53 protein-coding genes, 6 tRNA genes, 1 rRNA gene, 1 CRISPR repeat array and 2 riboswitches (1 of these 63 running past the window's edge) are annotated in these 57671 nt (G+C 44.6%); of the genes, 46 read left to right on the forward strand and 14 right to left on the reverse strand.

The features are described from left to right. Positions 1-8 precede the first annotated feature (8 nt). From rrf to FT12353_RS07070, 16 genes are all read left to right on the forward strand, one after another. A 5S ribosomal RNA gene (rrf, locus tag FT12353_RS06995) occupies positions 9-125 on the forward strand. Positions 126-161: 36 nt separating this feature from the next. Continuing rightward, positions 162-252 (forward strand) — tRNA-Ser (locus tag FT12353_RS07000). A 4-nt stretch (positions 253-256) separates the two neighbouring features. Then, positions 257-329 (forward strand) — tRNA-Val (locus tag FT12353_RS07005). Between the two features lie 104 nt (positions 330-433). Beyond that, positions 434-507 (forward strand) — tRNA-Trp (locus tag FT12353_RS07010). A 2-nt stretch (positions 508-509) separates the two neighbouring features. Next, a tRNA-His gene (locus FT12353_RS07015) sits at positions 510-582 on the forward strand. 26 nt (positions 583-608) lie between these two features. Next, positions 609-692 (forward strand) — tRNA-Leu (locus FT12353_RS07020). A gap of 135 nt (positions 693-827) precedes the next feature. Beyond that, positions 828-1544 (forward strand): 16S rRNA (guanine(527)-N(7))-methyltransferase RsmG, encoded by a 717-nt coding sequence (gene rsmG / locus FT12353_RS07025; protein WP_203619235.1) that lies wholly within the window; start codon positions 828-830, stop codon positions 1542-1544. Between the two features lie 19 nt (positions 1545-1563). Beyond that, positions 1564-2322, forward strand: coding sequence for a ParA family protein (locus tag FT12353_RS07030; RefSeq protein WP_059394241.1), 759 nt, complete (start codon positions 1564-1566; stop codon positions 2320-2322). After that, positions 2315-3214, forward strand: a complete 900-nt coding sequence (locus tag FT12353_RS07035; protein ID WP_059394242.1) for a ParB/RepB/Spo0J family partition protein — start codon at positions 2315-2317, stop codon at positions 3212-3214. The genes FT12353_RS07030 and FT12353_RS07035 overlap by 8 nt, the downstream gene beginning before the upstream one ends. 1 nt (position 3215) lies before the next feature. After that, positions 3216-3419 (forward strand): DUF951 domain-containing protein, encoded by a 204-nt coding sequence (locus FT12353_RS07040; RefSeq protein ID WP_047975534.1) that lies wholly within the window; start codon positions 3216-3218, stop codon positions 3417-3419. A gap of 33 nt (positions 3420-3452) precedes the next feature. Further along, on the forward strand, positions 3453-4553 hold the full coding sequence (gene ychF / locus FT12353_RS07045) for a redox-regulated ATPase YchF (protein WP_203619236.1): 1101 nt from the start codon (positions 3453-3455) through the stop codon (positions 4551-4553). A gap of 27 nt (positions 4554-4580) precedes the next feature. Then, complete coding sequence (locus FT12353_RS07050; RefSeq protein ID WP_203619237.1) at positions 4581-5288, forward strand: DUF1129 family protein; 708 nt, start codon at positions 4581-4583, stop codon at positions 5286-5288. 3 nt (positions 5289-5291) lie between these two features. Next, the gene (locus tag FT12353_RS07055; RefSeq protein WP_047975531.1) at positions 5292-5981 is read left to right on the forward strand and encodes a response regulator transcription factor; all 690 of its coding nucleotides are present in this window, start codon (positions 5292-5294) and stop codon (positions 5979-5981) included. A 2-nt stretch (positions 5982-5983) separates the two neighbouring features. Further along, entirely contained in the window at positions 5984-7111 is a 1128-nt protein-coding gene (locus tag FT12353_RS07060; RefSeq protein WP_239061195.1) for a sensor histidine kinase, read from the forward strand. Positions 7112-7115: 4 nt separating this feature from the next. Then, positions 7116-8441 carry a D-alanyl-D-alanine carboxypeptidase family protein gene (locus FT12353_RS07065; protein WP_203619238.1) on the forward strand — a complete coding sequence of 442 codons (1326 nt, stop codon included), beginning with the start codon at positions 7116-7118 and terminating at the stop codon, positions 8439-8441. Between the two features lie 110 nt (positions 8442-8551). Next, a complete protein-coding gene (locus FT12353_RS07070) occupies positions 8552-9895 on the forward strand; it encodes a glucose-6-phosphate isomerase (RefSeq protein ID WP_203619239.1) in 1344 nt (447 codons plus the stop codon). A 162-nt stretch (positions 9896-10057) separates the two neighbouring features. On the opposite strand, the gene FT12353_RS07075 is transcribed toward FT12353_RS07070, so the two are convergent. After that, positions 10058-10675, reverse strand: coding sequence for a GntR family transcriptional regulator (locus tag FT12353_RS07075; RefSeq protein ID WP_203619240.1), 618 nt, complete (start codon positions 10673-10675; stop codon positions 10058-10060). 169 nt (positions 10676-10844) lie between these two features. On the opposite strand from FT12353_RS07075, the gene FT12353_RS07080 reads away from it, so the two are divergent. Both FT12353_RS07080 and FT12353_RS07085 read left to right on the forward strand, forming a co-directional pair. Beyond that, positions 10845-12035: a quaternary amine ABC transporter ATP-binding protein gene (locus FT12353_RS07080; RefSeq protein ID WP_203619241.1), complete on the forward strand. Its 1191-nt coding sequence runs from the start codon at positions 10845-10847 to the stop codon at positions 12033-12035. Next, positions 12028-13743 carry an ABC transporter permease/substrate binding protein gene (locus FT12353_RS07085; protein WP_203619242.1) on the forward strand — a complete coding sequence of 572 codons (1716 nt, stop codon included), beginning with the start codon at positions 12028-12030 and terminating at the stop codon, positions 13741-13743. The genes FT12353_RS07080 and FT12353_RS07085 overlap by 8 nt, the downstream gene beginning before the upstream one ends. A gap of 130 nt (positions 13744-13873) precedes the next feature. Here the strand turns inward: FT12353_RS07085 and FT12353_RS07090 are convergent, their stop codons facing one another. Both FT12353_RS07090 and FT12353_RS07095 read right to left on the reverse strand, forming a co-directional pair. Further along, positions 13874-15097: an ABC transporter permease gene (locus tag FT12353_RS07090; protein WP_203619243.1), complete on the reverse strand. Its 1224-nt coding sequence runs from the start codon at positions 15095-15097 to the stop codon at positions 13874-13876. Continuing rightward, positions 15090-15986 carry an ABC transporter ATP-binding protein gene (locus tag FT12353_RS07095; protein ID WP_203619244.1) on the reverse strand — a complete coding sequence of 299 codons (897 nt, stop codon included), beginning with the start codon at positions 15984-15986 and terminating at the stop codon, positions 15090-15092. The genes FT12353_RS07090 and FT12353_RS07095 overlap by 8 nt, the downstream gene beginning before the upstream one ends. Positions 15987-16358: 372 nt before the next feature. Here FT12353_RS07095 and FT12353_RS07100 point away from each other — a divergent pair. The 3 genes from FT12353_RS07100 (at position 16359) to FT12353_RS07110 (ending at position 18838) form a co-directional block, all read left to right on the forward strand. After that, positions 16359-16430 (forward strand) — tRNA-Glu (locus FT12353_RS07100). Between the two features lie 350 nt (positions 16431-16780). Continuing rightward, a complete protein-coding gene (locus FT12353_RS07105; RefSeq protein WP_203619245.1) occupies positions 16781-18325 on the forward strand; it encodes a glycoside hydrolase family protein in 1545 nt (514 codons plus the stop codon). Positions 18326-18568: 243 nt separating this feature from the next. Further along, positions 18569-18838, forward strand: coding sequence for an NINE protein (locus tag FT12353_RS07110; RefSeq protein WP_059393684.1), 270 nt, complete (start codon positions 18569-18571; stop codon positions 18836-18838). Positions 18839-19135: 297 nt separating this feature from the next. On the opposite strand, the gene FT12353_RS07115 is transcribed toward FT12353_RS07110, so the two are convergent. Further along, a complete protein-coding gene (locus tag FT12353_RS07115) occupies positions 19136-19285 on the reverse strand; it encodes a hypothetical protein (RefSeq protein ID WP_203619246.1) in 150 nt (49 codons plus the stop codon). Positions 19286-19481: 196 nt separating this feature from the next. After that, positions 19482-19571: riboswitch (TPP riboswitch) on the forward strand. Between the two features lie 101 nt (positions 19572-19672). Between FT12353_RS07115 and FT12353_RS07120 the strand changes: the two genes are divergently transcribed. The 10 genes from FT12353_RS07120 to FT12353_RS07160 all read left to right on the forward strand — a co-directional run bounded on the left by FT12353_RS07120 (position 19673) and on the right by FT12353_RS07160 (position 30959). Further along, positions 19673-20428, forward strand: coding sequence for a 3-oxoacyl-ACP reductase (locus FT12353_RS07120; RefSeq protein ID WP_203619247.1), 756 nt, complete (start codon positions 19673-19675; stop codon positions 20426-20428). Between the two features lie 166 nt (positions 20429-20594). Beyond that, positions 20595-21332, forward strand: a complete 738-nt coding sequence (locus FT12353_RS07125; protein WP_203619248.1) for an ABC transporter permease family protein — start codon at positions 20595-20597, stop codon at positions 21330-21332. A gap of 200 nt (positions 21333-21532) precedes the next feature. Then, the gene (locus FT12353_RS07130) at positions 21533-22096 is read left to right on the forward strand and encodes a hypothetical protein (protein ID WP_059393681.1); all 564 of its coding nucleotides are present in this window, start codon (positions 21533-21535) and stop codon (positions 22094-22096) included. Between the two features lie 221 nt (positions 22097-22317). Then, a complete protein-coding gene (locus FT12353_RS08600; protein WP_275403541.1) occupies positions 22318-22446 on the forward strand; it encodes a hypothetical protein in 129 nt (42 codons plus the stop codon). Positions 22447-22670: 224 nt separating this feature from the next. Next, the gene (cas9, locus tag FT12353_RS07135) at positions 22671-26630 is read left to right on the forward strand and encodes a type II CRISPR RNA-guided endonuclease Cas9 (protein WP_203619249.1); all 3960 of its coding nucleotides are present in this window, start codon (positions 22671-22673) and stop codon (positions 26628-26630) included. Between the two features lie 249 nt (positions 26631-26879). Then, the gene (gene cas1, locus FT12353_RS07140; protein WP_203619250.1) at positions 26880-27755 is read left to right on the forward strand and encodes a type II CRISPR-associated endonuclease Cas1; all 876 of its coding nucleotides are present in this window, start codon (positions 26880-26882) and stop codon (positions 27753-27755) included. Positions 27756-27766: 11 nt separating this feature from the next. Further along, positions 27767-28072, forward strand: a complete 306-nt coding sequence (cas2, locus tag FT12353_RS07145) for a CRISPR-associated endonuclease Cas2 (protein ID WP_239061196.1) — start codon at positions 27767-27769, stop codon at positions 28070-28072. Continuing rightward, positions 28069-28740, forward strand: a complete 672-nt coding sequence (csn2, locus tag FT12353_RS07150) for a type II-A CRISPR-associated protein Csn2 (RefSeq protein WP_203619252.1) — start codon at positions 28069-28071, stop codon at positions 28738-28740. Before cas2 ends, csn2 begins: the two co-directional genes overlap by 4 nt. Positions 28741-28768: 28 nt before the next feature. Next, a CRISPR array of direct repeats spans positions 28769-29530; the repeat unit is 36 nt; unit sequence GCTTTAGATGTATGTCAGATTAATGGGGTTTCTTCC. Between the two features lie 279 nt (positions 29531-29809). After that, entirely contained in the window at positions 29810-30532 is a 723-nt protein-coding gene (locus FT12353_RS07155) for a gamma-glutamyl-gamma-aminobutyrate hydrolase family protein (protein WP_203619253.1), read from the forward strand. A gap of 148 nt (positions 30533-30680) precedes the next feature. After that, a complete protein-coding gene (locus tag FT12353_RS07160; protein ID WP_059393679.1) occupies positions 30681-30959 on the forward strand; it encodes a hypothetical protein in 279 nt (92 codons plus the stop codon). A 60-nt stretch (positions 30960-31019) separates the two neighbouring features. On the opposite strand, the gene FT12353_RS07165 is transcribed toward FT12353_RS07160, so the two are convergent. The 8 genes from FT12353_RS07165 to FT12353_RS07200 form a co-directional block, all read right to left on the reverse strand. Then, positions 31020-31562 (reverse strand): hypothetical protein, encoded by a 543-nt coding sequence (locus tag FT12353_RS07165; protein ID WP_203619254.1) that lies wholly within the window; start codon positions 31560-31562, stop codon positions 31020-31022. 11 nt (positions 31563-31573) lie between these two features. Further along, positions 31574-32086: a shikimate kinase gene (locus FT12353_RS07170; protein ID WP_203619255.1), complete on the reverse strand. Its 513-nt coding sequence runs from the start codon at positions 32084-32086 to the stop codon at positions 31574-31576. Beyond that, positions 32083-32940, reverse strand: a complete 858-nt coding sequence (locus FT12353_RS07175) for a prephenate dehydrogenase (protein ID WP_203619256.1) — start codon at positions 32938-32940, stop codon at positions 32083-32085. The genes FT12353_RS07170 and FT12353_RS07175 overlap by 4 nt, the downstream gene beginning before the upstream one ends. Positions 32941-32945: 5 nt before the next feature. Next, positions 32946-34232, reverse strand: coding sequence for a 3-phosphoshikimate 1-carboxyvinyltransferase (gene aroA, locus FT12353_RS07180; protein WP_203619257.1), 1287 nt, complete (start codon positions 34230-34232; stop codon positions 32946-32948). Between the two features lie 9 nt (positions 34233-34241). After that, positions 34242-35411, reverse strand: a complete 1170-nt coding sequence (gene aroC, locus FT12353_RS07185) for a chorismate synthase (RefSeq protein ID WP_168778034.1) — start codon at positions 35409-35411, stop codon at positions 34242-34244. A gap of 94 nt (positions 35412-35505) precedes the next feature. Next, entirely contained in the window at positions 35506-36942 is a 1437-nt protein-coding gene (locus FT12353_RS07190; RefSeq protein WP_203619258.1) for an MFS transporter, read from the reverse strand. A gap of 12 nt (positions 36943-36954) precedes the next feature. Beyond that, entirely contained in the window at positions 36955-37707 is a 753-nt protein-coding gene (gene aroD, locus FT12353_RS07195; RefSeq protein WP_203619259.1) for a type I 3-dehydroquinate dehydratase, read from the reverse strand. Continuing rightward, positions 37704-38582, reverse strand: coding sequence for a shikimate dehydrogenase (locus FT12353_RS07200; RefSeq protein ID WP_168778037.1), 879 nt, complete (start codon positions 38580-38582; stop codon positions 37704-37706). Before FT12353_RS07200 ends, aroD begins: the two co-directional genes overlap by 4 nt. A gap of 860 nt (positions 38583-39442) precedes the next feature. Here FT12353_RS07200 and FT12353_RS07205 point away from each other — a divergent pair. The 11 genes from FT12353_RS07205 to FT12353_RS07255 all read left to right on the forward strand — a co-directional run bounded on the left by FT12353_RS07205 (position 39443) and on the right by FT12353_RS07255 (position 51273). Further along, positions 39443-40990, forward strand: coding sequence for an anthranilate synthase component I family protein (locus tag FT12353_RS07205; RefSeq protein WP_203619260.1), 1548 nt, complete (start codon positions 39443-39445; stop codon positions 40988-40990). Then, positions 40974-41573: an anthranilate synthase component II gene (locus FT12353_RS07210; RefSeq protein WP_203619261.1), complete on the forward strand. Its 600-nt coding sequence runs from the start codon at positions 40974-40976 to the stop codon at positions 41571-41573. The genes FT12353_RS07205 and FT12353_RS07210 overlap by 17 nt, the downstream gene beginning before the upstream one ends. Beyond that, positions 41566-42579, forward strand: coding sequence for an anthranilate phosphoribosyltransferase (trpD, locus tag FT12353_RS07215; protein WP_203619262.1), 1014 nt, complete (start codon positions 41566-41568; stop codon positions 42577-42579). Before FT12353_RS07210 ends, trpD begins: the two co-directional genes overlap by 8 nt. Next, positions 42576-43373 (forward strand): indole-3-glycerol phosphate synthase TrpC, encoded by a 798-nt coding sequence (gene trpC / locus FT12353_RS07220; protein ID WP_203619263.1) that lies wholly within the window; start codon positions 42576-42578, stop codon positions 43371-43373. Before trpD ends, trpC begins: the two co-directional genes overlap by 4 nt. Then, positions 43360-44136, forward strand: a complete 777-nt coding sequence (locus tag FT12353_RS07225) for a phosphoribosylanthranilate isomerase (protein WP_203619264.1) — start codon at positions 43360-43362, stop codon at positions 44134-44136. The genes trpC and FT12353_RS07225 overlap by 14 nt, the downstream gene beginning before the upstream one ends. After that, positions 44136-45344: a tryptophan synthase subunit beta gene (gene trpB / locus FT12353_RS07230; protein WP_059393665.1), complete on the forward strand. Its 1209-nt coding sequence runs from the start codon at positions 44136-44138 to the stop codon at positions 45342-45344. Before FT12353_RS07225 ends, trpB begins: the two co-directional genes overlap by 1 nt. Next, positions 45337-46131, forward strand: a complete 795-nt coding sequence (gene trpA / locus FT12353_RS07235; protein ID WP_203619265.1) for a tryptophan synthase subunit alpha — start codon at positions 45337-45339, stop codon at positions 46129-46131. Before trpB ends, trpA begins: the two co-directional genes overlap by 8 nt. A 228-nt stretch (positions 46132-46359) precedes the next feature. Continuing rightward, positions 46360-46463: riboswitch (TPP riboswitch) on the forward strand. Between the two features lie 122 nt (positions 46464-46585). Beyond that, positions 46586-47902, forward strand: a complete 1317-nt coding sequence (locus tag FT12353_RS07240; RefSeq protein WP_203619266.1) for a solute carrier family 23 protein — start codon at positions 46586-46588, stop codon at positions 47900-47902. After that, positions 47895-49016, forward strand: coding sequence for a LuxE/PaaK family acyltransferase (locus FT12353_RS07245; RefSeq protein ID WP_203619267.1), 1122 nt, complete (start codon positions 47895-47897; stop codon positions 49014-49016). The genes FT12353_RS07240 and FT12353_RS07245 overlap by 8 nt, the downstream gene beginning before the upstream one ends. An 11-nt stretch (positions 49017-49027) precedes the next feature. Beyond that, positions 49028-50503 (forward strand): acyl-CoA reductase, encoded by a 1476-nt coding sequence (locus tag FT12353_RS07250; RefSeq protein ID WP_203619268.1) that lies wholly within the window; start codon positions 49028-49030, stop codon positions 50501-50503. A 2-nt stretch (positions 50504-50505) separates the two neighbouring features. Continuing rightward, the gene (locus FT12353_RS07255) at positions 50506-51273 is read left to right on the forward strand and encodes an SDR family oxidoreductase (protein ID WP_203619269.1); all 768 of its coding nucleotides are present in this window, start codon (positions 50506-50508) and stop codon (positions 51271-51273) included. Positions 51274-51385: 112 nt separating this feature from the next. Here FT12353_RS07255 and FT12353_RS07260 read toward each other — a convergent pair whose 3' ends face one another. Both FT12353_RS07260 and FT12353_RS07265 read right to left on the reverse strand, forming a co-directional pair. Further along, positions 51386-52126, reverse strand: a complete 741-nt coding sequence (locus FT12353_RS07260) for a sulfite exporter TauE/SafE family protein (protein ID WP_203619270.1) — start codon at positions 52124-52126, stop codon at positions 51386-51388. Positions 52127-52843: 717 nt separating this feature from the next. Beyond that, the gene (locus FT12353_RS07265; RefSeq protein WP_203619271.1) at positions 52844-53362 is read right to left on the reverse strand and encodes an NUDIX domain-containing protein; all 519 of its coding nucleotides are present in this window, start codon (positions 53360-53362) and stop codon (positions 52844-52846) included. A 169-nt stretch (positions 53363-53531) separates the two neighbouring features. Here FT12353_RS07265 and tgt point away from each other — a divergent pair, with 169 nt between their 5' ends. The 4 genes from tgt to FT12353_RS07285 form a co-directional block, all read left to right on the forward strand. Continuing rightward, complete coding sequence (tgt, locus tag FT12353_RS07270) at positions 53532-54749, forward strand: tRNA guanosine(34) transglycosylase Tgt (RefSeq protein WP_059393661.1); 1218 nt, start codon at positions 53532-53534, stop codon at positions 54747-54749. 47 nt (positions 54750-54796) lie between these two features. After that, positions 54797-55141 (forward strand): preprotein translocase subunit YajC, encoded by a 345-nt coding sequence (gene yajC / locus FT12353_RS07275; RefSeq protein ID WP_059393660.1) that lies wholly within the window; start codon positions 54797-54799, stop codon positions 55139-55141. 142 nt (positions 55142-55283) lie between these two features. Then, a complete protein-coding gene (locus tag FT12353_RS07280; RefSeq protein ID WP_203619272.1) occupies positions 55284-57017 on the forward strand; it encodes an ABC transporter ATP-binding protein in 1734 nt (577 codons plus the stop codon). Then, on the forward strand, positions 57010-57671 hold the beginning of the coding sequence (locus FT12353_RS07285) for an ABC transporter ATP-binding protein (protein ID WP_168778048.1). 1111 nt of this gene lie beyond the right edge of the window; only the first 662 of its 1773 coding nucleotides appear in the window; the start codon lies at positions 57010-57012; the stop codon falls past the right edge of the window. Before FT12353_RS07280 ends, FT12353_RS07285 begins: the two co-directional genes overlap by 8 nt.

Below are 57671 nucleotides of genomic sequence, written 5' to 3' on the forward strand. Positions count from 1 at the left end.
CTCAAAGGTGTCGTGTTGATGGCATAGAGGAACCACCTGTACCCATCTCGAACACAGAAGTTAAGCTCTATAGCGCCGAAAGTAGTTGCCGGAACGCTGGCTGCGAGGATAGGACGACGCGATGCCGTACATATTATATTGAAAACAAAAGAGAGTTTTCCGGAGAGGTGTCCGAGTCAGGCTTAAGGAGCACGGTTGGAAACCGTGTAAGCGGTGAAAGCTGCTTCGAGGGTTCGAATCCCTTTCTCTCCATTTTGGACGATTAGCTCAGCTGGGAGAGCACCTGCCTTACAAGCAGGGGGTCACAGGTTCGATCCCTGTATCGTCCATTAAGCTACGCCCTCTTTTTTGTTTTCAAACATGAGTTAGAGTAACCTTGTGGGGTGCAAGTCCTCATCATGTTATTTCGGCGATAGCTGATTGTTAATACCTTAGGGATATAGTTTAATGGTAGAATAGCGGTCTCCAAAACCGTTGATGGGGGTTCGATTCCCTCTATCCCTGCCATGGCGGTAGTGGTGAAGTGGTTAACACACTGGTTTGTGGATCCAGCATGCGAGGGTTCGATCCCCTTCTACCGCCCTAATAAAGTATTTATACTTTATATTGCCCTTGTGGCGGAATTGGCAGACGCGCTGGACTCAAAATCCAGTGGTGGCAACACCGTGTGGGTTCGACTCCCACCGAGGGCATAACGAAAAACCTGGACTTTTGTCCAGGTTTTTTCTTTGGACAAAAAGCGGGTGAAACCTTGAATTTTCCCCGTTTTTTAGGTATTCTTGTTAAGAGTAAACTAGGTGAAATAGGACCTGGTTTGGAGGATGATTTTGGACCAAGAAGCATTTGTAAAGAGCCTAAAAGAAGCTGGCTTGACACTATCAGACCAGCAAATTGATCAGTTTGACCGTTACTTTTCTTTGTTGGTTGAGACGAATAAGGAATTCAATTTAACGGCCATTACGGATCATGATGAGGTTTATTTAAAGCACTTTTATGATTCGTTGACCTTGGCTTTTTACCAACCAGCATTAAAGGTTGCAGAACCAACTTTGATTGACATTGGTTCTGGTGCTGGCTTCCCGGCAATCCCTTTAAAAATTGCTTTACCAAACTTAAAGGTAACACTGGTTGATTCCTTGAACAAGCGAGTGAATTTTTTGAAAACGGTTGTTGCAGACCTTGGTTTAGAAAACGTGACGGTTTTGCACGGTCGTGCCGAAGATTTTGGACAAGATCAAAAAATGCGTGAAAGCTTTGATTACGCGACGGCTCGAGCAGTGGCGCGAACTGCGGTTTTAGCTGAGTACACATTACCGTTTGTGAAACTTGGTGGACAACTTCTCGTGATGAAGGGCTCTGCTGGTGAAGATGAACTGAAGGCTGGAAAAAAGTCTTTACAGACACTTGGTGGTCAATTAAAGGAAAGCTTTACTTTCACCCTACCAAATCAGGATCCACGAATGATTCAGATTATCGATAAGGTACAACAGACACCAAAGAAGTATCCAAGACAAGCGGGTACACCTAGCAAAAAGCCATTATAAAAGAAAAAGGAGCCAGCAGATGGCAAAGATTATTGCTTTGGCCAACCAAAAGGGTGGGGTTGGCAAGACAACGACAAGTATTAACCTGGGTGCTGCCTTGGCGAAGGCTGGTAAGAAGGTTTTGTTAGTAGATGCCGATCCACAGGGAAATGCAACCTCTGGTGTTGGTGTTGACAAATCAGAATTAGAAAATGATGCTTATGAAGTTTTGATTAACGGAGTTGCTGCTAAGGATGCTATTGTCAAAGCGGATACACTCGACATTTTACCAACGACGATTCAATTGTCGGAAAGTGAAGTGCAATTAGTTGATCTTCCCCGACGGGAATTTCGTTTAAAGGATGCACTGGCACCGCTGGCCGACCAATATGACTATATTTTGATTGATAATCCGCCTTCACTAGGGCTTTTAACAATTAATTCTTTCACGGCAGCAGATGCGGTTTTGATCCCTGTTCAAACCGAATTTTACGCTTTGGAAGGGTTGGGACAATTGCTCAATACGATTGAACTTGTCCGCCAAGGTCTGAATCCTGATTTGGAAATGGCCGGTATTTTATTGACAATGTTTGATACCCGAACTAATTTAGCAAAGCAGGTCTCTGAACAAGTACGAACATACTTTGAAGACCGGGTTTACCATACAGTCATTCCACGGACAGTTCGGCTATCGGAAGCACCTTCATACGGCCAGGCGATTATTGATTTTGATCCAAAGTCACTTGGTGCGCGGGTGTATACCGAATTTGCGAAGGAGGTCATGGCGCAATATGGTTAATAAAAAAGGTGGCTTGGGTAAAAACATGGATTCGCTCTTTGGATCTAATGGTATTTCAAAGGAAGCTTTGGCCCATTCCAAAACAATTAGCCGCAACCCGGAGGCGGGGGAAAAAGTAGTTTCGATTCCCTTAGACCAAATTGAAGCCAATCCGTTTCAACCACGGTTGCACTTTGACGAAGAATCAATCAAAGAGCTGGCTCAGTCAATTAAAGAAAATGGCCTGTTGACGCCGATTATTGTCCGTCAAAGCGGTGCTAAGTATCAAATTATTGCTGGTGAACGTCGTTTCCGCGCAACGAAGACGTTGCCGGTGAAGGAAATTACTGCGATTGTTCGGGCAACCAATGATGACACGATGGCGACGTTGGCGTTGATTGAAAACTTGCAACGCGATAACTTGGACCCGATTGAAGAATCACGTGCTTATGCGAACTTGATGGCCCAGCTGGATTTGAACCAAACTCAACTGGCCGAAAAATTAGGTAAAGAACGGACCACGATTGCCAACGCTTTGCGGTTGTTAAAGTTACCAAATCAGGTCCAAGACCTGGTTCAAGCTGGTGAGCTTTCAATGGGGCAAGCCCGTGCCTTACTTGGCTTGGAAAAAGAAGGCCAGATGAATGCGGTTGTTCAAACAATTTTGAAAGAACAGTTGAATGTTCGTCAGGTCGAAGCACTGGTCAAGAAGGTCAACGCTGGTGACCAAAAGCCTGCTAAGAAGGCTGAATCACCGTTTGCTAAGGATTTAGCAAATCGATTAGAAGACAAATTTGGAACGAAGGTCAAGGTCAACACCGGTTCAAAGGGTGCTGGAAAGATTGAAATTGCCTATCTTTCAGAACAAGACCTGGCCCGAATCTTAAGTATTTTATCAATTGAGGTAGACTAAGATGGCGCAATCAATTGAATATGGTCTGGGTGACCTAGTTGAAATGAAGAAGCCCCATGCTTGCGGAACTAACGCTTGGGTGGTGAACCGCCTTGGGGCCGATATTAAAATTACCTGTTCGAATTGTAACCGGACAATTATGTTAACCCGGTTTAACTTTGAAAAACGCTTGAAAAAAGTCTTAAAAAAGGCCGAAGAAGATTAATTTTCGCGGCTCAAGACGAAAGGATAAACAGACATGGCTTTAACAGCTGGAATCGTTGGACTACCTAACGTTGGTAAGTCAACACTTTTTAATGCAATTACAAAGGCTGGCGCGGAAATGGCAAACTATCCATTTGCCACCATCGAACCAAACGTTGGGATTGTCGAAGTACCAGATGATCGCTTAGCTCGGATTCAAGAAATTGAACCAGCTGATAAGATTATCCCAACAACATTTGAATTTACCGACATTGCCGGTATTGTGAAGGGTGCATCCAAGGGTGAAGGACTTGGAAATAAGTTCTTGGAAAACATCCGTCAGGTGAACGCCATCGTTCACGTTGTGCGTGCCTTTGATGACGATGAAATTATCCACGTTAATGGTAAGGTTGATCCGCTTGATGATATTGATACTATTAATACCGAATTGGTCTTAGCTGATTTGGAAGCGGTCGATAAGCGTTACGCTAAGGTTGCTCGTGCTGCCAAGGGTTCTGATAAGGCTGCCAAGGCAGAAGCTGCTGTTTTGGAAAAGATTAAGCCTGTCTTGGAAGCTGGTAAGGCTGTCCGGACGATTGACTTCTCAGATGAAGAAGACAAGGTCGTGAAGGGCTTGTTCTTGTTGACATCAAAGCCAACGCTTTATGTTGCCAATATTGCAGAAGACGACATGGCTGATCCAACGAACTCACCATACTACCAAAAGATTAAGGATTTTGCTGATTCCGAAAAAGCAGAAGTGATTGCTTTGTCAGCAAATGCCGAAGAAGAAATTGCCCAGCTAGATGATGACGAAAAGGCCGATTATTTGGAATTGGCTGGTGTCAAGGAACCTGGTTTGAACAAGCTGATTCGCTCTGCTTACCACTTATTAGACTTGCGAACATTCTTTACCGCTGGTGGCAAGGAAACGCGTGCATGGACCTTTAAGGCCGGATACAAGGCACCTCAGGCTGCCGGTGTTATCCACTCTGATTTTGAGCGTGGGTTCATCCGAGCAGAAACGATTGCCTTTGCTGATTTGGATGAATATGGTTCTGTTAAGGCCGTTAAAGAAGCCGGTAAGTTACGATCAGAAGGAAAAGATTACGACGTTCAGGACGGCGATATTATCGAATTCCGTTTCAACGTATAATAAATTTAAAGGACGAAAGACAGTAAGATGACTCAAGTAGATCCCCAATTAAGCAAGAAGAACCAAGACTTTATTTTTCGATTTAAGAAGGGCTTGGCGGAAACTGACAAGTTAACTGACGAACGCAAGGAAGAAATCGTGCAAACGGTTTCTGAAAAGCTTTACGTCGGCCAAAAGGCAGGGAAAACAGCTGCACAAATGTATGGGTCACCGGCTCAACTTTTGCAACAGTATTTGAATCCTCGCCGCCTAGCTAAGAAGTTCCACGATTATTCCTTTACATTCTTGGCGACTGACACGGCCTTGGTCTTGGTCATGTTCTTGTCTGGTTTTTTTGCCGTTACGATGAGTTTTGGCAAGAGTTCAAGCGAAAGCCAGGGAATTGGCGTTGTGTCAATGCTCTTGCTGTCATTCTGGGGTGGTGCTATTTACACCTTGGCAATGCAACGCTTGGTGCCTAATCCAAAGGATAAGAACCCTAAGAAGAAGATGCCAACTTGGTTGTTGCTGATTGTTGTTGCCATCCTTTGGGTTGCCGGCTTTACGGCCTTCATGTTTATTCCGACAGTAGTTAACCCAAGCTTGCCACTCTTTGGTAATGTGTTGGTCTTGGCTTTGGCTTGGTTGGCATACCTGTTGAATCGAAAGCATGCTGGATTGGAACACGGTGGTATTTTGGCCATCTCAAAGTTGTCTCAGCAAGCACGGGTAGATGAGGCGAATCAAAAGGAGTAAGGGATGAAAATCTTAGTTGTCGACGACGATCAAGAAATCGCTGAATTATTAGAAATTTACTTGAAAAACGAAGGCTACGAACCCGTGATTGCACAAGATGGGAAAGAAGCCCTCTCGAAGTTAAATACTAACCCGGATGTTGCTTTAATGGTATTGGACATTATGATGCCCAATATGTCTGGTTTAGAGGTGTTAAAGGCTGTTCGCAAGGACACGCATATTCCAATTTTGATGCTCTCGGCTAAGTCTTCTGATATGGACAAGATTCAGGGACTGATTTCCGGCGCCGACGACTATGTCACAAAACCTTTTAACCCTTTGGAAGTGATGGCTCGAATTCGGTCACTTTTGCGGCGGTCCCAAAACATGGTCCAGGAGCAAAAGCCTGATGTGTTATCGGTAGCCTCTTTGGTGATTAACAAGGATTCCCACGAGGTGAAGACAACCAGTGGCGATTTGGTTAATTTGACGGCCTTAGAATTTGGAATTTTATACCTGTTGGCCTCTCATCCAAACCGCGTTTTCTCTGCGGATGATATCTTCGAGCGCGTCTGGCAACAGGAATCTGTTGTTTCTGCTAAGACCGTCATGGTGCATGTTTCCCATTTGCGTGATAAATTAGAAGAAGCAACACATGGTGACCAGGTTATCCAGACTGTCTGGGGTGTTGGTTACAAGATTGAAGTGAGCTAATCATGGTCAAAAAAAGTACAATTTTGGCGCAAACCGTTTTGTCCTTACTTTTGGCCACCTTGACCTCGTTTGGCCTTGCCTGGGCATTGGCCTTTGACCTCTTAAAAGACAAAATGAATTGGTCAGCTCGGGAAAGCTGGCCTTTTTTTTACATTGTTTGGCTACTGCTATTGATTATTTGGTTGATTCATCTGTGGCGGCGTAGTCGAGAACGGTTGTTATTGCTAAACCTGACGAAACGACTCTACACCCTTGCCAACCATCCTGACCTTGATTACAAAACGGATGGCAATGATGAGTCGGACTTGCCTGAAAACCAGGAAAAGCGGCAGTTACCGACTTATAGCAATCAAGCACGGCAGTTAACGGCCTTAGTTGACCGTGTGGTCGCCGAGTTCAATTTGGCTCATGAAGAGCAGTTAGCCGTTGAAAAGTCGAAGGATGAGATGATGACCAACATCTCTCATGACTTACGGACGCCACTAACGGCCATTATTGGTTACCTGGGCTTAGTGGTCACGCCCAATTCGCCCTTATCAGAAGAAGACCAGGCTAAGTATTTAAAGACGGCCTATCATAAGTCCAACCAGATGAAGACACTGGTTGAAGACCTCTTTGAGTTTGCCAAGTTACAAACAACGCAGGTGAGCTTGAATATTACTGATTTCTCGCTGGGCGACCTTTTTGATCAAGTCCTAGCGAACTATGCTATGGAGGCGGAAAATCGCCACCTGCGCTTTGCTACTAATTTAGATCCGCGTGTGATTGTGATGGCTGGTGACTCGGACAAATTAGCCCGGGTTTTGATTAACTTAGTGGAAAACGCATTAAAATATGGTCAAGGTGCTAGCTTTATTAAATTAACTGGCCAGGTCAAGGAGAATGGATTGGTAGAAATCAGGGTGATTAATGATGGTCCTGCTATACCTGCTAGTTCGGCCAACCATATTTTTGAGCGTTTTTACCGCGTGGAAGAATCGCGCAACAACAAGACAGGTGGTACAGGCTTAGGTCTTGCCATTGTGAAAGGCATTATTGACCAACACCAGGGTCAAGTAAAAGTCGAATCAGATGAGACGGCCACGGCATTCGTCATGACCCTCCCGCTGAAACAAGTGAAAGAAGAATAGAGTTATGAATGAAAAGCCAATGTATCGGTTACAGGCTGCCAATCGAAAGAAGAAACGTGGTCGGTTTTGGGCCATCCTTATTGCCATCCTTGTTCTAGTGTTGGCCATGGTCGGCGCAGGCCTATATTTCTTGGTACCAGATGATGTGAAGTCATCGATTCAGGCAACTAAGGACCAACCGGTAAGCTTAAATGTTGATGCTACTTCGGCCGTGGTGATTGATTTGACCTCTGGCCAAATCTTGGGTGAAAAGGATGCTAATAAGCAAGCACCAATTGCCTCTGAGAGTAAAATGTTGGTCGCTTACGGTGTCTTGAAAGCCATTGAAAACAATCAATTGAAGTGGACCGACCAGGTGACGGTGCCGGCTAGTGCAGACCTTTCGGCACAAAATGCGGATGCTATTTCGCATTTGAATATGAAGACGGGCGATAAGCTTTCGGTGCGCGACCTGTACTGGGCAATGTTTACTAATTCCGCCAATGATGCTGCGCTGACTTTAACGGCAGCCTTAACCAAGCCCGGACAAACGGCCCAACAAACCCTCGAGTCTTTGGCCAGTGACCTGAACTTAAAGGGGACTGCCTGGTATAACGGTGCTGGTTTGACAAACGGTGACTCTTATAACAACAACGAAGTTACCTCCGCATCTGATTCGGCTGCAAACCATGCATCAGCGATGCAGGTGGCAGAAATTGCCAAGAAGATTATGACGATGGATCCGACTTTGAAGACGGTAACGGCTAATCCAACGATTACCTATACCAAAAACAAGACCGTCAAGGTGACGGAAACTTCTGATTTTGGCCAAGGATTTGCCAACATTGTTAAAGGTTTAGATAACGAAAACGGACTGAAAATCCTTGGTTTGAAGACTGGTTCTACACCAGAAGCTGGTGCATGTTTCACCGGTTACGTCGTTGACCAACAAGGCCATGAGTTCTTGACGGTCGTCAACAATGCCGCCGATTACACGGATACAAAGCAACGCTTCCAAACGACAATCGACATGGTCAACCAAGTTTTGGCCAAGAAGAAAGCCCATACCTATACCGCCGGTAAGCAACTGACGAACCACAAGACTGTTGGTGTTGATGGGGAAAGTAAATCAGTGGACGTACAAGTGGCAGCAAGCAAAACATATTGGACTAGTCCGAAAAAGTCGTTAAAGATTCAGTCGTTGAAGGACTTGAAGTCTCGTCCCGATGAAAAGAGTACCGACGTGGTGACTTATGCCAAGCCGGAATTGAAGGCAACCTTCCTGCCAGGCCTGTCTGACACGGATAAGGAAATTCCTTTACAAGTTTTAACGGCAACAGATAAGAAATAGTTTAAAAAAAGTTTGCCTAATTTTTAGTAACAGCGTTAACATTACCGTAAAGAGTGCTATAATAAAAACAGTGAAAGCGTTTACTTTCCGGACAGAAAGGGGTATTCTTCATGGCAGCAATCCATTTTGATTCGAACGGTTTACAGAACTTCGTTGCAGACAACGAATTAGATGAAATTAAGGATCAGGTGCGTTTTGCGCATCAGACATTGGCGAACAGGACCGGTGCGGGGGCTGATTTTACCGATTGGTTCCACTGGGCATCGAGCCAGGACCAAGTTAGTTTGGCACCAATTCATCAAGCGGCAGATGCAATTAAACAGAATTCTAAAGTTTTGGTAGTCATTGGCATTGGTGGTTCTTACTTGGGATCTCGAATGGCCATCGACTTTTTGAAGTCACCTTGGCATAACGAATTAGTCCAGGGCGATGAGGTCAAGGTTTATTTTGCCGGTAATGCGATGTCACCAATGGCCTTAGATGAATTGGACCGAGTAATCGGTGACCAAGATTTCTCTGTGAACGTGATTTCAAAATCAGGAACCACGACGGAGCCAGCCGTTGCCTTCCGTTTCTTTAAGCAACGCTTGGTCGCCAAGTATGGTGAAGAAGGTGCCAAAGAACGTATCGTGGCAACGACGGATGCCAAGAAGGGTGCCTTGAAGAATGAGGCAACTGCCGAAGGATACCAAACATTGGTCATCCCTGATGGTATTGGTGGTCGATTCTCTGTTTTGTCAGCCGTTGGCTTGTTGCCAATGGCCGTTGCTGGCATTAACATTGAAAATGTTTTGGCTGGTGCAGCGGAAGCTGAAAAGACTTATAGCAGTGACGATGTCCATGAAAACCCAGCCTTAGCTTATGCGGCTTACCGCCGGATTTTGTATGACAAGGGCTATACAACTGAAATTTTGGCTAACTGGGAACCATCTTTGCAGTATTTGTCAGAGTGGTGGAAGCAGTTGATGGGTGAATCAGAAGGAAAGAATCAAAAGGGCATTTATCCTTCATCTGCAAACTACTCAACTGATTTGCACTCTCTTGGTCAATATATCCAAGAAGGTCGTCGTGACCTCTTTGAGACGGTTGTCCGTATTGACCACTCAAAGCATGATTTGCCAATTCCAAAGACTGGTGATAACGAGGATGGCTTGCTCTATTTGGAAGGAAAGTCATTGGAAGAAGTCAATAAGACCGCTGCGACTGGCGTTGTCTTAGCTCACGTCGATGGTGGTGTGCCAAACTTGGCTGTCCACTTGGATCGTCAAGACGAAGCTGGTTTGGGCGAATTGATTTACTTCTTTGAATTAGCTGTTGGTGTTTCAGGTTATCTCTTTAACATCAACCCATTCAACCAACCAGGTGTTGAAGCCTATAAGACGGCCATGTTTGCCCTTTTGGACAAGCCAGGTTATGAAGAACAAAGTAAGGTCTACCACGACCGCTTAAAGTAAGACAAAATAAAAACTAGAAACCAAGTTCGCGCATGAAGGCGAATGGGTTTCTAGTTTTTTTGTCTAACTGACTAGTTGGTGGAGCTGCTAACAGCAGTCCGTTAAGCATTAGCCGATTGGCGCATTGCTATTAAATCGCTGATTTTTACAGAGAATGCTTTATTAGACAGCAAAGAATTGATGAATGGCTTCAACCGTTTTATCGGATCCAACGAAGTAGATGGTATCACCGGGCATGATATTGGCATAGGGGCCGGGTGACAAGATAATTTCGTCTTCGTGGAGAATGGCGATAATCGTTGCTCCGGTATTTTGCCAAATGTTCAAAGAACCGATTGATTGGTTGAGCATCGGTGAGTCGGCCTCGGGAATAAATTCGTAAGGCGACATGGGATTATTTTTGCGCACTCGTTGGGTTTGATCCAATAGGAGTGAGAAGGCCTCGTCTAAATTAGCTAAGTCCTCTTTTTGTTTAGCGATTAAGCCTTTAATTTCGCTGTGAGTGGTTTGCAGGTCGCGACTTTCTTTTGCTTGATCGAGAAATTCACGGGCCTTTTCCCTTGAAAGAACTTCGACGCCAGAACCGTGAACGGGCTTGACGATATCGAGATCGGCTAGCACTGAAATCGCCTTGCGGGCGGTTTCAGCGGAAACGCCAAAGGTTGCGGCCAAGGTTGAACGAGCATGGAGCTTTTCGCCAACGAGAAATTGTTTATTAACGATGTGCTCAGCGATTTCCTGAGCGATTTGGTGATAACGAGGTTCTTTAACTTTCGGCATAACCGGCGTCCTTTAAAAGAATTAGTGAATAAATATTCTAATTTGACAAAAGTGACCACTAGTGTATGATAATAGAGTGGTCACTATTGACCACCGCTAAAATCCACGACGGTGGTCACTTATTTAGTTTATTTTAAATGAGCAGGATAGTCAACTCATAGGAGGGTTTATGCCAAAAGTTCAGATTAAGCATTTAACCAAAATCTTTGGAAAGCGCCAGAAGGCCGCTTTGAAGATGGTTGAAGAAAATAAATCTAAGAACGAAATCTTTGAAAAGACTGGCTCAACGGTTGGTGTTTACGACATTAACCTTGATGTAAATGAGGGCGAAATCTTCGTCATCATGGGGTTGTCAGGTTCTGGGAAGTCGACGTTAATTCGTTTGCTCAACCGCCTGATTGAACCAACCAGTGGGGAAATCTTTTTGGATGGGAAAAACATTACCCATTACAATAAGAAGGAAATGCTTGATATTCGTCGCAAGAAAATGTCGATGGTCTTCCAGAATTTCGCCTTATTCCCACACCGGACCATTCTGGAAAACACAGAATTTGGTTTGGAAATCCAAGGTGTGCCAGCAGCAGAACGGCGCGAGCGTGCCGAAAAAGCCTTGGAGAACTCGAAACTTTTGTCCTTTAAGGACCAGTATCCTTCACAGCTTTCAGGGGGGATGCAACAGCGAGTTGGTTTGTCACGGGCATTAACGAATGATCCTGACATTCTCTTAATGGATGAAGCCTTTTCTGCCTTGGATCCATTGGTTCGTCACGAAATGCAAGATGAACTCTTGGATTTGCAGGCTAATGTGAAGAAAACGATTATCTTCATCACCCACGACCTGAACGAAGCTTTGCGTTTGGGTGATCGGATTGCCATCATGAAGGATGGTCAGTTGCAACAAATCGGTACTGGAGAAGAAATTCTGACTAATCCAGCCAACGATTATGTTGAAAACTTTGTGGAAGATGTTGATCGTTCAAAGGTTTTGAATGCGGAATCCATCATGATTCCTGGTTTGACGGTCAACGCTGATACCGATGGGCCGAACGTTGCCATGCACCGGATGTCAGAAGAAGAAGTTTCTGGTTTGGTTGCCGTGGATGGTAACCGGAAGTTTGTCGGGTACGTGACATCTGATGCGGCCGTGAACGCTCGTCGCGAAAAGTTTACTTTGCGTGATGTTATCACAGAAATGCCAACGGTAACGCCTGATACGGTTGTTTCAGACATTATGCCAATCATTTATGACGCCCACACACCAGTGGCCGTTGTCGATGAAAATCAGAAGCTTCACGGCATTATCATTCGTGGTGCCGTGATTGAAGCGTTAGCCCAAACGGAAGGAGACAATAATGATTAATTTATTATCAGTTGCCAAACTCCCAATCGACTCCTGGGTAACCGATGGGGTTAACTGGTTAACAAAGAATCTTTCTGGATTCTTCACGGCCATTCAAAATAGTGGTTCCACTACGATGGATGGCATTACGAACTTTTTAACAGCCATTCCAATGCCAATTTTTATTATTGCTTTGGCGTTGATTTCATGGCTGTTAACGCCTAAGAAATATGGTCAACCACTCTTTATCTTGATTGGTTTGGCATTGATTGCCAACCAAGGATTGTGGTCTGATTTGATGCAGACGCTGACACTGGTTTTGATGGCCTCGGTTGTCTCTCTGGTTATTGGAATTCCATTGGGGATTTGGACGGCTAAGTCGCCGAAGGCCTACATGGTCATTAAGCCTATCTTGGACTTTATGCAGACCATGCCCGCCTTTGTTTATTTGATTCCGGCCGTTGCCTTCTTTGGTATCGGTGTTGTGCCAGGGGCCTTTGCCTCCGTCATCTTCGCCTTGCCACCAGTTGTTAACTTTACTTATCTTGGTTTGCAACAGGTGCCAACTGATTTGGTCGAAGCCGCTGACTCATTCGGGGCAACGACTTGGCAAAAGTTGTTCAAGTTGGAATTGCCAAATGCGAAGAACACCATTATTGCCGGTGCTAAGCAAACTATTATGCTGGCATTGTCGATGGTTGTGACGGCTTCGATGATTGGGGCGCCAGGACTTGGTCGTGGCGTCTTGTCAGCCGTTCAACACGCTGACGTTGGATCAGGATTCGTTAATGGAATTGCCTTGGTTATCTTGGCCATCATCATTGACCGCTTTGTTCAACGAATGAACACGGAACCCGTTTCCGCACCAAAGTTGCCAAAGTGGCGTAAGTTGGCTACTTGGGCAATGTTGGCCGTGATTGCTATCTCCGGTATTGCCGGCAGCATCACTGCTCATCAAGCTTCAGGAAAGAAAGTCAACATTGGTTATGTTGAATGGGATTCTGAAGTTGCCTCAACGAACGTCTTGGCTGAAGCAATGCGTCAGCACGGCTATGATGTGACGATTACGCCACTTGATAACGCCGTGAACTGGCAATCAGTTGCTAACAAGCAAACCGATGCAACTGTTTCGGCTTGGTTACCAAATACTCACAAGGCCTTGTACGCTAAGTATAAGAACGATGTTGACTTGCTTGGCCCTAACTTGAAGGGTGTTAAGTTAGGCTTGGTTGTTCCAGACTACATGAATGTTAACTCGATTGCTGATTTGACAAATCAGGCCAACAAGACCATTACTGGTATTGAGCCTGGTGCCGGTGTTATGGCTGCTGCACAAAAGACGATTGATTCTTACGGTAACCTTTCTGGTTGGAATTTGCAGGCATCATCATCTGGTGCAATGGTTTCAGCATTGGATAAGGCTTACAAGGCTAAGCAACCAATTATCTTGACTGGTTGGTCACCACATTGGATGTTCAACAAGTATAAGTTGAAGTACTTGGCTGATCCAAAGGGAACGATGGGATCACAAGAATCAATTAATACTGTTGTTCGTAAGAACTTGAAGCAGACGAACCCCGATGTCTACAAGGTGATGAAGAAGTTCCACTGGACACAAGATGACATGCAGACGGTGATGCTTGATATCCAAAACGGTAAGACACCTACAAAGGCCGCCGATGACTGGATTAGTAAGCACAAGTCTCAAGTCAACGCTTGGTTTAAGTAACAAGACTCATGTCGTTTGACTCCGGTCTGATGGCAAATTAAAAGCGACTCGAAGTAATCAATTTGATTACTTGGGTCGCTTTTTGTGTGTGCTGTTGGCTGGGGCTCAATGGCGAAGCTGATTTGACCGCTTAAGAGCGTTTAAAGGAGGCTAAGAGTTGCTTTAAGATGTTTTCATCTGAGTAGGACAAAACGTTCTTAGCGTAGAGCTTTTGCCCATATTGAGCAAGTGCCACGAGGACAATTAGCGAAATGGTCAGTGACAGAAGGGCCTGCCACCAGTTAACGTATTGGTTGGCGAGGAGGCTGGGCATCGTTGATTGCGACATGAAGGGGATGTAGGCAAAGATTCGGACGACGACGTTATTGCCACCGTTTGAAGCGGATGCCAGTCCAACAACATAGGGAATCATGGCCAGGGTGGTCACAGGGACCATTGCTTGGGAAACCTGTGAAGTATCGTTCACTAACGAAGCCGCAATCGCTGCCAAAATCAGGTACAGTCCAGTGGCTACGATGATGAAGACAAACGTATAAGTCAAAAATCCCGGGGTCAATGCGGTTAGGTAGGAAAGCGCCTGCTTAACCATCGTAATTTGTTGACCGAAGAGGTTGGCTCCTATCCCTAGGACGACATAGGAAAGGAGCTGGGTGACCAAGAGACCGGTGATACCAAGGAGCTTGCCAAAGTATTGCGCCTGGGCTGATGAGGCCGCTAGCAGGGTTTCCATAATTCGTGATGACTTCTCGTTGGCAATTTCATTACCGATTAAGGAAGCATAGGTGGAAACAATTAGTAAGACGATAATGGTGACAGCAACTGAAATGGCCGCCTTTGCAGCCTGGTTATTATCGGCATCCTGTTGGCTTGATTGGTTTTGGACCGTTGTCTTGAGACTAAAGGGCGTCATCAGTGCTGCGGTTTGTCTTGCAGTCAGCCCGTAATTCTCAGCCTGAGTGGTCAAGAAAAGTTTACTGAGGACCGCTTGTAATTGATCCTTATCAATTTTTGGTGCTTTTTGCTGGGTGACTAATGTGCCTTGACCATCATTTAGGGTCAGGATGCCATCGATTGTCTGTTTTTTCAAGGCCGATTGGGCGGATTGTTCGTCGGTGATTGATGAGACCTTGATGTTCATCTTGCTGGCCGATTGGTTAATGGCTTCACGACTGGTACTGGGACCAATGATGGCTACCTTGGCTGGTTGGTCGTTTGAAAAGTAACTAATACTATAACCCAGGAGACCGGCTGCGGCAATTAAAAGAATCGGTGAAATGATTAACCACCAGAAGGACTTTTTCTTCAGGCGGGTAAGGTAGGTGTGTTTGGCAACTAGGAGTGTGGGATTAGTCATTGGTGCTGACCTCCGTTTTAAAGATTTCGGCCAGGGTTGGTGGCTGTTGTGAGAAGGCGGGGATGTAGCCGTTGCGAGTTACCGCCTCAAAAATTTGTCGTCCGGCTGCTTCATAGGCAAGTGTCAGCATATAGCCACCGTCCTTTGGTTCAGCGTGAATGACCCCGGCCATCGCCAAGTAGTCTGATTTCGTCAAATGGGGGGCCTCAACATAGAGGCGGGTTCGTCCAAAGGACTCACGAATGGCCTGAACGGGGCCTTGGAGAACAGTCCGACCTTTTTTGAGCATCAGTAGTTGATCTGAAATTTGGCTGACGTTGTCCATATTGTGCGATGAAAAAATAATCATCGCTCCGCGAGCTTTGAGACGCTTAATTTCGTCCATAAAAATGGCAGCATTGACGGGATCTAAGCCTGAGAAAGGTTCATCAAGGATGATAAATTCTGGTTCGAAAATCAGCGCCATAATCATTTGGATTTTCTGGGCATTTCCTTTTGACAGGGACTGAACCAAGTCACCGGGCTCGCCGACAACTTGTAATCGGTCCATCCAGTCTTTGAGGGCATTCTTAGCGGCCTTTTTCTCCATGCCGTGAAGTTGGGCCAGGTAGACGACCTGTTCTTCAACTGTTTGCTTTTGATAGAGACCGCGTTCTTCGGGTAAAAAGCCGATTTTCCGACGCAAATGATCGTCGATTGGGTGGTTATCCCAGGAAATGGTACCATCGTCTGCCTGGATAAAGTCTAAAATCATCCGAAAAGTCGTGGTTTTGCCGGCACCATTTTGTCCGATTAGTCCGAGAACTTCACCTGGTTGGAGGGTAAAGGAGAGGTCGGAAACAGCTTGGTGGCCGCCGAATGCTTTTGATAGGTGGGAAAGAGTAATCATGATAAAGCTCCTAACGTACATGAGCAAAATGGATGAAGAGGGTTTAATTGTTTGCGTTAGCTAAGAGTGCTCGGCCGTTGCTTTGGTTGAGGGCAGACGGTTTATTAGTTAGCGTAAAAATCAGAACTCAGCATTTGCTCGAATATCCTCATTATCTCACAGTTTGGCTCGGGGTTCGAATCTGATGAAGGCGAGAGTTGAAGATGGTTAGAATGGGTGTGGGTTGATATGCTGGATAGACTTATAAACAATTAGAAGGAATGATTATTCTTTCTGTTAGCAGTTTTAATAGTGGACTTAATTAGAAAGAGCGAAAAAACTAATTGACTAGTGGCCAATAATCTAGTAAACTATTTAAGTATTGTTGACCATGGCCCCATGGTCAAGTGGTTAAGACGTCGCGTTCTCAGCGCGGAATCGAGGGTTCGACTCCCTCTGGGGCTATATCAAGCTATACGGTGCTAACACGCACCGTATAGCTTTTTTTTCTTTTTAAATGGCTATATATCAACGTTTTCATACGGTTTAATGTCTAGCAAAGTCTTTCAAAATAAGTCGAAAATTTGCCCCAAATTTGCCTCATAGGACACTTTTTTGATAATTTGCCCCAAATTTGCCCCAAAAAAAGCCCCCAAAAAGGGGGGATCGAAGTTATAAATTGTCAAAAATGACCTTGATATTATCCAGGATTTGGCTGAACATGATAATAATCATTGTATCTTTAGTTAACGAATAGATGGGTAACAAATAATCATTTTAAAAGTGGGTAACTAAAAGTAAAGTGGGAGTTAGACATGTGCGATTCTAATACATTTAAAACAGTAAATTATACACCACAGACAGACCCTAGTTATAACCAGGAACACCACTTGGAAAATCCTGCTGGTTTTATGAATGATATGCAGTCAATTTTTCAAGATCGTAGTGGACTTTGGCATGTTTACTATCTGAACGAACCAACTTGGGGCATTAACAATGAAATAGGGAACTCGAATTGGCAACATGCAACTTCAATTGATGGGACACACTGGGTGAATGATTCAGATATTGCGATTAAATCACGAAAATTAGACCCAACAGTTAAATGGGGCTCAGTTGCTACTGGTTCTGTTGTGATTAGTGATGGCTCAATTGCTGGAACAACCGATGGGGATTTCGTAGCTTTCTTTTCAAGTTACGGTGCGGTAAATTGCGGTGAGCAATCAATTTGGGCGGCGATTTCAAAAGACAATGGACACTCTTATCAACCTCTATCTGATTTAGCGGTTATGCCTAATTTAGATAATTATCCTGATTTTCGTGATCCATATGTGATGAAATACAATGGTCAATGGGTGATGTATATGGCTGAGGGAGACAAAGTCGGTACTTATTCATCAACAGATGGCCAAAACTGGAGTTATATTGGCAGTACGTCATGGAACCCTGATGCCTTTTTGGATGGGAAGGACCACGGTATCGTTGAATGTCCTTATGTTGTCACAATGATGGCAGATGATGGCACTCGTCACGCGGTTCAATTTGTTGGCGCTAATGATTATAACTGGGGGTACACAACTGGAACGAGTTATTTGATTGGCTCAATTGACAGTAGTGGCATCTTTACCAAGCAAAACGATCAGACATTGCCAGTTAGAATTGACCTAGGGACTGACTATTATGGATCAAACTTTGGCAAGGTGGATGAACAGACTTTGATTACTAGTTCGTGGGTCAATAACTGGGCTTATGCTAATGAGAAGGTTATTGGCATTGACGGAAATCAAACGAAAAAAGGCACGACATGTGCTTTGTTTCGTGATATCAAAATGGTTAAAGACGCTTCAGCACCGTCTGGTTATTCTTTGCAACTTTTCGTTCGTGATGTGGTCGACCGCACTTTCCCAACAAATGATGACTACAATGTTTATCATGATATTCCATCAGGTGGAGAATATTTGAGAACGATTGATAACAGCAAGGTGGTTGATTTTGACATACAAGGTGGTCAACCAGGAGGAGTATTTGTTGTTGACGTTCGGCAAGATGACAACATTTCGACACTGATGTTTGACATCAACGGTGGTTGGATTAGAACCAAAAGAAGCATGAAAGGGAATTTCAATAATTCTACTTACAATGCTGAAACTAAAAATATTACCTATGGAAAACCAGGATTAACAGATACGCATTTGACTATTTATTTCGATACAAAATCAATTGAAATTGAATTTACTGACTCACACCAGGTTTATACACTGCTTAAGTGGGGGAAGAAAAACAATCAGTCAACTACTTTGTCATTGCAAGGTGGAAATATGCCAGTATCGGTTAATTGTAAGGAATATGATTATAGATGACGCATTTGATTGGCTAAATATATTTGGTTTTCGGAATGTTAATTAAAATAATTTGGAATTAACTGATTGCGCTAAAAATATGGTTAGGGTCAACGAATTAGTCATTAATCAAAATCTTTTTAATCTGTTTTATGAAAATATCGTCTTCAAAACGACATCTTCTATGTAACTAAAGTAAAATTAATGATAAAATTGTAGTTGGACATTTTTGATTGAATTACTTGAAACATAAGGGGAAAATATATGGATACTGTATACGATGGTAACGCAAAGATTAACACTGTAAACAAGCATGTCTTTGTTTGGATTTGCAACTTTTTGGTCGGTGAATTTGGTGTTGACCGCTTTATTCGAGGACAAATCGGTCTAGGGCTGTTCAAGCTTTTTATCGGCTCATGGATTACTTTGGGTATTTGGCCCTTTGTCGATTTTGTGATTGCGCTTGTAAAAGCCTATGGATCAAACAACCATAGCAATGAATTAACATTTATTAACGGTCGTTACGCCAACTAAAAGTTATTTTCGTGAAAAAGATAGTTGATAGCTACTAACTAATAAAACCCACCGTTACTGAACGGTGGGTTTTATTTGATGTTATTAAAGCGGATTATTAAATGCTGTGATTTAGTATTAGTAGCAGTTAGTTCAACCCAGTAGGGCAACGTAACCCACCATGCTCAGCACAGCGATGATTCCGATAATAACGAACCATGGGCGCGTGTAGAGTGTGTCTCGTGGCTGTTGGTCTTCGTCTTCGTTTTCTTTATTTTTATTGTTCATCAGATTATCTTCCTTTCATGCAAAATCAGGTTACCTATATAAAATAATGGTGCGATAGGTAAGGGACCAGGGCGAAATCGATAGCACCTCATAACCCTGAGCTTCTAAATTGCTGATAGCGGCATTTAAATTTTGTTCAAAGCCTTTAGCAGTACTAGCGGTGATGACCTTTGTTTTCATAGGTTCCCTCCGTTCTTTCAATCAACTCTCTATCCTCATTGTAAGTAAAGCGGCACATTTTTCAATGATAGGAGCTGATTTTTTATGAAATTTGAAGGATTTGGGCTGGCATATCAGTCATGATCAAGCCGTTAAATGTTTGATTTTAAAATCAGTCTAAAATATGGTTGACGGCTGATTTCATATGGTAAAATATAAGCAACGCTAGGGGCGTCGATTTGACTGAGAAGAACCCTTTGAACCTGAACTAGTTAATACTAGCGGAGGAAAGTGTCATTGCTAATGAATTTTTTAGTGGTGCTTTCTATCAAGAAAGCACCTTTTTATTTGCAGCAAACGGCATAAGGTCAGTCGTTGAGATGCCTTTCTAAAAGGAAAGGTAGAGGAATGTCGAAAACAGTTTTGATTACGGGAAGTAGCCGAGGTTTGGGAGCGGAAATTGCACGCACTTTCGCGAAAGATGGCTTTCAGGTAGTGATTAATTATTACCATAGTCAAGAGAAGGCCGAAGAATTGGTAGCAGAAATCGGACCTGACCGCGCTATGGCTATTCAAGCTGATGTCCGGAATCGAGCCGAGGTTGATCAAATGGTCCAACAAGCCGTTGCTAAATTTGGCTCACTTGACACGGTCGTGAATAACGCCCTTATTAACTTTAAATTTGATCCAGTGGCACAGAAGCTCTTTAAGGATTTGACTTGGGACTCTTATCAGGAGCAAATCGATGGTACATTGAAGGGAGCCTTTAATGTGACCCAAAGTGCCTTGCCACAAATGATGGCGCAAAAAGCTGGACAAGTGGTTAATATTGGGACTAATTTATTCCAAAATCCCGTTGTGGCTTACCATGAATACACTACGGCCAAGGCTGCCATGATTGGCTTTACCCGTAATTTGGCTGTTGAGCTGGGTGAATTTGGGATCAACGTCAATATGGTTTCAGGTGGTCTACTGCAAACAACGGACGCCAGTGCGGTCACAACGCCAGAAGTGTTTGACTACATCAAGCAGACAACGCCGCTGCGAAAGGTGACGGAACCAGGCGATGTTGCCAAGGCCGTTCTCTTCCTTGGTAGTAGTGATCAGGGCCGGGGGTTAACGGCACAAAACGTGACGGTTGACGGCGGTTTGACAATGAATTAATTGAAGTACATTCAGCAATGTCCAAGACGGGCATTGCTTTTTTTGTCAAAAAAGAAAGCAAAGTGTAATAGGTAAACTAGAATCATTAGCGTTAAAATCAGGAGTAGATACTACTGACGGCTGATTGCTAGCCATCAAATAATTTTTTTAGAGAGAAGGAATAACAATGGTTATTATTGGCTTGATTGCAATTGTGCTGATTGGGATATGGTTTTCTTTTTGGCTTTCGATGAAAATTATTGAGATGCTGCCATATCTGATTTTGCTTTATATTGCCTTGAATATTTTGAACTTTATTTTGGACCACAAGACAGGCATCTTATTGACTATTCTGGTAATTGCGGCAATTCTGATTTCTGCTTGGATTTATGGTTCGCGCCATCCTGATGATGAAAGTGCGTCAGATCAAGCAGAAGCTGAAAATACTGCAGAAATCAGCCCAGCAGTGGCCGATGATACTGATGTTGAAACACTAATCGCTCAGCCAGTTGCGTTAACACCTGCTGAACAACGTGACCAAGCGTGGAAACAGATGGAAAAAATTCATCCGTTAAACATGGGGGATGGTCTGTTTATTGATACAAAAAATGAACAAATGTTTCTTGATTTAGGTGACTCAGAAATGCGTGGCCAGAAATACTTACTAGAAGATTTTTCTGCTGTGCAGGAATACAAGGTACGCGAAGAAACGACGAAGACCAAGGTGATTGGCGTTCGTTTTGCGGATATGGGTCGGTACAATTTTGCCGATATTGAATTAAGTAAGGCTACAAATGATGTTTTGGGCGTTAGTCCGGCCGACTATTTTGAAGGTATCTTAGCACAACAAATTTTTGCTGTGCACCCAGAGTCTAGCCCACTTCAAAGCGATGACCAGCAAGGAATTGCTGGGACGAGCCATTAATGATTGTGCGTTTTATTTTTACGGCCGAACATAAGTTCTACAAATTGTTATTAGAATGATAGACAAACTGACAACAAGAGAGTTAAACTAATGGAGTCAGTTACCAATCTGGTTTTAAAAGGTTGGTACAAAATCTATTAGGTCCAGTTGAACATCAGGTCTGTAAATGTCCTGATTTTTAATTGTTTGGGAGAGTTAGAATGTTTTTCTTGGTTTCATTGACTATCATTGGTTTGCTGTTTTTGACTGCAATTGTGAAGGCACACCATTTAGCACGACGCCGTCGAATCATTCGGGCAATGCTGAAGCGAGAAGTTAATCAAGCATTGGCTGAGCAAAATCAGCAGAATGATAATAACTTTGATTTTGATGTTCACACGCCAAAAGAGGTTCATGACTATTTAAAGAAGCAATTCGAGGATGAAAATGCTTTAAACCTCGGCGACGGCCTCTTTATTGACGTGAAGACGGAGTACCTGTTTTACGACTTGGACCATGCTGATGCCGACGGCAACCTTTATTTCATTGAAAACTTTGATGAAATTGAGCACTATGAAGTGGTTGCGGAAACCGAAGAGACTAAGACCATTGCGGCAAACTTTTTAGATTTTGATGATGGTGATTTTGTTCATACAACTCTTAGTCGGCGAGAAAATCCTGTTATTGGAACAAGTCCAGCTGATTATTTTGAAAAATTGTTGAAAAAATGCGTGAAGCAAAACCGGCAGGCCTACCAGGACTACTTGGTGAGTCAGGAGCGATAAAGGTGTTATTATATCCCCGCTTAATCTATTCACGTTACAATAAAGTTACGATTAGTATATTGAACGAGGTATAAAACGTGTTCTTATTATTTGGCTTAATATTAGTGATTTGGGGAATTGTTTCACTTTTCCGGTTCACTTTAAATGTATTTTCATACTTTTTAATTTTAGTTGGTATTTTGTTAGTGTTGAGTTTCTTTCTACATCATTGGATCTTTTCATTGATTATCGCAGCAGTTATCGTCTATATTGTCCGCAGTGGTAAGCGACGGGTGGTTGATGACCAACCGGATACGGGCTTTGGTCGTCGCGACATTAGCGATGAAGCAGAACAAAGCGATTCAAAATAATTTAAATATGACTTTGATAAAGGCGACCGAAAGGTCGTCTTTTTTGTATAATGAGTGTTGATTTATGCGGGAAAAATAGCAAATCAATTTAGTACTATTTTTAATTTAAAATAGATTTACATGAAAAAATGTATTTAATAATATAAATTAGAGAAAAATAATGTAGAATAAAATCAATAAATAATGTGAAAAAAATTTTTGATGAGAAGTGATAGGAGAAAGTAATGGGGTATAACATAGGACTTGATATCGGAACCGGTTCAGTTGGCTGGGCAGTTCTGACGGATGAAGGGAAATTAGCTCGAGCTAAGGGTAAAAATTTAATCGGCGTACGTCTTTTTGATTCAGCTGAATCAGCTGCTGAACGACGATCATACAGAACGACACGTCGTCGTTTATCTCGTCGTAAGTGGCGCTTGCGACTATTAGAAAATATCTTTTCTGATGAAATGGGAATGATTGATGAAAACTTTTTTGCCCGTTTAAAATACTCATACGTTCACCCAAAGGACGAAGTGAATAAGGCTCATTATTACGGTGGCTATCTTTTTCCGACTCAACAGGAAACTCACGATTTTCATGAAAAATTTCAAACGATTTATCATTTGCGACTAAAATTGATGATTGAGGATCGTAAGTTTGATTTGCGAGAAATCTATTTAGCGATGCATCATATCGTTAAGTATCGGGGCCATTTTCTGAACTCACAGTCTAAAATGACAATCGGGGATAGCTATAATCCTCGAGATTTTCAGCAAGCTATTCAAAATTATGCAGAAGCGAAGGGACTTATCTGGTCGTTGAATGATGCACAAGAGATGACAGATGTCTTGGTGGGGCAAGCTGGTTTTGGACTGTCAAAAAAAGCAAAAGCAGAGCGTCTGTTATCAGCTTTTTCATTTGATACGAAAGAGGATAAAAAAGCGATTCAGGCAATATTAGCGGGAATCGTTGGCAATACCATTGATTTTACAAAGGTCTTTAATCGTGAACTTAGCGGCGATGAGCTCAAAAAATGGAAATTAAAACTTGATAGTGAAGCTTTTGATGAGCAAAGCCAGGCGATTGTGGACGAATTAGATGATGATGAAATGGAATTGTTTAATGCTATTCGACAAGCATTCGATGGCTTCACGCTGATGGATTTATTAGGCGATCAAACATCAATTTCGGCAGCGATGGTCAAGCGGTATCAACAGCATCATGATGATCTAAAGATGGTCAAGGAAATTGCTAAAAAGCAAGGCCTTTCTCATCAGGATTTTTCCAAAATTTATACAACATTTTTGAAGGATGATACTGATAAGGGAATGAAAGCCTTATTAGATAAGGCTGATTTGGCAGATGATGTATTGGTTGAAATTCAACAACGAATTGAAAGTCATGACTTTTTGCCAAAACAGCGCACAAAAGCAAATTCGGTGATTCCGTACCAGCTTCATCTTGCAGAATTAGAAAAAATTATCGAAAATCAAGGGAAGTATTATCCATTTTTGCTGGATACATTTACGAATAAAGCTGGTGAAACAATTAATAAATTAGTCGAGCTAGTTAAATTTAGAGTACCTTACTATGTTGGTCCGATGGTTACAGTGGCCGATGTTGAAAAGGCCGGTGGGGATGCCACAAATCATTGGGTAAAGCGCAATGAGGGTTATGAAAAAAGTGCAGTAACACCATGGAACTTTGATCAAGTTTTCAATCGCGATCAAGCAGCTCAGGACTTTATTGATCGTTTGACTGGAACGGATACTTATTTAATTGGTGAACCAACACTGCCTAAAAATTCTTTGAAGTATCAGCTGTTTACGGTCTTGAATGAATTGAATAATGTGAAAATTAGTGGTCATAAAATTGATGAGAAGACCAAGCATGTATTAATTCAGGACTTATTTAAATCGAAAAAAACTGTATCTGAAAAAGCTATCAAGGATTATTATCTTTCTCAAGGAATGGGCGAGATTCAAATTGTTGGTTTGGCTGACAAAACAAAGTTTAATAGCAACTTGTTCAGTTATATTGATTTAAGTAAAACGTTTGATGCAGAATTTATGGAAAATCCTGCAAACCAAGAATTGTTGGAAAATATCATTCAAATCCAGACAGTTTTTGAGGATACAAAAATTGCGGAACGTGAATTACAAAAATTGGCTTTGTCCGATGAGCAAGTTCAGCAATTGGCTAAGACACACTATACTGGTTGGGGAAATCTATCGGATAAGTTGTTATCGACACCGATTATTCAGGAGGGTTCACAAAAAGTTTCTATTCTGGATAAGTTGCAGACAACGTCTAAGAATTTCATGTCAATCATCACCGATAATAAATTTGGGGTTCAACAATGGATTCAAGAACAGAATACGGCTGAAACAGCAGATAGTATTCAGGATAGAATCGATGAGTTGACTACAGCCCCTGCCAATAAGCGCGGAATCAAACAAGCCTTTAACGTTCTTTTTGATATTCAAAAGGCAATGGGAGAGGAACCTAATCGTGTTTATTTGGAATTTGCCAAGGAAACACAAAATTCAGTTCGGACAAATTCCCGATATAATCGTTTGAAAGATTTGTATAAGTCAAAAACTTTGTCAGATGATGTAAAAGCCCTAAAAGAAGAGTTAGAGAGCCAAAAGAGCAGCCTTCAAAGTGAACGGATTGGCGATCGCCTTTATTTGTATTTCCTTCAACAAGGAAAGGATATGTACACTGGTCAACCAATCAATATTGATAAATTATCAACAGATTATGATATTGACCATATTATTCCTCAGGCTTATACCAAAGATGATTCGATTGATAACCGTGTTTTGGTATCTCGTCCTGAAAATGCACGAAAATCAGATTCTGCCACGTATACAACGGAAGTACAGCAAGCAGCCGGCGGATTGTGGAAAAGCCTGAAAAATGCTGGATTTATTTCACAAAAGAAGTATGATCGTTTGACAAAGGGTGGTGACTACTCTGAAGGGCAGAAAACAGGCTTTATTGCTCGTCAGTTAGTGGAAACTCGTCAAATTATTAAAAATGTTGCTTCATTAATTGAAAGCGAGTTCGATCAAACAAAGGCAGTCGCAATTCGTTCTGAAATCACCGCCGACATGCGTCGCTTGGTAGCAATTAAAAAACACCGTGAAATTAACTCATTCCACCATGCTTTTGATGCCTTGTTAATCACCGCAGCCGGGCAATATATGCAGGCTCGTTATCCAGACCGTGATGGTGCAAATGTGTATAATGAGTTTGATTACTATACTAATACGTATTTGAAAGAATTACGTAAGTCCAGTTCAAGTAGTCAGGTAAGACGTTTGAAGCCGTTCGGATTTGTTGTCGGAACAATGGCGAAAGGAAATGAAAACTGGTCAGAAGATGATACACAATATCTTCGCCATGTCATGAACTTTAAGAACATTTTGACTACTCGTCGTAATGACAAGGATAATGGTGCATTAAACAAAGAAACCATCTATGCAGTTGATCCCAAAGCTAAGTTAATTGGGACTAATAAGAAACGTCAAGATGTATTATTGTATGGTGGTTATACTTATGCGTACCCTGCTTATATGACATTGGTTCGTGCAAATGGAAAAAATTTGTTGGCTAAGGTTAATATTTCGGCAGCAAATAAAATTAAAGCAGGGCAAATTGAGTTATCAGAGTACGTTCAGCAACTTCCAGAGGTTAAAAAGTTTGAAAAGATACTCATTGAAAAACTGCCGTTAGGGCAGTTAGTGAATGAAGATGGAAAATTGATATACTTGGCATCAAATGAGTATCGGCATAATGCAAAGCAACTATGGTTGTCACCAGCTGACGCAGATTTCATTTCGAACTTAAAAACTGATTCAGCTGATGACGATTTGATACATGGATTTGATATTTTGGTTAACGATTCTGTTGAAAGACGTTTTCCTTTTTATGCAACTGATTTGCAAAAGTTATTCCAAGTTCGTGATGAATTTTTGGGAATTGATAATAAAAAAGATGTTCTTGATACTGTTCTTCAGGCTTTGCAATTGGATTCGGCTTATCAAAAACCAATGAAAAAAATTAATAAAAAATTAGCAGAATGGAAAACGCCACAACAGTCTGGTGGAGTCCGTCTATCTGATAATACTGAGATCATTTACCAATCAACAACAGGTATTTTCGAAAAAAGAGTTAAAATTTCGGATTTGCTATAAGTAAAGTAAAAGGCACCGCTTATTGAATAGCGGTGCCTTTTGTTAAATAAAGATAAAGACAAATAAAAAAGGCCATAAGGCCATCTTTTCAGATCATGAAGCTTGGGCATAAGCCCTTGCGTTACTTTAACCCTGTATGTCAGATTAATGGGTTCTTCCTTGAAAAATCTGTTAGCTAAACAAATTTTTCACGTGGTAGCTAACCACAAACTAATTGTATCACATCGGAATGTGAAAAGGGAGAAAAAAATGGCTTGGCGAACAATATTGATTAATGAACACGCAAAAATTAATTTTAAGATGAACGATATTAATGTTCAAACGAAAAATGAATCTTTCCAGATACCAATTGATGATATTCGAATATTAATATTGGGCAACACAAGATCAGTGATTACATCTTATGCTATTAACGAATTGAATAAGAAACACGTGAAGATCATTACCTGTGATGAAAAGGGCATGCCTGTTGGTGAATATTGTGGGTATCATGAAAATGTTCATCAGAATGCTAATTTACAAAAACAAATTTCGTGGACAGATGATCTGAAAAAACATTTATGGAAAAAAATAGTATCGGCTAAAATTATAAATCAACATCAAGCACTGCCGGAAGACGTTCAGCTTGAATTTTTGAAATTACAGGAATTATCTGACAAAGTGAAGTTCGGGGACCCAGAAAATATTGAAGGCCAAGCCGCTAGGCAGTATTTTCCAAGAATGTACGGTAAGGAGTTTAAAAGGTCCAATGAAGAACTGTTAATCAATGCTCACTTAAACTATGGTTATTCGATTCTATTATCAGCTGTGAGTCGTGAAATTGTTGCGGCCGGTTATTTAACCCAGTTAGGGGTGCACCATCAAAGTGGAAGTAACGCTTTTAATTTAGCATCTGATTTAATGGAGCCATTTCGTCCTTATATTGATCGGGTCGTATTAAATCAGCAAAATTTATCGTTATCACTTGATTTGAAACTAAATTTGATCAACGTGCTAAACGAAATAATTAGCTATAACGGCAAAAAAGTTGAACTGGCACAGGCAATTCAACAGCATGTATTAGCGTGCTTAAAATATTTGAGTTCTGAAACAGAATTACTGCCTGAAATGGAGTTTATTTTATGAGGTACCGAATTATGCGATTGATTGTAATGTTTGATTTACCCGTGGAAACATCAATAGAGCAAAGGGGATATCGTCAATTCCGAAAAGCTTTGTTGAGTGAAGGATTTTTAATGATGCAAGAAAGCATTTATGTTCGTGTGGTGACTAATCAGAAAGCGGCAAATTTATTAGAAAAACGAATTAAAGCCTTTGTTCCAAAGGCTGGGTTGATTCAAACTTTGCAAGTGACTGAAAAGCAATATGCAAGTATTCATTTTCTTGTTGGAGAACCAAAAAATGATATTAAAAATAGAGATGATAAGGTGATTGTGATATGACTATTGGACAATTGAATATTGAAGGTGCTGGAACGATCCAGATAGACGAAGGGCTGAATTTAATCAGTCTTGCTGATGCTCAATTATACAACCGTGTTATTCAAGCTATCAGAGAGGGGATAGGAGACAAGATTGTTTACAGTGAAAATTATCAACCGAAGGCATTGAATAAAGTAGGAATGTTTCTGGGTGATCCGGTCGGAGGTGGTGATATTAGGAACTATTATAGTAAATTTATTCCTACTATTTTGGAAACAGCAATATCTGATGAGCGACGTGATAAAGCTTATCATTTAAGTATGGAGTTACAATCGCTTCTGGCTGAAGAAATTATTGATAGTAATTTGCCATTCAGAATTGAAAGTGAATGGAACTTAGAAAAAATTATAAAATCACAAAATATTACTGTTGAAAAAAGCAATGTGAATACGATATTTGATAAAATAGAAGATATAGTACACACGATGGGGATGTTAAATGAAGAGCGATATTTGCTATTAACAAACTTATCTTTGTATTGTGATATGTCAGAATTAAATCAACTCCATCAATGCCTTTTAGCTGAAGGTATTAATCTCATATCTCTGAACTTAAGCAGGGAGAACGCCATTAATGATGAAACGTTTAAAGCGAGCTATATTGACCAGGATTTTGTACTTTTTACTTAGTATGTGTCTTGTAACTATTGAGCGGTAGGCTTTAGATGTATGTCAGATTAATGGGGTTTCTTCCTATCACCTTGCCGACCATTTAATGCCGGAAGCTTTAGATGTATGTCAGATTAATGGGGTTTCTTCCTCTATTGCTAATCCGCTGATATAAAGCGCCGCTTTAGATGTATGTCAGATTAATGGGGTTTCTTCCATTATGCGGTTGTCCTATGAGTCAATTAAGGCTTTAGATGTATGTCAGATTAATGGGGTTTCTTCCTTTGTCTTGATACCTTTCCATTACTTGCTCGCTTTAGATGTATGTCAGATTAATGGGGTTTCTTCCTGGAGTGATGGATAAGAAAGAATTGATTGGGCTTTAGATGTATGTCAGATTAATGGGGTTTCTTCCTTTTCAGTAGTTAACATAATGTGCGTTACCGCTTTAGATGTATGTCAGATTAATGGGGTTTCTTCCCTCCAAATAAAAATGACCATTTCCATTTTGGCTTTAGATGTATGTCAGATTAATGGGGTTTCTTCCTAATTAGTCAGATTGATTCTTTGGAAGATGGCTTTAGATGTATGTCAGATTAATGGGGTTTCTTCCATGCTTGAAGATTTTGTGGCATAGTAACGAGCTTTAGATGTATGTCAGATTAATGGGGTTTCTTCCGTATGGGAAATTGATTTCTCACAAGCGCCAGCTTTAGATGTATGTCAGATTAATGGGGTTTCTTCCCATTTCTTTGGTAGTGATCGTGAAGGGACTGCTTTAGATGTATGTCAGATTAATAGGGTTTCTTCATGCCGTTAGCGTTTGGTTTGCCAGTTGTTTTAACTGGGTGGACGTTATATATTACCCAAATTTTGTCGAATACGGATCGATTGAACTCATATAGCACAGTTGCCTTAATATCGGAGTAACATGCCCTTGAGATTCAAACTTTCATCGATTAATACTTATTGGGCGAATTATTAGAAAAGACTAGTGCAATAGCTAGTCTTTTTTTGACAAAGTTTTCCTTTTTCTCCCAACTGGTCTATAATCAAATTTACTTATTCTACTTGAAAAGAGGACGAATTGATGAAAATTGGTATTACAGCAGATGCAAATATGCAACAAACAGCCCCGAGCCGATTGAAGTTAGCTGATTACGTTCAAAAGCGCCTAGTGGACGTCTTGGTTAAAAACGACGTGGTTCCGATGATTTTGCCAATTGCTAAGCCAGAAATGGCGAAAGAGATGGTCGGGATGGTGGATGCCATTATCATTCCGGGCGGACCGGATGTTTCACCACACCTTTACGGTGAAGATCCGCACCAGCACATTGGCGTAACGTATGTGCCACGCGATGATTTTGAAAAGGCGGTCATCGAGGAAAGTGTTCGGCAGAATAAACCTGTTTTTGGGATTTGCCGTGGGATTCAAATCATTAATGTTGCTTTTGGTGGGACGCTCTATCAGGACTTGCCCTCACAATATGAGCAAGAAGCAATTCGCCACGAACAGGTGCCGGATTCAGCTTTCCCAACTCATTTCGTCAACGTGGAAGAGGGTAGCTTTGTGTCCAAGTCGCAGGGGACTCACCCCTTCGTGAACTCCAAGCACCATCAAGCGGTGAAAAAGGTCGCGGACGGTTTCAAGGTCACTGCACGGGCTAATGATGGCGTGATTGAAGCGATTGAAAATCCTGATTTGGCCGTTTATGGCGTTCAATGGCATCCGGAAACTTTTTGGTCTGACCATGAAAATCAGGAAAAGTTTTTCCAGGATTTCTTTGCTTTGGTGGCTGAAAAAAAGGCCTAATTGAACGATTATAAATGCAGGGATAAACCCTTAATTTTACAATACTGAGGCCCGGAAATTTATGTCAAATGGGAATAAATTTTGCAAACCGAATTGCTTATAATGGTGGCAAGCGAAAGCTAAATTTAATAGCAATGAGGTGATTAGAATGCAAAAATATTTATGGCCGGTGACGAAGGGCGGACTCATTTTTATGGGACTGCTGTTGATGGATTTCTTTGTTGCAATGTTTAATATTTCCCAAAGCGGAGTGACAGAAACAGCACTAGGAATTCGGATTGAGACCGAACGCGATGCTCGTTCAATGAGCAATGTTGTGACGGGAACCTGGGATATGCTGGTATACTTTACCGTCTTTATGGTTCTTTGGCTGGTTTATTTTTATTTCAAAAATCAGTCCAAAAGAAAACATTCCGCTGCCAAATAAAATAATAAACAAAAGACCGACTGAAAAGTCGGTCTTTTTGTATGAGCGGATGCTGATTTTTTATTTGATTTGATAAAGGCACCAGACCATCTCGGGGTGGTATTCCTTAATGATGGTCAGTGAATCGTGGGGGAGGAAGGATTGCTTACTGAAGATGGCGTATTGGTAGTGACCTTCCTCAAAGGCCGTCTGTGCCAGTGGCTTGCTGGGCACAAAGTCAACGGCCAGATTTTGGTGGCTATCAATCATGTATTGATGAATCAGTTCCGTCGTTGCCGGATGGAGGATAGCTTTTTTGTTTTTCAACGCTTGGTTTTCCGTTAACAACATCGGCATAGTTGGCAAAGCAAAGGTCGTCTGAATCGTCAAGTGATCGAGGTAGCGGTAGTTATTTCTTGTCCAACTGTCGCCATCGTCTGATTGGTAGGCGGTTGGGACCAAAAAATAATCACCGATAAAATCTGTCAGGTGCTGGTAGACGTCCTCAAAGTTCTCATGCAAGGTAATCGTGAGGCCCTGATAGTCAGGGTCCTCATCTTGCAGGTGCTTTGCAGCCTTATAGCTGTCGGTTGTTTTTGGTCCTAAGGTATGAATAGTAGCCATCGTCAATCCTCCTAAATGCTGACGTTGATTGTATGAATAATTTCTTCGGCGATTTCAGCCGGTTGTTTGCCATCGACGGTAATGATTTCACTGGCAATTTTTTCGTAAATTGGTTGGCGGGTCTGCTTGAGTTCTAGCAGGCCGTCCATCCCCAGTTGTTGGAAAAGTGGGCGACTAGCAACCCCATCGGCCAAGAGGCGGGTGGTAATGGTTTGGTCGCTGGCATCCAAGAAGATAACTGGGCCGTCCTGATTTTGCAGTAAGTCTTGGTTGCTGACCTGAACCGGGGTGCCACCGCCAGTTGACAGAATGCCTTCCAAACTCAGGGCCTCGGTTAAGACTTTTTGTTCGAGTTGGCGGAAGTGGGCCTCACCGAACTGTTCGAAGTAGGCGGGGATGGTCAAGCCCGCAGCCTGCTCAATCAAGGTATCGAGATCGTTGTTTGGTAAGGCCAACTGTTGGCTGAGTTCTTGGGCAACGGTGGTTTTGCCGGAACCCATAAAGCCAATTAAGGTAATTCTCATCGCTTTTCCTCCAATCGTAGGCGGGCCTCATTGGCGGCCTGTAGTTGATCATGAATACTGTCTTGGTCATCAACCGCGATGGCGGTCCGTAACCGGGTTAGTTGCTTTTGAAATTGATCAATTTGTGCTAATAAATCAGCGCGTTCGCTCGTGAAAATAGCGGTCCACATGTCAGGGTCAGCCTTGGCAATCCGCGTGGTGTCTAAGAGGCCACCGGAAGGAATGCCGGGGTCGATGGCCATGTCGTCCACTTCAGGAATGATGGTATTGGTCAAGGCAAAGGCAACCATGTGGGGCAGGTGGCTAGTGGCTGAAACGAGTTGGTCGTGCTGCTTGGCAGTTAGAGAGCTAAAGTGCAGCTGACCAGGAGCCAAGAGCACCTGATATTCCTTGATAGCGGCTGGGCTGGCGTTCCCATTCACCAAGAAGAAACTATGGTTGGCAAAGAGGTCTAGCCGACTATTCTTGCTTCCTGTTAGGTGGGAACCAGCCATCGGGTGGCCGCCTAGGAATTGAATACCGCGGTTCATGAGTGGTTCGGCGGCGGCTAGGATGGTTTCCTTGCTGCTGCCGACGTCGGTCACGAGGACACCTGATTTCAAATCAAGCTCAGCCAATTGGCGTAAGCTTGAGCAGATGCCGGAAACGGGTGTGGCGAGGATGATTAAATCAGCCTGCTTGGCTCCCGTTTCAAAGTCGACGGCCGAATCAACGACGCCATCGTCCACCATCGTGGTGATATTTTCTTGTTTTGGATCAAAAGCAATAATGGTTGTGGCCGGGTTAGCGGCTTTGATGATCCTGGCCATGGTGGCCCCAATCAGCCCTAACCCGTTGATAAAGACAGTTTTCAATTTGATCAACTCCTTAATCGTTGCAAGTCAGCTAAAAAGCTGGGGTAAGAAATATTAACGGCATCAAAGTCTCGAATCGTCACGTCCTCTGGAACCAGTAGGGAAGCAATTTTGAGGGTCATTGCAATTCGGTGATCTTGGTGGCTGTCCAAATCAGTGTTTTGCACTTGCCAACTTTTGCGACCATCAATCACGAAGCCGTCGGGTAATTCCTCAATGGCGATGCCGAGCTTATGGAATTCTTCGGCCACGACCGCAAGTCGGTCGGATTCCTTGAAGCGTAATTCTTCAGCGCCGGTAATGCGGCTGACGCCATCCGCTCTGGCCGCCAAGAGGGCCAAGAGGGGCACTTCATCAACAAGGGCGGGGATTTCTTCAGCACCGATTTCAAAGGGCTTGAGTGCCGAGGCCGTGATGGTAATATCAGCAGAGGGCTCTGTTTCTTCGTTGGCCTGGGGACGTTCTTGGATGGCCAGTTGTGCACCCATTTGCTTGAGAACTGAGAGAATCCCGGTACGCGTTTGATTAATTCCAACATTTTCAATCGTAATGGAAGAACCGGGCACAATCGCAACCGCAACCAACCAGAAGGCGGCAGAGGAAATATCGCCAGGAACGGTGACGTGTTGGGCGGTCAGAGGATGGCCGGGGTGAATGGTAATCTTGTGGTCCTCACGGTCAATACTGGCCGGGCTAAAGGCAGCCAACATCCGTTCCGTATGGTCTCTTGAAGCCGTTGGTTCCTCAATCACGGTATCGCCCGTTGCTTGAAGGGCGGCGAGGATGATGGCACTTTTGACCTGGGCACTGGCAACCGGCAGGCGGTAATGAATCCCATGGAGGGGGCGACCGAAGACCGTTAATGGCAGGTGGTTTTCAGTGCTGGTAAAATCAGCTCTCATCTGGCTGATCGGGTCGGTGACCCGGGCCATTGGTCTCTTGGAAAGTGAGGCATCCCCCACCAACGTTGAATCAAAATGCTGACCCGCCAAGAGCCCGGTAATCAACCGAGTTGACGTGCCGGAATTGCCCATGTCCAGAGGCTGGTTGCTTTGAGTCAGCCCCTTTAAGCCAACACCGGTAACCACCACCTGGCCATCTCGTTCATCAATTTTGACCCCCAAGTCCTTGAAGGCCTGCATCGTGGACAGGCAGTCAGCTGATTTCAAAAAATTATCAATCGTTGTTACACCCGTGCTAATCGCCGCAAAGATAATGCTACGGTGGGAGATACTCTTGTCACCGGGAACGGTGATGCGTCCGGTTAATTTTGTTCGATCTTGTTCTGCCATGATTTATCCTTAGAAATTCTTGAGTTCGAGACGGTAGTCTGCAATTTGCTTTTGCAAGCGGGCGAGGTTGCTACCATCGAAAGTATCGGTAATTGCCTTGGCCAATTCGATGGCAATCACGCTTTCAATCACAATTGAGGCGGGCACAATTGCGGTTGTGTCAGAGCGTTCCACCGTGGCCTTTTTGACTTCTTTGCTATTGATGTCGGCGCTTTGTAGCGGCTTGTACAGCGTTGGAATGGGTTTCATCGCGGCTTTAACAATGACTGGCATGCCGTTGGTCATCCCGCCTTCAAAGCCGCCCAGGTGGTCTGAATTACGGGAAAAGCCTTGACCTTCTTGCCAGTCGATTTCATCCATGACCTGGCTGCCGGGGTGTTCGGCATTTTCAAAGCCATCGCCGATTTCAACACCCTTCATGGCGTTGACGCCCATTACGGCCGCTGCGAGCTTGGCATCTAATTTTGTATCCCAGGAAACATAAGAGCCTAAGCCGGCTGGCACGTTTTCGGCGACCACTCGGATGACGCCACCCAAAGTATCGCCATTGCGCTTGGCCGTATCAATTAATTCGTGAATGGCTGTTACCTGGGTCTCTTCGGTGAGACGCAAGTCGTTTTGAGCAATCAACTTTTCAATTTGATCAACATCCGTGGGTTGGCTCCCCTCGGCATGGATCCCGCCAATAGCTTCCACGTAGCCGACAATTTTGATATCTAGGGCTTGCAAGACCTGCTTGCAGATATTACCGATGGCAACCCGCATGGCTGTTTCGCGGGCCGATGACCGTTCCAAAACATTTCGCATGTCGCGGTGACCATACTTCATTCCACCGACCAAATCAGCATGGCCGGGACGGGGGCGACTAACGGACCGCAGGGTATTCTCTGGCGTTTCTTCTGAGGTGGGGTTCATGATTTCAGACCATTGCTTGTGGTCACGATTTTTAACCGTTAAGGCAATTGGAGAACCGAGCGTCTTGCCGTGGCGGACACCACCAGTGATGATGACCTGATCGTGCTCAATCTTTTGCCGGTTACCACGGCCGTAGCCACCCTGACGGGCAGCCAAGGCAGCGTTAATCTCATCAATATCGAGTTTTAGACCAGCGGGAATGCCCGTCAAGATTCCTGAAAGTTCCGGTCCGTGTGATTCACCAGCGGTTAAGTATGTGAGCATAATGTTTTTCCTTTTCTGTATCTGGATTGATTCTTGATAATTGTAGTGGCGATGGTGGCGAATAGTTGAAAGCGGGTTAACCACCAGCTCGTTCTTATTTCAGTGATGCCTGGTACTTGCGGGAATTATCCATAATGGTTTGGATAATGTCTTGATTATAAGTTACCAGGTCCTTATTTTTGGTTTTCTTGGCAACATTGTCGAGAACCTGGCGCTCGCGGTCGAGGTCTTTGATGGCAATTTGCCCATTTTGTTTGAACTTATGCACATCATCGACAGCGGCGAAGCGTTGTTCGAGGAGGTCAATTAGTTGTGCATCAATGCGGTTAATATCTTCTCGTGCGTCGGCTAAAGAGGTGTTCGCCCGCTTCTCCTTTGGCAAGGCCCAGTACATAATCACGGCGACGGCTAGACCGACCAAGGCGACCAGAATATCACCGGCCATTAGGTTAATGCTTGGGTTCTTCACAATCAGGCCGGTAATGATTGGCACTGAGAAGGAAGCCAGGGAGCCGAAGATAAAGAAGAGACCCGTTAACATACCCTTGTGCTTTGGGTAGATGGACAAGAGGGTGTTCAAGGCGATTTGCATCAAGCCTCCCGCGGCACTGAAGCCAAAGAGGAAGGCGGCGATAGCCGAAATCGTTTCGTTGGTACTCAAGGTAATCGTGGTGATAGCTAGTAATGAGACGGCATTTAATGTGAGAAAGAGCTCTTTTTTAATGGTCAGGCGCTTTAGTAAGACCACGACGATGATGACGCCGCTGATGGAACCAAGGCTGTAAAGGGAAAGGAGGAAGTGAGCCATGGCGACCGTGAAATCAATTTTCTTAGCAAAGATGGTAATCCATTGGGTAAACCAAATCATGACGGCCATTGATGTGTAGCCGTAAACGAAGAGGCCAGCGGTCAAGGCTGATTTCTTAGCGAAGCCAAGCTTGAGGCCGGACGTCTCTGCAACAGCGGCCGTTTCCTTGGCATCCTTCACGTTAATCGTGAGAACGTTGGCGAGGTTGACCAGCAAAATCATGGCTGGAACCAAGAATGAGAGGCCGAACCAAAGCTTTTGTTCGGTTAAGAAGAGAACGATAATCGGCAAGATAAATTCGCCGACAGAAATGAAGGCCTTCAAGAGAACACTATTACTAGTGCCGTTTTGGTTGATTTCTGCCAAAAGCGGGTAGGTTGCTGAGTCGAGGGCTGAGTTGGCCACGCCGGCCAAGATGGCCAGGCAGTAGGCCAGGGCAACCGATTGGTTCAGCGGTGTTGCCACGAAGAAAATCAGGTATGTTATCATCCCGATTAAGAGGGTTGTCTTGCGGCCAAAGCGGTCAGAAATAAAGCCCATAATCAGGTAGGCGATGAGGCGGCCAATACCAATTCCGGAAAGGATAAAGGAAGCCACTGTTAAAGTGGATTGCCAGTGGTGGGCCAGGGTGACCAGGTTTTGGGTCAGAATAATCATGCCAAAGCCGTGGACTAAGTAGTTGGTGAAGAGGCCGGCTTTGAGACGAAGGCGGGAAGTTTGCATAACGATTTCTCCTTAGAGTAACTGAAAGATTTGACGAATTTGAGCGATGGTAAGCTGGCCGGGCGCTGACCCGCTGGCTTCATCAAGGCTGGCGAAGGTAATCGCTGACCCGCTTAGTTGACCGGCAATCCGACTGATTTTGCCAAGGTCACCCATGGCCATTGTGACGATGGGGATGGCTAGGCTTTCTTGGGCGGTTTGGCTGGCGGTTAAGAGGCGTAAAACGTCGGCCTTGGTTGTTGGCATAACAGCAATCTTGGCCATGTCCGCCTTCAAGTTGGCCATTTTTTCAAATTGATTTTGTAAAAAGGCGTTGGTTGGGGTGGATTGGAAGTTGTGGTAACTGGCGATGACCTGAAGGTTTTGATCATGGATGGCTTGGATGGCCTTTTCAACCATTTTTTGGTCGTGGTCAACTTCGACATCGATCAGGTCAAAGCCACTTTGAGCAAGTTTAGCTAAGAGGTCGCCGTAAGCTGCTTCTTCAAGTGGCATGGCACCGCCCTCACCCTGTGATCGAAAGGTGGCGATAATGGGAAGGTCACCCAAACCAGTCGTTAGGGCGACTCGAATTTCTTTTAGGTCCTTTAACTCTGGCGTGTGGTCGAGGTGGTCAATCCGCCATTCGACTAAATCAGGTTGGCTTTCCTTGATTGCTGGCAATTGCTCTTTTAGCTCATCTAGGTTGGCAGCGACAATGGGGAGGGCAATGGCACTTTGGTCGTTTTCCCCGATGATGGTATTGTGACAGGTCAGTGTTTTCATTGTTGGTCCTTCTCCTCAATTGCTGCTTGGACGAGGTCGATTGGCATGTCTTGGCCGGTCCAAAGTTTGAAGGCGGCTGCGCCTTGTTCAATCATCATCCCCAAACCGTTGTAAACGTGGTCGACGCCGGCGTTCTTGGCAATGGTCATGAGCTTGGTTTCTCTTGGGGCGTAAACCGTGTCGTAAACGACCAGGTCTTTTTTGAACCAGGTTGGATCTTCGACAAGGCTTTGATCTTCCAGTGGCTTCATGCCAACGCCGGTGGCATCACAGAAGATATCGGCCCAAGCGAGGGCTTCTTTTAAAGCGGCTTGATCAGCGAGGTCCGTTAAGCTGGCCTGGCAATTGGTTTTCTCATTGATGATGTCGACGGTTTCTTGGGCGTGGTCGAACCGACCGTCGTGGCGGTTGAAGATTCTGATTTCGCTGAGGCCATCGAGTGCGGATTGGGTGGCAATAGGTGTTCCAGCGCCACCGGCACCAATCAAGACCATCTTTTTGCCAGCAACTTCATGGCCCTTTTTCTTTAAATCAGTGACGAAGCCGACGCCGTCAGTGGTGTAACCGGTTAAGACGCCGTTATCATTGACCACGGTGTTGACGGCTTGGTTGAGTTCGGCTGAAATATCGAGCTTGTCGAGGTAGGGGATGATGGCCTGCTTATTGGGCATTGAAACGTTGGAACCGCGCATGTCTAGGGTGCGGATAGCAGCGACACCATCCTTGAGCTTCTCGGCTGGGACATCAAAAGCCAGGTAAACGAAGTTCAGGTTCAAGGCCTCAAAGGCGGTGTTGTGCATGGTTGGTGACATGGAGTGGCGGATGGGGTAGGCCATCAAGCCAATTAAGTAGGTGTGTCCATCAATTCTTGTCATGTGATTCTTCCTTTCTGATCTAAATAAAAAAGCCGGCTAGGTAAAGACCTAGTCGGCTGATTGCTCACAGTGAGAAAGAAAAGATTCCATCATGATTGCCATCGATTACCGACTAGGTGTTACATCTAGCCGGCCAACACAAAGATGACTTTATTACCTAGATGCGTACGCTTGAGCACGTCCGCATCGAGAATTGGACGTGCTATCTAAAGTAATAAAAGCCATAATAACGACTCATCATTTGTGCTGATGGTTTTTTCATTGTTGGAATCCCTTTCCGTTAAGTTGCTTTAATTAAAACATAAGAAATTTGTTTTTGCAAGAGTTATTATCATCTTTTTCTCATTTTATTCTTTTTTCATTCATTTTGTGTGATGCCTGAATAATAGACTATATAAGAAGAAAAGGTTGGTTATTAGTTGTTATTTCTTGGACTAATTTATTTTTTAAATCAACAAAATGAAAATAATCCTCATTTTTTCTTGACAGTTTTTCATTTTGTGATTAAACTGAGGGCAATTAAATAGTTCGTCCATAAAAACCAATGATGTGGAGATCAAGATTGTTGTGCACGCTAAGAGAGTCGCCGATGCTGGGAAGGCGATGGAACGCAGGCAGTTAAATGGACCACGGAGGGTTCTGCTGAAAGAGCATTTGCTCGAGTACGGGAAACGTCAGGCATACGTCAGTTGTCGGGGATATGTTAGTATCTCGCTAAGGAGGGGCTAAAGACTTTTTTCGTCGGCTTTTTTTGTCGAAGAAATCAGTTTTTTAGCCTAATTAAGGTGGCACCGCGGAGAAAATCCGTCCTTAACAAAGCATAAATTGCATTGTTATGGGCGGATTTTTTAGTTGAAAAAATGAAACGAGGTGTCCAAGAGTTGAATCAGACAGACCTAAAGCAATATGGCCAAGAATATCCCTTCCTGCCAGTGATTGTTAGCAAGAAAATCAGTAATTTTGACCCAGTGGTGATTATGCAGGAACTGGGGACAACCAAGGATCAGACGATGATCTTTCAACGTGAGGGTGTAACGACCTTCTTTCTCTCGCTTGAGCAAACGATTACCGGCCGAGATGGCCAAATCCAAGTGACGAGCGCAGCTGGTCAAGTTGAAACCAAGCAGGGCGACCCAATTGCCTTCTTAAATCAGCTTTATCAACAGTATAAAATTCCGAAGGTGACTGATACCGTTCCCTTTGTGGCCGGGTTAATTGGCTACTTCGCCTATGATTTTGTCCGCTACCATCCCGATGTTCACTTAGCACCGGCCCAAGATGACCTTGGCTTAGCAGATTTCGAATTATTTTTGCCAAAGGTAGTCGCCAATTATCGGCACGAGACCAAGGAGCTGATTTTAAGCCAAACGGTGGCGTCCGACCGGCTTGAGACCGACTTTGAAAAGGTCCAACAAGAACTAAATGATTTGGCGGACCAGGCTGGTGAAATCATGGACCGGGTTCAGAACAATGAGTTAGCAGCCGCTGAGCAGGAAAATCAGGATAGCTTCAACTATGAGTCGCTTGAGGGCGACGAGGTCCAAAGCCAACCAGCGTTAACTTTTACCAATCAATTTACCCGGGCCACCTTCAGTGACCGGGTGCAGATAACGAAAGAACACATCCATGCCGGTGATATCTTTCAGCTAATTTTATCCAATCCTTACCTAGCCAAAACGGATAACCAGCAACTCCTACCAGGTGTCTTTACCAGGCTTCAGAATGGTCCACAGTCGCCTTACCAGTTCTACTTTCAGAACGGTGACTACCAGGCAACCGGCGCTTCCCCGGAAACATTAATTAAGAAGACCGGCGACCGGTTGTTCTCGTATCCGCTAGCGGGTACCCGGCGGCGGGGGAAAACAGCAGAAGAGGACCGCTTCTTTGCCCAGGAATTGCAGCATAGCGAAAAGGAACTCGCGGAACATAATATGCTCGTTGATCTGGGCCGCAACGACTTAGGCCGAGTTAGCCAATTTGGCACGGTTGCCGTTACGAAACTACGTCACCTGCTTTACTTTCCAAATGTGATGCACCTTGGTTCGACAATCGAAAGCCAAGTCCAGGCGGATTTAACCCCTGTCGATATTTTAACAGCGACCTTGCCGGCCGGAACGTTATCTGGGGCACCCAAGATTTCGGCCATGCAGATTATCAATCAATTGGAGGACCGCAAGCGGGGCATTTACGGTGGTGGCATCGGCACAATCGGTTTTGATGGCGACCTCGATATCTGCATTGGTATTCGCTTAGCTTATCAGAAGGACCAGCACTTGGTCGTCCATGCTGGGGCTGGGATTGTTGCCGACAGTAGTCCAGAAGAAGAATATCGTGAATTTGAAAATAAAAGCCGGTTGATGTTGGACTTGGTCACAAAGGAGGCAGCAGCGAATGCTATTACTAATTGATAATTATGACAGCTTTACCTATAACCTCTACCAAGAAATCGGCAAGTTGACCAAGCAGACCATCAAGGTGGTGAAAAACGATCAAGTAAGCGTTGAGGACCTAGAGGAGCCAACGCTGACTGGATTAATCTTATCGCCGGGACCGGGTCGGCCAAATCAGGCCGGGAACCTCAATACCGTTTTGGCAGCGGCCATCGGGCGGGTGCCCGTTCTCGGTGTTTGTCTCGGCCATCAAGCAATTGGCGAGGTCTATGGGGCCAAGATTGTTACGGCGCCTCTCATGCACGGGAAGACAAGTCTGATTCACCAGCAGGGCAATCAATCAGTCGGCATTTTAGCCAGTTGCCCGACAACATTTACGGTTGGGCGTTACCATTCCTTGATGATTGATCCGGCCACCATCCCCAATCACTTAGCCGTGACCGCCCAGGCCGATGATGGCACTATCCAAGCGGTTGCCGATGAAGAGAACCACGTTTACGGGGTTGAATTTCACCCCGAATCAATTATGACGGACCAAGCGGCCGCCAAACAGATTTTTACTAATTTCTTAGCTTATACGGGAGAGAAGAACCATGATTAAAACAGCCATTCAAACAGTCAGTCAACAGCAAAACTTAATGTTCGAGGAAGCGGCCCAGGTTATCAGTGAAATCATGACCGGCCAGGCTGAAGAAATTCAGATTGCCGCCCTTTTGACGGCCTTAACAGCAAAGGGGGAAACGGCCGATGAAATTGCCGGGGCTGCCCAAGCAATGCGCCAGGCGGCCTTAGAATTTCCTAAGCAGCCGGCGGGCTTGGACATCGTCGGAACCGGTGGTGACCATTCTAATTCCTTTAATATTTCGTCGACGGCGGGTTTGGTCATTGCTAGTCTGGGCTATGACGTGGTCAAGCATGGCAACCGAGCCGCATCTTCAAAGAGTGGTGCTGCCGATGTCTTAGAGGCCCTTGGCTTCCCAATTAATCAGGAGGTTGACCAGGCCGAACAAATGCTAAAGGACAATCACTTTACCTTTCTCTTTGCTCAAAAGTACCATCAAGCAATGAAGTATGTGGCCCCAGTTCGTCGCGGTTTAGGCATCCGGACTATCTTTAACGTCTTGGGACCATTGGCCAATCCAGCCGAACCCAAGCAAATGGTTTTGGGCGTTTATGACGGGGCATTGTTGGAACCGATGGCTCAGGTCTTGCACCAGCTCGGTGTCCAGTCGGCCAACATTTTGTATGGAACGGATGGTCTCGATGAAGCTTCCATTTCGGCGCCAACCAAGTTAGTGCAATTGCGGGGTGACAATATTCAGTTCCAAACGATTACTCCTGAGGAATTCGGTTTGAAGCGGGCAACCAAAGAAGAAATTGTTGGTGGAACGGCGCAGGAGAATGCGGCCATTACCCGGGCTATCTTGTCTGGTGAGGAACGGGGGGCCAAGCGCGATATCGTGGTCTTAAATGCAGCCATTGGCCTGAATGCCGTCAACCCAACCATTACGATTAAAGAGGGTGTGAAATTAGCCCAGGAGGCCCTCGATGATGGTCGGGTAGCCGATTTGCTGGCAACCTTAACCGCTGCGGAGGCTGTTGAATGATTCTAGATGACTTAGTGGTCGCCACCAAAAGCCGGCTAGTAAAAGAAAAAGAAGCGGTGCAGGTAGCTGATTTGAAAGTGCAGGCAGAAGCCTTGCCTGTGGCTGACCCGCAGGACGTTTATGACCGTTTTTTAGCATCGGGGATTCACGTGATTGCCGAGGTTAAGAAAGCCTCGCCTTCCAAGGGCGTGATTGCAGCTGATTTTCCTTATCAAGAAATTGCCCGAACCTACGATCAAGCCGGTGCAACGGCCATTTCGGTCTTAACCGAGCCAGATTACTTTTTGGGCAAATTAGATTATTTGGCCGAGATTGCGCCAGCGGTGACCCGTCCCGTTTTACGGAAAGACTTTGTTATCGACCCCTATATGATCTATCAGGCAAAGGTCGCGGGCGCAAAAATCATTCTGTTGATTGTGGCGATTTTGTCACCAGAGGACTTGCAAGCCTATTTGAACCTGGCTGAAAGCCTGGGACTGGCGGTGTTAGTCGAGGCACATGACGAGGATGAAATCAGTCAAGCACTGGCCGTCGGCGCCAAGATGATTGGGGTTAATAACCGCAATTTAAAGGACTTTACCGTTTCCTTTGACAATAGCCAACGACTCTTTGATTTGGTGCCCGATTCTGTTGCCTTTATTGCCGAAAGTGGCGTGAAAAAGCCGGCAGATATTGCCCACCTGCAATCCTTAGGAATCAATGGTGTGCTCATCGGGGAAGCCCTGATGAAAGCGGCTGATCCAAAGGCTTTTATTGAAGCAGGATTGGGGGAGCTGGCCCATGACCAAGATTAAAATTTGTGGCTTGATGACTAAGGAAGAGGCCTTGATGGCCAACGAGGCGCGCCCTGATTTGGCGGGAGTGGTCTTTGCTCCTGGTCGCCACCAGGTCACGGCAGAGGAAGCTTTAGTAGTGCGCAAGGCGCTGGATGAGCGGATTCCATTGGTCGGTGTTTTCGTTGCTGAACCGGTCGAAACGATTTTGAAATTAGTTGAAACGGGAACGATTCAAATGATTCAGCTGCATGGCCAGCGGCCAATCGCCGAGGCCCGGCAGTTGCAGTCGGCCGGCGTGCCGATTATCCAAGCCCTGGTCGGGGATGATGCCATTGATCAGGCTAAGGACTGGCAAAATCAGCTTCGGCTCCGTCGCTCACAAGAGCAGGATGGCGGTTTGGAAAAGCGTCAAGATAGTAATTTCCCTTTAGCCAATTTTAATGGTGGTTCGGACGAAAAGGCAGACAGTGATTCGGCTTTAGCTGATTTTAATGGCGGCTTGGCCGAACACCCAGACGGGGATCTTGACCTAGTTGATTTTTTAATGGTTGATGCTGGTGCCGGATCCGGCCAACGATTAGATTGGCAACGGTTAGTTGGTTTAGCACCGACTCACTTGTTTGTGGCCGGTGGGATTCAACCCGATAATCTAAGTGATTTATTGCAGCTTTATCAGCCTGCTTTCGTTGATGTGAGTTCTGGGGCGGAAACAAAGGGACATAAAGATTTAAACAAGATGGTGGCACTGGTAGCCATTGCCCATCAAGAGGAGAGAAAGTAATGGAAACAGAATACAAGACAAAGAAACAGGCCGGTCGGTTCTTAGAGTATGGTGGCCAATATGTACCGGAAACCTTGATGAATGAGTTGAATAAGATGGCCGATGTTTACCAGGAAGCGAAGGCTGACCCTGATTTTCAGGCGGAATTGGCTGACCTACTGGCTAATTATGCTAACCGACCATCGCTGTTGTACTATGCTAAAAACATGACGGAAGACCTTGGTGGTGCTCAAATTTATTTCAAACGCGAGGACTTGAACCACACGGGAGCTCATAAGATTAACAACGTGATTGGCCAGGCATTGCTAGCCAAGCGGATGGGCAAGAAACGCTTGATTGCCGAAACCGGTGCCGGTCAACACGGGGTGGCCACGGCAACGATTGCCGCCTTGTTTGGCCTGGAATGTGAAGTCTTTATGGGAAAGGAAGACACGGACCGTCAGCGTTTGAATGTCTATCGGATGGAGCTCCTTGGGGCCAAGGTTCATGCCGTGACTTCCGGATCAATGGTCTTAAAGGATGCCATTAATGCCGCTCTGCAGGACTTTGCGGCCCGACCTGAGGACACGTTTTATGTGATGGGCTCGGCAACCGGCCCTCATCCTTATCCGGAGATGGTGCGTGACTTTCAAAGTGTCATTAGCCAGGAATCCAAGCAACAAATTCAGGACCAATTGGGACGCTTACCCGATAAGGTTATTGCCTGTGTCGGTGGTGGTTCCAATGCCATTGGTAGTTTTGCCCACTATATCGACCATCCTGAGGTGGACTTGATTGGGGTGGAAGCGGCCGGCAAGGGCGTTGATACTGATTTGACGGCGGCGACCATTGAAAAGGGCCGGTTGGGTGTCTTTCACGGCATGAAGTCGCTCTTTTTGCAAAATGACAGTGGCCAAATTAATCCGGTTTATTCGATTTCGGCTGGGTTAGATTATCCAGGAGTTGGGCCAGAACACGCCGCCTTGGCAGCCGAACACCGGGCCCAATATGTTGGTATCACCGATGATGAGGCCGTGGCTGCCTTTGAGTACATTGCCAAGCAAGAGGGCATTATTGCTGCCATCGAAAGCTGCCATGCCGTGGCCTACGTGCAAAAATTAGCGCCAACATTGCCAAAAGACCAGGTCATTGTCTGCACATTATCTGGCCGAGGCGACAAGGATGTGGCCGCGATTGCCAAGTATCGGGGGGTTGAAATTCATGAGTAAAATTAGTCAGACCTTTAAAAACCATAAAAACTTTATTGCCTTTGTCACCGCTAATGATCCAGACATGGAAACAACTGTTAAAAATGTTGTGGCCTTGGCTGAAGGCGGGGCCGACGTGGTTGAAATTGGGATTCCTTTTTCCGACCCAGTCGCCGATGGTCCCGTTATTCAGGCGGCCGATTTACGGGCGCTGCGTGACCCTGATTTGCCGATTGAATCGATTTTTGCAGCTGTAAAGGAAATTCGACGGCAAACAGCAGTGCCGTTGGTCTTCTTGGTCTATCTAAACGTTGTCCTCCAGTACGGCTATGAGCGTTTTACTGCCGACTGTGAAAAATTCGGTGTTGATGGCCTGATTATCCCCGATTTGCCCTATGAAGAACGAGGGGAATCGGCTCCCTTTACTGACAAGCACGGCTTGGATTTGATTCCGTTGATTACGGTGACGTCTGGTGAGCGCATTTCAATGATTGCCAAAGAAGCGACCGGCTTTATCTATCTGGTTTCTTCTTTGGGGGTGACGGGTACTCGCGAGTCCTTTGCTTCTAATTTAGCGGAGGTTGTTGGGCAAATTGAGGCGGTCACGGATGTACCGGTGGCCATTGGCTTTGGTGTCCATACTGCCGACCAGGCACGGACAATGGCGGAATTGGCCGATGGGGTCATTATTGGGTCCGCCTGTGTCCAGATTGTGGCTGACAATGGTCAAGAGGCACCGGCAAAGTTACAGGCATACGCCGAGGAAATCCGTGCTGCCGTTGATGACGTAACGGTCGAAGAGGCTTAACGGTCGAAGAGGCTTAACGGATTAGTCAAAAGCAAGTACCCCTGCTAACACCTAAACCGGCTTTGTGAGTGACTTTAAAGTTAATGGTGTTGCTGAGTGGCTTTGCTTACTTTTGGTTGGTTCGTCTATTGCCTTTTGTCGTTAGTGGGCTAGATTCGAATTTTTTGGATTAATAGTGCATTATATTTGTTCTAATTTTAAATTTCATGCTATACTGAAAAAAATTAATTAATTCGCAAGGGGAGCATCACGCTGAGATTAGACAGAAATGTCTTAGACCCTATGTACCTGATCTGGTTAATACCAGCGTAGGAATGCAACTAATATCGTTAACAAGGGTCATTTTTTAAGGGCTTTTTGGTTGAGGTTGAATTCATCATGAATTCAACCTTTTTCTTTTGCTGGTAAAGACTGTTCAGGGTGGATTGATGAATTAAATTTTAGGAGAGAAAAAATGATTCAACAGAACCATCAGCAGCAAGAAAGTTCCCCGGAAGAGGTACCATTAAGCACCGGTCAGATCCTATTGATTAGTATTCAACATATCTTTGTTTCCAATGTCTGGCTGGACCCGATTTTTGTTGCCTCAGCTGCGGGCCTCTCGTTAGCCCTGTCGACGAACTTGATCAGTGCTATTTTTTTGGCATCTGGTCTCGTGACGATTTTGCAGGCTTCAAAATTAGCGCGGCTGCCGATTGTGCAAGGACCCTCAGCGGCCTTTGACGCCTTAATGATTAGCGCTGGTAAAACTGGGGGCTTGCCAGCCGCCGGTGGCGCCGTCTTTCTCAGTGGCTTTATTGTTTTGCTGATGTCGTTATTTGGCTGGGTTCATCGCTTAGCCAAGAAGCTGACACCTGCGATTACCGGGACCATTATTTTTTTGGTCGGCGTTTCGCTTTCAAGTTTTACAATGTCGGAATTATTAGGGGGTACGCCCGGAACAAAAGGCTTCGCAGCACCGAATGTTTTGCTGGTGGCCGTGGTGACCACTTTGATTGTTGTCTTGGGATCGTTGTTTGGCCGCGGTTACTGGCGTAAGTTTTCCTTTTTGTTGGCCCTGGTAGTCGGCAATCTTTTGGCGGCCAGCTTGGGGATGATTGACCTGTCAGGCGTCAAAAGCCAACCGCTCTTTGGCTTACCACGGTTGTTCCCATATGGACTATTTCGTTTTAATTGGGATATTTTCTTGACCTTCTTCATCGCTTATTTAGTGGCGGTGGTTGAAGCTTTGGGTGTTTATGAAGCATCCGCCGATGTTACCAAAGAAGAATTAAGCTCAAAGCGTATTAGCCGTGGCATTGCTGGTGAAGCGGGTGGTTCAATGCTTTCCTCTTTGATTGGTGGTTTCCCAACAACCGCTTTTGCCCAAAACTTAGGGGTGATGAAGTTGACGGGGGTTCATTCTCGTAAGCCAATTCTATTGGCCGGGGGATTGCTGATTTTACTAGGGTTCGTGCCTAAGTTTGCGGCAGTTCTGGCTTTGACTCCAGCACCAGTGATTGGTGGAATGTTTTTGCCGGCAGCGGCGACTTTGTTGACGACGGGCTTTGCAACCCTGCAGAAGGCTGATAAGAGCGAAGCAACACGGATGAGTATTGGTTTGTCTTTGTTGTTGGCCATTGCCTTGCCATCTTATGCAAAGGGCTTTTCAGGTATTTATCAGTCACTCTTTTCAAATAGTATTTTAGTTGGTGCCCTGTCGGTTGTGACTTTGCATATCCTATTAATTGTCATACCAGGATTTTTTGGAAGGGAAAAGAACCATGAGTGATTCAGTTGCAGCGATTCAAGAAGAAATTCTGAGTTTTATTGATCAGCACCAAGTCATGGACGGCCATCATGAAAGCGATGAGGATTTTAACCGGCTGGCCCTCGATTTATTTCAATATCAATTTGACCATAATTTACCCTATAAAAAATATGCGCAACAACAACGAAAAAGTCCGTTAATGGTTCATCGGTGGCAAGATATTCCACTCATGCCGATTCAGGGATACAAGAAGTTAACACTGTCGACAACACCAATTACGGCGGACGAGGCCGTTTTTATGTCGAGTGGGACAACGGATAAAAACCACCGTAGTCATAGCTACCATCCAACTTTTGCTGTTTGGAATGAATCGATGAAGGCCCCATTCAAGCAGTACGTCCTTCCAGACGTTGATCGAATCACGATTATCGGTCTTTTCTCGGATGAAGAACACTTAGCAAATTCTTCTTTGGCTCATTATGTTAGTCACGCCATTGCCGAGTTTGGTGACCAACATAGTCGAGCTTACGTCAATCAAGACGGTATCGATTACCAGGGCGTGGTCGCTGCTTTGAAGGCGGCAGAAGAGGACCAGCGTCCTGTGATGTTATTAGGGGCTAGTTTTTCCTACGTCCATCTTTTGGATTATCTAAAACAGCAGAAATTAGTCTTCCACCTGGCTGAGAAAAGTCGGATTTTTGATACTGGTGGTTTCAAGGGTCAGTCGCGTCAAGTTAGCGAAGACCAGCTGCTAGCTGATTTGGAAGGAACCTTTGGCGTCAGCCGTGATTATTATTTAAATATGTATGGCATGACGGAAATTAGTTCACAGTGCTATGACCAGAACCTGTGGCGCCTCAACCAGGGGTTGGAGCCAATTTATAGTAAGCAAACACCGGCTTGGGTTCGTGTCAGAATTTTAGATACCGATACCTTGGAACCAGTTACGCCGGGTGAAAAGGGGGTTTTGGCTTATTACGATCTTTCAAACTGGAACTCATGTTTGGGCATTTTAACAGAAGATTTAGCAGTCCAGGATGAAGCTGGCTTTACCTTGCTCGGTCGAATCGCTGGGGCGGAGTCGAAGGGGTGTTCGATTTCGATTGATCAACTACTGCAAGCCAATCAGGCATGAAAGAGGTCGTAATGGCTGAAGAAATAGAGACAACAAAAATTAACTTGTTCTTGGCACCAAACGAGAGCCAATTTGATCAATTGGAAACCTGGTCGATTTCGGTGGGTGACCAACGCTATGACTTACAGTATCCTGATTTGACGGAGGCGGAATTCAAAGCGACCATCAAGGCATTGGAAAACCATCAGCAGGCTTTTTTAAGTCAACTTTCGGTCGAACAAATCGTGACGATAATTAGTGCTGCCGCTGAAAAGTGGACGGACCCAGAATACAAAGAGCGTCAGTTGGCATTAAAGCTATTACCGGTTATCACGGGGTACAGCGAGGAAACCATTAACTTAGAAATTCGGCGCTATATGCGCCTCTTTCGTGCCAAAGAGTTGCGCCGGTTCTTAAATACGGAATTGACAAACCCAGCGATTTTGGATGCTTTTCAACCACAAGCATCCGGGAGTCTGACGAAGGCCTATGGTCCCAAAACAAGTTTTCACGTTTTTTCCGGTAATATTCCGGGCCTCCAGGTCTGGTCACTCGTGATGACGCTGTTGGTAAAATCAGCCAGCTTTGGGAAAACTTCTTTCGCTGAACCACTTTTTCCGGTGCTCTTTGGCCAAAGTTTATTAGCGGTTGAGCCCAAGTTGGCGGGCTGCTTAGCCATCTTTCCGTGGGAAGGGGGCAGCAAACCGGCAGTCGAAGAGGCGGCCGCGGCCAACACGGATGCCACGATTGCTTATGGTTCCGACCAATCTGTGAAGAAGGTTCAGGCATTGGTGCCGGATGGCCATTTATTTTTGCATTATGGCTATAAAATCAGCTTTGCCTTGGTTGGCCAGGAGTCATTGGCGACAGACCGCTACCAAGGTACCGTTAATCGGGCCGGTGCGGACGTGGCGATTTATGATCAGCAAAGCTGCCTGTCGCCACAGTGTATTTTCGTTGAGCGTGGCGGTGCATTGTCACCGAAGGACTTTGCCAGGGCGTTAGCAGCTGATTTGGCCAGCAAGCAACAACGATGGCCTCGGGCTGAACTGGACGACCAACAGGCCTCAGCCATCAACCGCTTACGGGCGCAATTTCAATTGGAAGCCATCGATGATGACAGCTTGACGGTCTTTTCTAGCCCGAAAAAGACAGATTGGACTGTTGTCTATCACAATCAGCCGACCTTTACGAGTTCGCCATTAAATCGGTTCATCCATGTGATGGCCGTCGATGATTTGCTGGCTGTACCAGCTTACTTAAAGCCATATCGTCAGTACTTACAAACTGCTGGTGTTGCAGTAGCACCAAAACGCTTGCTACCAATCACGGATGCGCTGGGGCAAGCGGGTCTGTGTCGAATTACTGCCCTAGGTGAAATGACTCGGGCACGACCTGGCTGGCACCACGATGGTCATTTTAATTTATTAGATTTATTGCGGTTTACAGATATTGAGCCAAGTGCAGAAGGTTTGGCTGAACACTTGGATACAGATGTGGAGTGGTAAAGATGCTATTAGAAAATCAAGTGGCGTTGGTGACTGGAGCTAGCCGTGGAATCGGTGCTGCCATTGCCAAACGATTTGCCTCTGAGGGAGCACTTGTAATCGTCAATTTCTTGAAAAATCAGGAAAAAGCGGCTGCAGTTGTACAAGAAATCCAGAAAGCCGGCGGACAAGCAGTGGCTTTGGCCGCGGATGTTTGCGATGAGCAAGCAGTGCAAAAAATGATGACGACGATTGTCGATAATTTTGCTGGTTTGGACATTGTGGTGAATAATGCCCTCAGACACTATAGTTTTAATCCAAAAACCCGTCATCAGGCGGAGTCGATGCCGTGGCATGATTACCAGGAACAATTTGAGGGGGCGGTCAAGGCTGCCTACAATGTCAACCAGGCTGCTTTACCTTTGTTAAAGGCGAACCAGGACGGCCGGATTATTCAAATGACCAGTAACCTTGTCCAGCAGCCAACGGTTCCTTACCATGATTACATTACGGCCAAGGCTGCGTTATTAGGCTATTCGCGGGCATTAGCAAAAGATCTTGGACCGTTTGGTATTCGAGTGAATACGATTGCACCGGGGCTGACTTATCCAACGGATTCGAGTAGCGCCACTGGTAATGATGTCCGCGAGCAGTTGCTGGCGCTATCGGCAACCAAGCGGTTAACTGTCCCAGACGATGTGGCTGGAACGGCTCTTTATTTAGCTTCAAGCCTTTCCAATAACGTGACTGGTCAGTGCATTACAGTCGATGGTGGTCTCACCATGAATTAGCAGACTATCTGTTTTGATATCAGTTAGTTATTTTCATATTTTAAATAAAAAAGGAAACAACGGGTCAGGGTATCCATATCAGATATCTGAGTAGTTGTTTCCTTTTATATTTTTAGAAAAATAAACGAATGCCAAAGTACATAATGACGAAGCCGATAAAGGGCGACAAGAATTTGTTAATCTTTTTGGGATCGAATTGTTTGAGGACAAGTGGGGTTAAAATCGAACCAGCGACGCCACCAATCATTAAGTAGAGGCCAGCTGTCCAAGAAATTGGTCCACCACTCAATAAATGACTAACAAGGCCGACAACAGCCAAGACCCATAGAACGTAGGTTGTCGTACCGGCTGCTTTAACTGCGGGGACGTTCATAATCGAAAGGCCTGCCACGGTGGCCGAGCCACCTGATAGGCCACCAAAGCCAACCATGAGGCCGGAAATTAGTCCGAAGATTGGGGCAACCTTGCTATTTTCGTTGGCCTTTTCGTTCTCCTTTTTCTTGCGGAAATTTTTAATGACGACAATCAGACCCATGCCCGTTAGCAAAATTCCAACGCCGATATTGTAAACAGCGACGGGAATGAATCGGGAGACAGCGGTACCAATGATAATGCCTGGAATCCCGGCGATAATCAATCGATTGCCCAGCTTGCTTTCGATATTTTTTAATCGCCACTGTGTCACCATGCCCGAAAAGAGGGCGAAGACGGCAATTAAAAGCGAGGTTGGGACGGCGACGACTGTTGACATGCCTAAGGTCGAGGTTAAGACGCCAAGGTAAAAAGTGGCACCTCCGCCACCAATCAAGGTAACGAAGCAACCAATTAGGAAACCATAGAAAATTGCAATCATGAAAAAAACCAGCTTTCAAATAAAATATTCAGCAAAACCCATCAGGGAGTGCAGAGGTTTGAAGTACAAACCTTCAATCAGAATGACACTAATTAATAGTAGTCTACCAGTCTTTGACAAAAAATCCAGGGTAGGAGGCGCTTAAAAGAAAATAGTCCGAGGATGTCATCAAAAGAAACGGAGGATGCTAGCAACAAAAATTTGCAGAGCTTGCCAGTAACAAAAAAGTGAAAAAAACTTTAACATCAAAAAAGGACTGGGATTTTCCAGTCCAAAAGTTGGCTAGTAGCTTGGTGGCAGCGAAAGAATTAATGGAAAGGTAAACAGGGTGGAATAAGAAATGAATTTTTTTCGGGAAACGTGCTAGAAATATAGTTAGGAACTCATTGATTACACGAAAGAATCCTGTTTACCAAATGTCGAACAATAGAAGTAGGAATTAAGACAAGTATTCATATAAGGATACTGCCACCAAGTTCCTAGCACCTAAATTATAGCATAATTTTAAAAATATAATAATTATTTTAAAATGTTATACAAATATACCGGTGTTGATTAAAATAAATCAAAGAATGCTTTTAAATATTTGAGAACGAAGGTAATAAAGCTGGCCAGAGAACCAAGCGCGCCAGTGGCTGATTTGCCCAGGTTTTAATTCATTCGCACTTAGGGAATGCAAAATCGCTACCTTGTCGAAAGGGCAAAATAAAAAAGGCCTTAGGCCTTTTTGTTTGAAACAGATTCACGTAACCAAGGTTGGTCGCTTGCCTCATTTTCAGTCAAAACACGTTCGAGTGTTTCCGCCGCAGCGGGAACAAACATTTCTGGTCTTGGGTTAACTGGAATAAAGTCGGCGGCCAAGGTTTCATCACCATCGACAACCAAATCAGCTGCGTTAGCACCAGGGACCAAGCGGACCTCAAAGCCCATTGACAAGGTCTCTTGGGCATCGCCCCAGGAATTTTTATCAGTCACGTGGCTGGCAACGCCTAAGAGACGGACCACTTCGACGTCCAGGTTAGTTTCTTCCTTGAATTCACGGACGACGGCCTGCATTGGTGATTCGCCGTATTCCAAGAAACCACCGGGGAAGCCATAACCCTTCTTTGAATCGCCACGCTTTTCTAGCAAGATGGCATCGTGAGCCTCATTCCAAAGAACCCCCCAGGCAGAAGGAAAAATCATGCCTTCGTGACCAACCTTTGCGCGCATCCGAGCGATATAATTTTGTTCCATTATATAACCAGCTTTCTGATTTTTAGTTTTAAGTCAATTTAACAATAGTATCATAACATTCAATAATGATGTTGGTGGGCCGTTTTTCAGACTAATTTGCTTGTCAGCTGTTTCCAAGATGGACCGTGTTATAATGGGCATAGCGAAAATTTTTTGAAGCAGGTGAAATATGACACAGCAAAAGGGTGCCGTTTGGTACGAACACCTTCATACTGAAAAACATACCGGTGCACGTCGTGGCCGGTTACACACTCCCCATGGAACTTTTGAAACCCCAATGTTTATGCCAGTTGGGACTCAGGGTGCCGTTAAGGGCGTGAACAATCGAACACTGAAGGAGATTGGCTCACAGTTTATCTTGGCCAATACTTACCATTTGTGGGTTCGCCCAGGCGATGAGTTAATTGCCGAGGCCGGTGGTTTGCACAAGTATATGGGCTGGGATCAGGCCATCTTGACGGATTCTGGTGGCTTTCAGGTCTTCTCGTTGTCCGACTCACGCAAATTGAGTGAAGAGGGAGCAACCTTTCGCAACCACGTGAACGGCGACAAGATGTTTTTGTCACCAGAAGTAGCCATGCGGATTCAGAACAATTTGGGTTCTGATGTCATGATGCAGCTGGATGAAGCCATTCCCTATTTTGAAACTTATGAGTATATCCGGGATTCCATGCAACGGTCATTACGCTGGGCAGACCGGGCACAACAGTACCATAAGAAGACCGATACCCAGGCTTTGTTTGGAATTGTCCAGGGAGCAGGTTTCCGCGATTTACGGACTGAATCCGCTAAGGAATTAGTCAAGATGGATTTGCCAGGCTATGCCGTTGGTGGTTTATCCGTTGGTGAATCAAAGAAGGAAATGAACCGTGTTTTGGACTTTACTATGCCAATCTTACCCGAGGACAAGCCCCGGTATTTGATGGGCGTGGCGGCTCCTGATTCCTTAATTGACTCTGTCATCCGCGGGGTGGACATGTTTGACTGTGTCTTGCCAACGCGAGTTGGTCGTAAGGGAACACTGATGACCAAGCGCGGTCGAGTGGTGATCAAGAATTCAAAGTACAAGAATGACTTTTCACCCATTGATCCTGATTTGGAATACTATTCAAAGAATCCAATCCGGACAAATCAGTTTGGCAACCTAGCGCAATATGATTTGCCATCTTATAGTCCCTATCAAAATCTTTCCAGGTCTTACTTGCACCATCTCTTTAATGCGAATGAGTTGTTGGGCGCTCAGATTGCCTCAGAGCACAACCTGCGCTACTTGTTGAATTTAATGGAAGAAATGCGGACTGCCATTGAAGAAGACCGACTCTTGGAATTCCGCGAGCAGGTCTTGGAAGATTATGGTTATAACAAAGCCAACGCGCGTTTGTTCTAAAAATTTGTTACAATAGTTTAAACAAAAATAAATTAAAGGAAGTTCTTATGCAAAGTTTCATTTTCCCTCTATTAATTATCGTTGTCATGCTCTGGTGGATGTCACGGACGAGCAAGAAGCAACAACAACGTCAACAAGAAATGCGTAGCAACATGAAGCCAGGTGCTAAGGTTATCACCATTGGTGGCTTGCATGCTGTTGTTGATGCTGTCAACGAAGAAGCAAAGACTGTTGATTTGGACGCCGAAGGCGTTATTTTGACTTTTGAAGCAACTGCTATCCGGACTGTTAAGCCTGAAGAAGAGGCTAAGACTGAAGAAGTTAAGCCAGCTGAAGAAGCTAAGTCTGACGATAACACTGCTGAAGAAGCAAAGGACGAAGCAAAAGATTAAGACGTGATTCGCTTTGTTTGACGCAAACAAACAGTCGTCTTAGCCCCTCCCAAACAATTCGGGAGGGGCTTTTTACCAGTAAAGAGGGACAAAAATTCCAAGGAATGCTGATTTGCCCCAGAAACGTGATGAGGAAGAATTGATGAATTTACTATTACATTATGCCAAGCCTTACTGGAAGCAAATCACCTGCGCTGTTTTAGCAGTCGTGACGATGGCAACGGCAACATTATTGCAGCCGCAATTTTTAAAGCGGATGCTATCGGCCATCATTGCTGATAATTCGCAGGCTGTTCTCCATAACGGGGTGTGGTTGTTGGCTTTGGCGGTTGTCGGCATGGTTGCCGGGGTTTCTGGAACCTTTTTTGCTTCCCGAGTATCCCAAAGTGTTGCAGCTGATTTACGACGAGCAGAATACGAAAAGATCCAGTCGTTTTCTTTGACGCAGATTCAAAAGTTTTCATCTGCTAACTTGGTCATTCGGTTAACTAACGATATTAACCAGGTTCAACGCTTTGCCATGCAATTGATGCAAATCATTTTACGTGTGCCAATTCTATTTGCCGGTGGCTTGGTATTGGCCATTTGGACCATGCCTGGTTTATGGTGGGTCATCGTTTTGATGATTATCTTAATCATGCTGACAACAGGACGCATTTTTGGAAAAATGGGTGGTTTGTTTGGCAAGTTCCAACATATCTTGGACAAGAACAATACCATTACTCAGGAAAGTCTTTCAGCTGTCCGTGTGGTGAAGTCCTTTAACCAAGAAAAGCAAGAAGAAGACAACTTTGCAGCCAGTACTAAGGAATTGACGGATTTAAACCAAAAGATTGCTTATATCTTTTCATTAATGACGCCGGTTTATATGCTGATTTCTTATATCGCAATTGCTGCTGCTTTACTTTTGGTTTCGCAAACGATTTTGAAGAACCCCGATGAATTGGCAAAGATTACGCCTTTTATCACCTATTTAAATCAGATTTTGTTCTCATTGCTGATGATGGGGATGGTTTCGAACATGGCCTCCCGTGGTTTGGTTTCTTTGAAGCGAATTGGGGCAGTGATGGCCGAGCCAAGCACCATTAATATTCATGAAAATGCTGAAAATGGAACAGTTAAGCGGTTAAATGGGAACATTAATGTTCGTGACCTTTCTTTTGCCTATCCAAATGATGACAAGCAGGTTTTGCGCGATATTTCCTTTAATCTGCCTGCTGGCCAAACGCTTGGAATCGTCGGGTCGACGGGGTCCGGAAAGTCAACTTTGGCACTGTTGTTGGCACGCTTGTATCAGCCAAGTGCGGGTCAGATTGACATCGATGGCCAAGACTTACAAACCATCGACCAGGAAACGCTACACCAAAACCTGTCGATTGTCTTGCAAAAGCCAGTCTTGTTTTCCGGTACGATTGAAGACAACTTAAAGATGGGCCGGCCAGATGCCAGTTTGGCTGATTTAGAAAAAGCGGCCGACCAGGCCCAAGCCAGTGAATTTATTAATCAATATCCTGACCGCTTTGGTCAAGAAGTTTCGGAACGCTCTTCTAACCTTTCCGGTGGGCAAAAGCAGCGGTTATCGCTGGCCAGAGCCCTGGTTAAAAATCCGAGTCTGCTAATCTTGGATGATTCAACTTCCGCCTTGGATGCCCGGTCCGAAAAGCTGGTTCAAGAGGCACTAGCTAAGGACTTTGCAACAACCACCAAGGTGATTATTGCCGAAAAAATTGCCTCAATTATCCATGCCGATCAGATTTTAGTCATGGATCAGGATCAGATTGTTGGGGTTGGAACCCACCAAGAGCTCCTTGACCAGTCTGAAATCTACCAAGATATTTACCAAAGTCAAAAAGCAAAGGAGGACAACCATGGCTGAAATTAAAACGGCACTTGCTTACTTTGTTAAAAACTTAAAGCAATACTGGCGGGCCTTGTTCATTTCGTTGCTCTTAATTTTAGTGGCGACCTATGCGCAGATTAAGGCGCCACTTTATTTGGGGGATGCCATTTCGGCCTTGACCCATTACTTGGTAGCTTCGCTAACGCCTGGGGGTCATGGATCCCTACATGATTTTTATGTGGCCGTCTTTTCCATGATTGCTTTTTATGTGTTGACCGAATTTGCCTTGTTAATTTCTGGTCTTATGACTGCCAAAATTTCGTCTGATTCAGTAGGTGTGATGCGGCGTGGTTTGTTTGGCAAGCTCCAAAAAATGCCAGTGCGCTACTTTGATACCCACCAGGACGGAAAAGTTTTATCACTCTTTACTTCTGATTTAGATAATATTTTTACGGCCATGAATAACGCCGTTTTCCAGATTTTCTCCCAAGCGCTGCTTTTTGCTGGTGTAATTTGGATGATGTTTGCCAAATCAGCTACGATGGCGTGGGTGACATTGGCTTCAACGCCGATTGCCATTATCGGTGCCTTACTGATTGCCAAATATGCTCAGATTCAAATTAACCACCAGCAGGCGGCAACGGCTGACATGAACGGTTATATTAATGAACAGTTAGCGGGACAAACAGT

The sequence above is a fragment of the Fructobacillus tropaeoli genome (genome assembly GCF_016860625.1).
In the GTDB taxonomy this organism is placed as follows: Bacteria; Bacillota; Bacilli; order Lactobacillales; family Lactobacillaceae; genus Fructobacillus; species Fructobacillus tropaeoli.

What these genes read in the sequence shown, in the direction of transcription:
- FT12353_RS07200 (WP_168778037.1), bottom strand. Translation starts at nt 38,582, where the DNA reads ATGACAAGAATTGATGGACACACCTACTTAATTGGCTTGATGGCCTAC.
- FT12353_RS07050 (WP_203619237.1), top strand. Translation starts at nt 4,581, where the DNA reads ATGACTCAAGTAGATCCCCAATTAAGCAAGAAGAACCAAGACTTTATT.
- ychF (WP_203619236.1), top strand. Translation starts at nt 3,453, where the DNA reads ATGGCTTTAACAGCTGGAATCGTTGGACTACCTAACGTTGGTAAGTCA.
- FT12353_RS07055 (WP_047975531.1), top strand. Translation starts at nt 5,292, where the DNA reads ATGAAAATCTTAGTTGTCGACGACGATCAAGAAATCGCTGAATTATTA.
- FT12353_RS07240 (WP_203619266.1), top strand. Translation starts at nt 46,586, where the DNA reads ATGATTCAACAGAACCATCAGCAGCAAGAAAGTTCCCCGGAAGAGGTA.
- FT12353_RS07160 (WP_059393679.1), top strand. Translation starts at nt 30,681, where the DNA reads ATGCAAAAATATTTATGGCCGGTGACGAAGGGCGGACTCATTTTTATG.
- cas1 (WP_203619250.1), top strand. Translation starts at nt 26,880, where the DNA reads ATGGCTTGGCGAACAATATTGATTAATGAACACGCAAAAATTAATTTT.
- tgt (WP_059393661.1), top strand. Translation starts at nt 53,532, where the DNA reads ATGACACAGCAAAAGGGTGCCGTTTGGTACGAACACCTTCATACTGAA.
- FT12353_RS07090 (WP_203619243.1), bottom strand. Translation starts at nt 15,097, where the DNA reads ATGACTAATCCCACACTCCTAGTTGCCAAACACACCTACCTTACCCGC.
- FT12353_RS07115 (WP_203619246.1), bottom strand. Translation starts at nt 19,285, where the DNA reads ATGAAAACAAAGGTCATCACCGCTAGTACTGCTAAAGGCTTTGAACAA.
- FT12353_RS07130 (WP_059393681.1), top strand. Translation starts at nt 21,533, where the DNA reads ATGTTTTTCTTGGTTTCATTGACTATCATTGGTTTGCTGTTTTTGACT.
- yajC (WP_059393660.1), top strand. Translation starts at nt 54,797, where the DNA reads ATGCAAAGTTTCATTTTCCCTCTATTAATTATCGTTGTCATGCTCTGG.
- FT12353_RS07095 (WP_203619244.1), bottom strand. Translation starts at nt 15,986, where the DNA reads ATGATTACTCTTTCCCACCTATCAAAAGCATTCGGCGGCCACCAAGCT.
- FT12353_RS07060 (WP_239061195.1), top strand. Translation starts at nt 5,984, where the DNA reads ATGGTCAAAAAAAGTACAATTTTGGCGCAAACCGTTTTGTCCTTACTT.
- FT12353_RS07165 (WP_203619254.1), bottom strand. Translation starts at nt 31,562, where the DNA reads ATGGCTACTATTCATACCTTAGGACCAAAAACAACCGACAGCTATAAG.
- FT12353_RS07225 (WP_203619264.1), top strand. Translation starts at nt 43,360, where the DNA reads ATGACCAAGATTAAAATTTGTGGCTTGATGACTAAGGAAGAGGCCTTG.
- cas2 (WP_239061196.1), top strand. Translation starts at nt 27,767, where the DNA reads ATGCGATTGATTGTAATGTTTGATTTACCCGTGGAAACATCAATAGAG.
- FT12353_RS07205 (WP_203619260.1), top strand. Translation starts at nt 39,443, where the DNA reads ATGAAACGAGGTGTCCAAGAGTTGAATCAGACAGACCTAAAGCAATAT.
- FT12353_RS07260 (WP_203619270.1), bottom strand. Translation starts at nt 52,126, where the DNA reads ATGATTGCAATTTTCTATGGTTTCCTAATTGGTTGCTTCGTTACCTTG.
- FT12353_RS07250 (WP_203619268.1), top strand. Translation starts at nt 49,028, where the DNA reads ATGGCTGAAGAAATAGAGACAACAAAAATTAACTTGTTCTTGGCACCA.
- FT12353_RS07065 (WP_203619238.1), top strand. Translation starts at nt 7,116, where the DNA reads ATGAATGAAAAGCCAATGTATCGGTTACAGGCTGCCAATCGAAAGAAG.
- FT12353_RS07030 (WP_059394241.1), top strand. Translation starts at nt 1,564, where the DNA reads ATGGCAAAGATTATTGCTTTGGCCAACCAAAAGGGTGGGGTTGGCAAG.
- FT12353_RS07085 (WP_203619242.1), top strand. Translation starts at nt 12,028, where the DNA reads ATGATTAATTTATTATCAGTTGCCAAACTCCCAATCGACTCCTGGGTA.
- trpA (WP_203619265.1), top strand. Translation starts at nt 45,337, where the DNA reads ATGAGTAAAATTAGTCAGACCTTTAAAAACCATAAAAACTTTATTGCC.
- FT12353_RS07265 (WP_203619271.1), bottom strand. Translation starts at nt 53,362, where the DNA reads ATGGAACAAAATTATATCGCTCGGATGCGCGCAAAGGTTGGTCACGAA.
- FT12353_RS07245 (WP_203619267.1), top strand. Translation starts at nt 47,895, where the DNA reads ATGAGTGATTCAGTTGCAGCGATTCAAGAAGAAATTCTGAGTTTTATT.
- FT12353_RS07075 (WP_203619240.1), bottom strand. Translation starts at nt 10,675, where the DNA reads ATGCCGAAAGTTAAAGAACCTCGTTATCACCAAATCGCTCAGGAAATC.
- FT12353_RS07255 (WP_203619269.1), top strand. Translation starts at nt 50,506, where the DNA reads ATGCTATTAGAAAATCAAGTGGCGTTGGTGACTGGAGCTAGCCGTGGA.
- aroC (WP_168778034.1), bottom strand. Translation starts at nt 35,411, where the DNA reads ATGCTCACATACTTAACCGCTGGTGAATCACACGGACCGGAACTTTCA.
- aroA (WP_203619257.1), bottom strand. Translation starts at nt 34,232, where the DNA reads ATGGCAGAACAAGATCGAACAAAATTAACCGGACGCATCACCGTTCCC.
- FT12353_RS07120 (WP_203619247.1), top strand. Translation starts at nt 19,673, where the DNA reads ATGTCGAAAACAGTTTTGATTACGGGAAGTAGCCGAGGTTTGGGAGCG.
- FT12353_RS07105 (WP_203619245.1), top strand. Translation starts at nt 16,781, where the DNA reads ATGTGCGATTCTAATACATTTAAAACAGTAAATTATACACCACAGACA.
- csn2 (WP_203619252.1), top strand. Translation starts at nt 28,069, where the DNA reads ATGACTATTGGACAATTGAATATTGAAGGTGCTGGAACGATCCAGATA.
- trpB (WP_059393665.1), top strand. Translation starts at nt 44,136, where the DNA reads ATGGAAACAGAATACAAGACAAAGAAACAGGCCGGTCGGTTCTTAGAG.
- cas9 (WP_203619249.1), top strand. Translation starts at nt 22,671, where the DNA reads ATGGGGTATAACATAGGACTTGATATCGGAACCGGTTCAGTTGGCTGG.
- FT12353_RS07170 (WP_203619255.1), bottom strand. Translation starts at nt 32,086, where the DNA reads ATGAGAATTACCTTAATTGGCTTTATGGGTTCCGGCAAAACCACCGTT.
- FT12353_RS07035 (WP_059394242.1), top strand. Translation starts at nt 2,315, where the DNA reads ATGGTTAATAAAAAAGGTGGCTTGGGTAAAAACATGGATTCGCTCTTT.
- FT12353_RS07070 (WP_203619239.1), top strand. Translation starts at nt 8,552, where the DNA reads ATGGCAGCAATCCATTTTGATTCGAACGGTTTACAGAACTTCGTTGCA.
- FT12353_RS07280 (WP_203619272.1), top strand. Translation starts at nt 55,284, where the DNA reads ATGAATTTACTATTACATTATGCCAAGCCTTACTGGAAGCAAATCACC.
- FT12353_RS07110 (WP_059393684.1), top strand. Translation starts at nt 18,569, where the DNA reads ATGGATACTGTATACGATGGTAACGCAAAGATTAACACTGTAAACAAG.
- FT12353_RS07125 (WP_203619248.1), top strand. Translation starts at nt 20,595, where the DNA reads ATGGTTATTATTGGCTTGATTGCAATTGTGCTGATTGGGATATGGTTT.
- trpD (WP_203619262.1), top strand. Translation starts at nt 41,566, where the DNA reads ATGATTAAAACAGCCATTCAAACAGTCAGTCAACAGCAAAACTTAATG.
- FT12353_RS07040 (WP_047975534.1), top strand. Translation starts at nt 3,216, where the DNA reads ATGGCGCAATCAATTGAATATGGTCTGGGTGACCTAGTTGAAATGAAG.
- FT12353_RS07210 (WP_203619261.1), top strand. Translation starts at nt 40,974, where the DNA reads ATGCTATTACTAATTGATAATTATGACAGCTTTACCTATAACCTCTAC.
- FT12353_RS07080 (WP_203619241.1), top strand. Translation starts at nt 10,845, where the DNA reads ATGCCAAAAGTTCAGATTAAGCATTTAACCAAAATCTTTGGAAAGCGC.
- FT12353_RS07155 (WP_203619253.1), top strand. Translation starts at nt 29,810, where the DNA reads ATGAAAATTGGTATTACAGCAGATGCAAATATGCAACAAACAGCCCCG.
- FT12353_RS07190 (WP_203619258.1), bottom strand. Translation starts at nt 36,942, where the DNA reads ATGCAAACTTCCCGCCTTCGTCTCAAAGCCGGCCTCTTCACCAACTAC.
- trpC (WP_203619263.1), top strand. Translation starts at nt 42,576, where the DNA reads ATGATTCTAGATGACTTAGTGGTCGCCACCAAAAGCCGGCTAGTAAAA.
- aroD (WP_203619259.1), bottom strand. Translation starts at nt 37,707, where the DNA reads ATGAAAACACTGACCTGTCACAATACCATCATCGGGGAAAACGACCAA.